44 protein-coding genes, 6 pseudogenes and 1 riboswitch are annotated in these 53,113 nt (G+C 33.6%); of the genes and pseudogenes, 37 read left to right on the top strand and 13 right to left on the bottom strand.

Features of this window, described 5'->3' with window-relative positions; genetic code table 11:
- Positions 1-43 precede the first annotated feature (43 nt).
- On the bottom strand, positions 44-388 hold the full coding sequence (locus BM319_RS23090; protein WP_091023754.1) for an SdpI family protein: 345 nt from the start codon (positions 386-388) through the stop codon (positions 44-46).
- A gap of 77 nt (positions 389-465) precedes the next feature.
- Positions 466-648 (bottom strand): hypothetical protein, encoded by a 183-nt coding sequence (locus tag BM319_RS23085; protein WP_069033017.1) that lies wholly within the window; start codon positions 646-648, stop codon positions 466-468.
- Between the two features lie 556 nt (positions 649-1,204).
- On the opposite strand from BM319_RS23085, the pseudogene BM319_RS23075 reads away from it, so the two are divergent.
- The 18 genes and pseudogenes from BM319_RS23075 to BM319_RS22990 all read left to right on the top strand — a co-directional run.
- Positions 1,205-1,837 (top strand): annotated as a pseudogene (locus tag BM319_RS23075) (SpoVR family protein); the annotation flags it as partial.
- A gap of 144 nt (positions 1,838-1,981) precedes the next feature.
- The gene (locus BM319_RS23070; RefSeq protein WP_091024871.1) at positions 1,982-3,067 is read left to right on the top strand and encodes a DUF4236 domain-containing protein; all 1,086 of its coding nucleotides are present in this window, start codon (positions 1,982-1,984) and stop codon (positions 3,065-3,067) included.
- Positions 3,068-3,651: 584 nt separating this feature from the next.
- Positions 3,652-4,590: a hypothetical protein gene (locus tag BM319_RS23065; RefSeq protein WP_139226564.1), complete on the top strand. Its 939-nt coding sequence runs from the start codon at positions 3,652-3,654 to the stop codon at positions 4,588-4,590.
- A 15-nt stretch (positions 4,591-4,605) separates the two neighbouring features.
- Positions 4,606-5,238 (top strand): annotated as a pseudogene (locus BM319_RS23060) (SpoVR family protein); the annotation flags it as partial.
- A gap of 257 nt (positions 5,239-5,495) precedes the next feature.
- On the top strand, positions 5,496-5,975 hold the full coding sequence (locus tag BM319_RS23055) for a hypothetical protein (protein WP_091024867.1): 480 nt from the start codon (positions 5,496-5,498) through the stop codon (positions 5,973-5,975).
- Positions 5,976-6,037: 62 nt separating this feature from the next.
- Positions 6,038-8,542 (top strand): Ig-like domain-containing protein, encoded by a 2,505-nt coding sequence (locus tag BM319_RS23050; RefSeq protein WP_091024865.1) that lies wholly within the window; start codon positions 6,038-6,040, stop codon positions 8,540-8,542.
- Between the two features lie 191 nt (positions 8,543-8,733).
- Positions 8,734-9,366 (top strand): annotated as a pseudogene (locus BM319_RS23045) (SpoVR family protein); the annotation flags it as partial.
- Positions 9,367-9,675: 309 nt separating this feature from the next.
- Positions 9,676-10,089 carry a hypothetical protein gene (locus tag BM319_RS23040; RefSeq protein WP_091024863.1) on the top strand — a complete coding sequence of 138 codons (414 nt, stop codon included), beginning with the start codon at positions 9,676-9,678 and terminating at the stop codon, positions 10,087-10,089.
- Positions 10,090-10,808: 719 nt separating this feature from the next.
- Positions 10,809-11,090, top strand: a complete 282-nt coding sequence (locus BM319_RS23035) for a reverse transcriptase family protein (RefSeq protein WP_175403457.1) — start codon at positions 10,809-10,811, stop codon at positions 11,088-11,090.
- Between the two features lie 433 nt (positions 11,091-11,523).
- Positions 11,524-12,516: a LacI family DNA-binding transcriptional regulator gene (locus tag BM319_RS23030; protein WP_286143888.1), complete on the top strand. Its 993-nt coding sequence runs from the start codon at positions 11,524-11,526 to the stop codon at positions 12,514-12,516.
- 129 nt (positions 12,517-12,645) lie between these two features.
- Positions 12,646-14,103 (top strand): sucrose-specific PTS transporter subunit IIBC, encoded by a 1,458-nt coding sequence (locus tag BM319_RS23025; RefSeq protein ID WP_091024859.1) that lies wholly within the window; start codon positions 12,646-12,648, stop codon positions 14,101-14,103.
- A 63-nt stretch (positions 14,104-14,166) separates the two neighbouring features.
- Positions 14,167-15,642 (top strand): glycoside hydrolase family 32 protein, encoded by a 1,476-nt coding sequence (locus BM319_RS23020; protein ID WP_091024857.1) that lies wholly within the window; start codon positions 14,167-14,169, stop codon positions 15,640-15,642.
- A gap of 71 nt (positions 15,643-15,713) precedes the next feature.
- Positions 15,714-16,682 (top strand): carbohydrate kinase family protein, encoded by a 969-nt coding sequence (locus BM319_RS23015; RefSeq protein WP_091024855.1) that lies wholly within the window; start codon positions 15,714-15,716, stop codon positions 16,680-16,682.
- Between the two features lie 182 nt (positions 16,683-16,864).
- Positions 16,865-17,140, top strand: a pseudogene (locus BM319_RS23010) (stage V sporulation protein R); the annotation flags it as partial.
- A 249-nt stretch (positions 17,141-17,389) separates the two neighbouring features.
- Positions 17,390-17,812, top strand: coding sequence for a universal stress protein (locus BM319_RS23005; RefSeq protein ID WP_069032882.1), 423 nt, complete (start codon positions 17,390-17,392; stop codon positions 17,810-17,812).
- A gap of 309 nt (positions 17,813-18,121) precedes the next feature.
- Complete coding sequence (locus BM319_RS23000; RefSeq protein ID WP_069032883.1) at positions 18,122-18,559, top strand: universal stress protein; 438 nt, start codon at positions 18,122-18,124, stop codon at positions 18,557-18,559.
- 88 nt (positions 18,560-18,647) lie between these two features.
- Positions 18,648-19,241 carry a DoxX family membrane protein gene (locus BM319_RS22995; protein WP_069032884.1) on the top strand — a complete coding sequence of 198 codons (594 nt, stop codon included), beginning with the start codon at positions 18,648-18,650 and terminating at the stop codon, positions 19,239-19,241.
- A 595-nt stretch (positions 19,242-19,836) separates the two neighbouring features.
- Positions 19,837-23,094 (top strand): S8 family serine peptidase, encoded by a 3,258-nt coding sequence (locus BM319_RS22990; protein WP_091024853.1) that lies wholly within the window; start codon positions 19,837-19,839, stop codon positions 23,092-23,094.
- Positions 23,095-23,150: 56 nt separating this feature from the next.
- Here the strand turns inward: BM319_RS22990 and BM319_RS22985 are convergent, their stop codons facing one another.
- Positions 23,151-23,333 carry a hypothetical protein gene (locus BM319_RS22985; RefSeq protein ID WP_091024851.1) on the bottom strand — a complete coding sequence of 61 codons (183 nt, stop codon included), beginning with the start codon at positions 23,331-23,333 and terminating at the stop codon, positions 23,151-23,153.
- 4 nt (positions 23,334-23,337) lie between these two features.
- On the opposite strand from BM319_RS22985, the gene BM319_RS22980 reads away from it, so the two are divergent.
- The 14 genes and pseudogenes from BM319_RS22980 to BM319_RS22915 all read left to right on the top strand — a co-directional run bounded on the left by BM319_RS22980 (position 23,338) and on the right by BM319_RS22915 (position 37,660).
- Positions 23,338-24,060: a dockerin type I repeat-containing protein gene (locus tag BM319_RS22980; RefSeq protein ID WP_091024849.1), complete on the top strand. Its 723-nt coding sequence runs from the start codon at positions 23,338-23,340 to the stop codon at positions 24,058-24,060.
- A gap of 300 nt (positions 24,061-24,360) precedes the next feature.
- The gene (locus tag BM319_RS22975) at positions 24,361-25,263 is read left to right on the top strand and encodes a LysR family transcriptional regulator (protein WP_091024848.1); all 903 of its coding nucleotides are present in this window, start codon (positions 24,361-24,363) and stop codon (positions 25,261-25,263) included.
- 82 nt (positions 25,264-25,345) lie between these two features.
- Positions 25,346-25,519, top strand: a pseudogene (locus BM319_RS22970) (stage V sporulation protein R); the annotation flags it as partial.
- Between the two features lie 21 nt (positions 25,520-25,540).
- The gene (locus tag BM319_RS22965) at positions 25,541-25,927 is read left to right on the top strand and encodes a hypothetical protein (protein WP_091024843.1); all 387 of its coding nucleotides are present in this window, start codon (positions 25,541-25,543) and stop codon (positions 25,925-25,927) included.
- 583 nt (positions 25,928-26,510) lie between these two features.
- A complete protein-coding gene (locus BM319_RS22960; RefSeq protein ID WP_091024840.1) occupies positions 26,511-27,743 on the top strand; it encodes an efflux RND transporter periplasmic adaptor subunit in 1,233 nt (410 codons plus the stop codon).
- Positions 27,743-28,462, top strand: a complete 720-nt coding sequence (locus BM319_RS22955) for an ABC transporter ATP-binding protein (RefSeq protein ID WP_069032889.1) — start codon at positions 27,743-27,745, stop codon at positions 28,460-28,462. The genes BM319_RS22960 and BM319_RS22955 overlap by 1 nt, the downstream gene beginning before the upstream one ends.
- Positions 28,437-29,591, top strand: coding sequence for an ABC transporter permease (locus BM319_RS22950; RefSeq protein WP_483295421.1), 1,155 nt, complete (start codon positions 28,437-28,439; stop codon positions 29,589-29,591). The genes BM319_RS22955 and BM319_RS22950 overlap by 26 nt, the downstream gene beginning before the upstream one ends.
- Before the next feature lie 247 nt (positions 29,592-29,838).
- Entirely contained in the window at positions 29,839-31,140 is a 1,302-nt protein-coding gene (locus BM319_RS22945) for an amidohydrolase (RefSeq protein WP_217648357.1), read from the top strand.
- Between the two features lie 25 nt (positions 31,141-31,165).
- On the top strand, positions 31,166-31,999 hold the full coding sequence (locus BM319_RS22940; protein ID WP_069032891.1) for a DMT family transporter: 834 nt from the start codon (positions 31,166-31,168) through the stop codon (positions 31,997-31,999).
- 11 nt (positions 32,000-32,010) lie between these two features.
- Positions 32,011-33,315 carry a helix-turn-helix domain-containing protein gene (locus BM319_RS22935; protein WP_069032892.1) on the top strand — a complete coding sequence of 435 codons (1,305 nt, stop codon included), beginning with the start codon at positions 32,011-32,013 and terminating at the stop codon, positions 33,313-33,315.
- A 143-nt stretch (positions 33,316-33,458) separates the two neighbouring features.
- Positions 33,459-34,688, top strand: coding sequence for a Zn-dependent hydrolase (locus tag BM319_RS22930; RefSeq protein WP_069032893.1), 1,230 nt, complete (start codon positions 33,459-33,461; stop codon positions 34,686-34,688).
- 14 nt (positions 34,689-34,702) lie between these two features.
- The gene (locus BM319_RS22925; protein WP_091024838.1) at positions 34,703-35,878 is read left to right on the top strand and encodes a M20 family metallopeptidase; all 1,176 of its coding nucleotides are present in this window, start codon (positions 34,703-34,705) and stop codon (positions 35,876-35,878) included.
- 113 nt (positions 35,879-35,991) lie between these two features.
- Positions 35,992-36,186, top strand: coding sequence for a DUF3311 domain-containing protein (locus tag BM319_RS22920; RefSeq protein WP_069032895.1), 195 nt, complete (start codon positions 35,992-35,994; stop codon positions 36,184-36,186).
- Position 36,187: 1 nt separating this feature from the next.
- Positions 36,188-37,660 carry a sodium:solute symporter family protein gene (locus tag BM319_RS22915; protein WP_069032896.1) on the top strand — a complete coding sequence of 491 codons (1,473 nt, stop codon included), beginning with the start codon at positions 36,188-36,190 and terminating at the stop codon, positions 37,658-37,660.
- A 92-nt stretch (positions 37,661-37,752) separates the two neighbouring features.
- Here the strand turns inward: BM319_RS22915 and BM319_RS22910 are convergent, their stop codons facing one another.
- Together BM319_RS22910 and BM319_RS22905 are read right to left on the bottom strand one after the other, a co-directional pair.
- Complete coding sequence (locus BM319_RS22910; RefSeq protein ID WP_286143889.1) at positions 37,753-38,220, bottom strand: VanZ family protein; 468 nt, start codon at positions 38,218-38,220, stop codon at positions 37,753-37,755.
- Between the two features lie 455 nt (positions 38,221-38,675).
- A complete protein-coding gene (locus BM319_RS22905; RefSeq protein ID WP_069032898.1) occupies positions 38,676-39,491 on the bottom strand; it encodes an SPFH domain-containing protein in 816 nt (271 codons plus the stop codon).
- Between the two features lie 741 nt (positions 39,492-40,232).
- Here BM319_RS22905 and BM319_RS22900 point away from each other — a divergent pair.
- The gene (locus BM319_RS22900) at positions 40,233-40,538 is read left to right on the top strand and encodes a LysR family transcriptional regulator (protein WP_069032899.1); all 306 of its coding nucleotides are present in this window, start codon (positions 40,233-40,235) and stop codon (positions 40,536-40,538) included.
- Positions 40,539-40,659: 121 nt separating this feature from the next.
- On the opposite strand, the gene BM319_RS22895 is transcribed toward BM319_RS22900, so the two are convergent.
- A complete protein-coding gene (locus tag BM319_RS22895) occupies positions 40,660-41,595 on the bottom strand; it encodes a helix-turn-helix transcriptional regulator (RefSeq protein ID WP_091024833.1) in 936 nt (311 codons plus the stop codon).
- Between the two features lie 157 nt (positions 41,596-41,752).
- Here BM319_RS22895 and modA point away from each other — a divergent pair, with 157 nt between their 5' ends.
- Complete coding sequence (gene modA / locus BM319_RS22890) at positions 41,753-42,562, top strand: molybdate ABC transporter substrate-binding protein (protein ID WP_091024832.1); 810 nt, start codon at positions 41,753-41,755, stop codon at positions 42,560-42,562.
- A 283-nt stretch (positions 42,563-42,845) separates the two neighbouring features.
- Here the strand turns inward: modA and BM319_RS22885 are convergent, their stop codons facing one another.
- From BM319_RS22885 to BM319_RS22860, 6 genes are all read right to left on the bottom strand, one after another.
- Positions 42,846-43,310 (bottom strand): hypothetical protein, encoded by a 465-nt coding sequence (locus BM319_RS22885; RefSeq protein WP_091024831.1) that lies wholly within the window; start codon positions 43,308-43,310, stop codon positions 42,846-42,848.
- Positions 43,311-43,613: 303 nt separating this feature from the next.
- Positions 43,614-44,045 (bottom strand): hypothetical protein, encoded by a 432-nt coding sequence (locus tag BM319_RS22880; RefSeq protein ID WP_139226563.1) that lies wholly within the window; start codon positions 44,043-44,045, stop codon positions 43,614-43,616.
- Positions 44,011-45,207: an MFS transporter gene (locus BM319_RS22875; RefSeq protein ID WP_091024827.1), complete on the bottom strand. Its 1,197-nt coding sequence runs from the start codon at positions 45,205-45,207 to the stop codon at positions 44,011-44,013. Before BM319_RS22875 ends, BM319_RS22880 begins: the two co-directional genes overlap by 35 nt.
- Positions 45,207-45,833: a dienelactone hydrolase family protein gene (locus BM319_RS22870; RefSeq protein ID WP_069032905.1), complete on the bottom strand. Its 627-nt coding sequence runs from the start codon at positions 45,831-45,833 to the stop codon at positions 45,207-45,209. The genes BM319_RS22875 and BM319_RS22870 overlap by 1 nt, the downstream gene beginning before the upstream one ends.
- A gap of 73 nt (positions 45,834-45,906) precedes the next feature.
- Positions 45,907-47,163 carry a cytochrome P450 gene (locus tag BM319_RS22865; protein WP_084006796.1) on the bottom strand — a complete coding sequence of 419 codons (1,257 nt, stop codon included), beginning with the start codon at positions 47,161-47,163 and terminating at the stop codon, positions 45,907-45,909.
- Positions 47,164-47,177: 14 nt separating this feature from the next.
- Positions 47,178-48,410, bottom strand: coding sequence for an HD domain-containing protein (locus BM319_RS22860; RefSeq protein ID WP_069032906.1), 1,233 nt, complete (start codon positions 48,408-48,410; stop codon positions 47,178-47,180).
- Positions 48,411-48,680: 270 nt separating this feature from the next.
- Positions 48,681-48,782, bottom strand: a riboswitch (purine riboswitch).
- A 371-nt stretch (positions 48,783-49,153) separates the two neighbouring features.
- Here BM319_RS22860 and BM319_RS22855 point away from each other — a divergent pair.
- From BM319_RS22855 to BM319_RS22845, 3 genes are all read left to right on the top strand, one after another.
- Positions 49,154-51,133, top strand: a complete 1,980-nt coding sequence (locus BM319_RS22855) for an acetoacetate--CoA ligase (protein ID WP_091024825.1) — start codon at positions 49,154-49,156, stop codon at positions 51,131-51,133.
- Between the two features lie 232 nt (positions 51,134-51,365).
- Positions 51,366-52,346 (top strand): LCP family protein, encoded by a 981-nt coding sequence (locus BM319_RS22850; protein WP_091024823.1) that lies wholly within the window; start codon positions 51,366-51,368, stop codon positions 52,344-52,346.
- Between the two features lie 186 nt (positions 52,347-52,532).
- The gene (locus BM319_RS22845) at positions 52,533-52,763 is read left to right on the top strand and encodes a hypothetical protein (protein WP_091024821.1); all 231 of its coding nucleotides are present in this window, start codon (positions 52,533-52,535) and stop codon (positions 52,761-52,763) included.
- Positions 52,764-52,897: 134 nt separating this feature from the next.
- Here BM319_RS22845 and BM319_RS22840 read toward each other — a convergent pair.
- A pseudogene (locus BM319_RS22840) lies at positions 52,898-53,113 on the bottom strand (IS110 family RNA-guided transposase); the annotation flags it as partial.

Raw genomic sequence — 53,113 nt, 5'->3', positions numbered from 1 at the left:
CGCATGCTTTAGTTGAATAAGAACTTTTAAAATCTAAGTTATGTTACTGAAAGTTTTTCTTTAAATTTTTTTCGATAAAGAAAATAGGAATAAATAAAAAAATTATACTTAACCCCATATTAATAAACGTAACTACATCCACTGAAAAAGGTAAAAGATACAAAAGTAATATCACAATCGCAATATTACAGATGCCAAATCTAACGGAATAATAACCTAACAATTTTTGAGCATGATCCCAAGCTTTTTGTGATGCCATAGAACGAAAAGTGCGATAACCATAAAAATGATTGATTTTTTTGGGAGCCCTTACTTTATTTACAACTCCAATAATAACCATAAGAAAAGGAATTAATAAACTGATAAAATATGAAGATATATTATCCACTTTCTCACCCCTATTTAGTAAAATTATGAACCCCTACCGATATACAACTAAGGCACTGCGTTAATTGCATAAACTATTTAGTTATTAAAGTTATTATCCCTATTCTTTTTTCCGAGAGAATAAACTGAAGCAAAAAGAAATATCATAGCTAATCCAACTCCTATAATCATTGAATAATCTAAATAATCTTTAAGTGCCATACCCCCAGCAATAGATGCAACAAACAATAACAAAAAGAAAACTGTATAATTCTTTTTCATAATTTCCCATCACCTCTTTGGTATATTTTACCATAATTATGTGATTTTTTATTGAACTAACCTGCCATTTTGTTGAATAACGAAAGCTGTATTTGGACTAATGATCTTATTCAACATAAGTATGAGTTAGTTCAATAAAAAAGTGTTAAGTAAGACAATAATGATAGCAATTGGAATAAATGTTATTTTTGTTTTTTAAAGAAATAAGATTTCATTTAAAATCGTGATTCGTTTTTCTACTTTTAAATTTCCATTCCACGATATTAACTACAATTAGAAAAATTAACCCCAAAAAAGATAGAGATTCAAGGGTCTTCCTTGATATATCAGAAAACATGTTTAGTCTACTCATAAAGACTGGGGTCAGGCAGAAAACTAAGCTTAAAATCTTTAAAATTATAAAAGTAATCTTGTTATTCAAAAAGCTCCCCCTAAAATTTGTGAATAACACTATTACTTCTATAAATACTATTCTAAATCCTTGTTTCACTAAACTGTCATTATGTTCAATAATTAATAGAAGATTCTTAGTCAAAAAGAAGATCTTTGAGAGAAACAAGGCTGGGCAAGTTATTGGCACATCCGCATCATGCGTGAACTAAACCTTGATTCAAACGAAGCAATCGAATACGCAAAACTAAATGCTGGAGTAGTTCAACCATCAAAAACAAGTATTAATCCATACTACTTAGGACTAAGAATGTTTGAAGATATTGAAGAGCGATATAATAATCCAAGCAAAGAAATGAGAGAGTTAGGTGTAAAACCTGGCAGCGGAAGAGAAAAAATGTTTGAAGTACGAGAATTAGAGTCCGATAGTTCATTTATACGAAACTATTTAACTAAAGATCTTGTCATGCGTGAAGATATGTATCTATTCCAAAGACAAGGTAAGGAGTATAAAGTTACTGATAAGGCATGGGAAAATGTACGAGATCAACTTGTAGTTAGTCGGGTAAATGGAGGATTCCCATATATCGTTGTTCAAGAGGGCGATTACTTAAAAAATGGGGAGCTTTATTTGAAGCATTCCTATGAACATATGGAACTTGATGTGAAGTATGTTGAGAAGGTAATGCCTTATATTCATCAGTTGTGGGGTAGAGGGGTTCATTTGGAGACGAATATTGAGAATAAGTCTGTGTTGTTTAGTTATGATGGGAAAAATATTCATCGGAAGTATATTTAAGACCACCTTTTATGGGTGGTTTTTCTTTTTAAGAGTTAAGGAAAATAATATATTAATTGATTGAGTATTTTTTTTATTCAGACTGAAATAAGTCTTCTTCCTTAAAGTATAATAAAATAAAATCTAAAAATAGGAGTGAAATGCATGGGTTTCGGATTTCGAAAGAGTATCAAAATCGCTCCAGGAGTTCGTTTAAATGTTGGAAGTAAAAGCATTGGGATGAGCGCTGGAGTAAAGGGATTTCGTTATAGTGTGAACAGTCGTACGGGAAGACGGGTTACTGCAAGCATTCCAGGAACAGGGTTATCCTATACTTCCTCATCAAAGGGAAGTAGCCGATCAAGTGCATATCAAAAGCGAAACGAGATTCTTAGAAGACAAAAGGAGCTTGAAAAAGTACAGGAAATTGAGCGAGCAAAGTGGGAAGTAGAAGCATATCAAAATACCATTGATCGTATCCACTCTATTCATATTGAAGCAGACGATGTGATAGATTGGCATGGTATTGCAGACCAAATGGTTCCAGTTGGAATCGGTCAAAATGAAAAAAAGGCAATGGAAAACCGACAAATGTTTAAAGCATCATTCTTTGAAAAACTGTTTAAAAAAGTTGAGAGGAAAGAAGCGGAACTTGATCGATTAATCGAGATTGCTAGACAAGAGGATGAAAAGAGCCGTCAACGAATAATATCCATGAAGCAAACCGCAAAATACATCCTAGCTGGTGATGAAGATGTGTACATACAAGTTTTTGAAGAAATGCAACCATTTGATGATTTGTTAGAATTCGGTAGTCAATTTGAAATAGTAATTGTAAGTCCAACAGTAATCGAAGTCGAATTTGAGGTAAATGGTAAAGAGGTTGTTCCAAAAGAAGAAAAAATGCTGACAAAAACTGGGAAACTAAGTATTAAACCATTAACAAAAACAAAGTACTATGATATTTTACAAGACTATGTATGTAGCACCGCCATACGTGTAGCAAGAGATAGTTTGGCACTGTTACCGATACAAGAAGTATATGTCCATGCTTATGATACGGTATCTAATTCAGTTACAGGGCATACTGAACGTATCTGTATTCTTTCGGTATGCTTTGATCAAGTAACTCTCGATTCATTAAATATGGATGCGATTGATTGTTCAGATAGCATGAACAATTTTGCTCACAAAATGGATTTTAAGAAAACAAAAGGATTTGTGGCAGTAGAACCTTTAATAATAAAGTAGTTCTTGTAATAGTGTTAGAAATGAAAATATGTTAATACATTATTCTTTGAATTGGAAGAAATAAACCCCCACCCGTTAAAGGTGGGATTTTATTTTGTTGTTATGAAAAAATTTAATATTTAAAATATTATGTAATTTGTTATAATTTATCTATTGTAGGAATAAATTCCAGATTTGTTAATTTAAACTAGTTAAATTTTGCTGAAGGCAATTTTAGCTAAGTGATAATTAAAATAAAAATTTTGTGTAAAGTAGGGAAAGTAATGTTAGGTCAGATGATTGAAAAATGTAGTAGAAATATACATAATACAGTACGCCAATTTGATTTCAAATTGATATCAGAAGTAATAAAAAACCTTTTATTCAAGATGTACATATATACAAGCATTTTAATATATTTGTTGTTTGTTAATTTATTAAACTTTAGAAAATGGAATTCGTTTGAATCTCTTGGAATAATAATAGGGTACGTGGTTGTTATACATTTATTTTTGAAATATTTATTTAAGAATGAGAATTTAAATTTCCATTTAAACAACATATTCTTTCACTTAAAATGGTTAATTAAATGGGCTACTTCCCATTTGATAATGGTTTCGGTATATATTTCTTTTACACTTTTTCATATTAGTTCTGCGTCCATCTTTATTATTGCAACTTTTCTAATTTTAATGATTGTACATTTTATAATAAAATATTTACAGGATATGAAGGTAGTAGATAATGATAATCCTTTTTTTGTATTATGGATTGGATTAATTAGTACATTTATAGGGTTTACGCTGTCAACATATACACAGGAGGCTTTTAATGAAAAAGATCAAAATAATAATTTAATAGGCGCATTAGATTTAGCAATAGTCCAAGCAGACAATATTAATGATACTTACAATGATCAAATTAGAAATATTCTACTAAAACTAAAAGAAAAAGATAAAATAACTTTAGAAGATATTACTATAGATTCACTTCCTTCAAATGACGCTTTAGAAGAAATAATTAAAAATGGAGAGCTATACAATAACTTATCTCCAATAGCAATTAATGATATGGGCTTTTTAGATATGGATTTACAAGTGAAGAAATTAAATAATGCATTTGGAGATTCAGATAGTGAGCAACAAAAAGGATTTACAGAGGCGTTCGAACAAGTTAAGAATAAACAAAGTGAAAAAGACTTCAAAGATTTCATAAAATTTTATATAGATATATTGTATTACGTTCAGATAAATCAAAAAGAATTAATTTACATAATGGAAAATGAGAAAGCATTTTTATCGAAAACTATAAATCAGCAAGAATATTTGGAGCGTGTAGACGAAGGGAGAGAAGAATTCCAACAATATTCAGAACGCTTAGAAAAAACTACTCTTACAAGTTATTTAGAAAGTATACAAAAGCATGAATATGGAGTTACATACTCGGATCCTGTTTTTGTACATTTCGGTGAAGGAAAAATGTCTACTAAGTTTGATCAACTAATGTTTAAAGTACAATTCTTTTTTAGAAAGTGGGGAAATTAAAATCTTTAGAAGACGGAAGGCTGGGCAAGTTATTGGCATATCCGCATCATGCGTGAACTAAACCTTGATTCAAACGAAGCAATCGAATACGCAAAACTAAATGCTGGAGTAGTTCAACCATCAAAAACAAGTATTAATCCATACTACTTAGGACTAAGAATGTTTGAAGATATTGAAGAGCGATATAATAATCCAAGCAAAGAAATGAGAGAGTTAGGCGTTAAACCTGGCAGCGGAAGAGAAAAAATGTTTGAAGTAAGAGAATTAGAGTCTGATAGTTCATTTATACGAAACTACTTAACGAAAGATCTTGTCATGCGTGAAGATATGTACCTATTCCAACGACAAGGCAAGGAGTATAAAGTTACTGATAAGGCATGGGAAAATGTACGAGATCAACTTGTAGTTAGTCGAGTAAATGGAGGATTCCCTTATATTGTTGTTCAAGAGGGCGATTATTTAAAAAATGGGGAGCTTTATCTGAAGCATTCCTATGAACATATGGAACTTGACGTGAAGTATGTGGAGAAGGTAATGCCTTATATTCATCAATTGTGGGGTAGAGGGGTTCATTTGGAGACAAATATTGAGAATAAGTCTGTTTTGTTTAGTTATGATGGGAAGAATATTCATCGGAAGTATATTTGAGCCACCTTTTATAGGTGGTTTTTTTTATGTTTAGAAGTATAGAATTCTTTTTCGGTAAGATGCCAGCTTGAATACTGATTATATTTTTTTGTTAGGTATTTAAAATTTTAAACTCTCGGTATTTGAGCTACGGCAGTGAAATAGTCGACCAACGCTAGTTTTTGTATATATTCTGGAATTTTAAGTGAATTTATCTTGCAAAAGAACAGGATAGCAATAAAAATTAAGATATAATTAAAAAATTAAGGAGCGAATCAATGAAAAAATACTTCCAACTTTTGATAGTTTTACTTTTGCTTTTTTCTCTTTTTCCAGCCAAAAAATTCGCTGAAACGACAACCGGAACCGAAATTTATGGTGTCATTAGCGAGAACAGAACATTAACAAAAGAGGGATCCCCTTATATTCAAACAGGTATAATTGATATCTATCCGGGAGTCACGCTTACCATAGAACCTGGTGTACAGTTGATTGGAAAAAATGGGTTATGGATCTCTGTTAAAGGTAAATTACAGGCTGTTGGTACGGAACAAGACCGCATTTTATTACAAGATGTTTATGTAAAGGGTACTGATTTTAATAACAGCACGATTCAAATTGAGTATGCCGACCATTTTCATCAAACTACATACAATGGTGGTTTCCTCGTAACCACAATGAAAAAAATGTTACGCTACGACATAACCAATATCGAAACGGTTCCATTTTTCTTTCGTCCTCTAATTTGGACTCTGTGATCGAGCATAATTTTTTTAGTCAAAAAGCAACGCTAGATGTTAATAATGGAAGTGGTAAAGTGATGATAAAAAATAACACCTTTATCAATCCAATTGATCATTATGCTCCAGATATTAACTTGAATAGTAGAGAACCTGACGGTGGAAATCCAAATATTTTTATTAACGAAAACAATTTCTTCGGTTACCCTCGAATAAAGGTGAAAATCTCTGGATATAATGGGATAATCTTTGATGGGAAAAATAATTATTGGGGTGTGACAGATTCCAGTCAGATTAACCAAGGAATTGTCGATTATCGAGATAAGTTAGACATCTCTTCGAATACATATAAACCATTTGAAAATAGCTACCCAAAAGGAGAATTGGGCGTATTCGTCACAAGCGTGAGCGATCATGACCAATCTATTAATGGCATGACTGATGCGGACAGCCTTGTGGAAATTTACCATAATGATGTGAAGATCGGTGAGGGAAATTCACTGCCGGATGGAAGTTTTCAGGTTCCAATCGAACTCCAACGAGGCGGAACCGTCTTATCGATAATAGTAAGAGATAGTTTCAACAGAACAGGTCCAATGACGAAAGTGACAGTGATGGATAATACGCCACCAGAAGTCCCTAGCGTAAATGAAGTGACTGATACTGAACTAGCAATCACAGGTACAGCCGAGCCATTATCCACCGTAGTGGCGATGGTTGGTAGCGAATTAGTCGGTAAGGATGTAACAGATGAAAATGGTTATTTTTCGATTGCAATTAAAACATTAATGGCTGATTCACAGGTACGTGTAATTGCTATAGACGAGTCCGGAAATAGGAGTGAAGCTAAGACTGTTACGGTGATCCACCGAGCACTCCCAGTCGCACCACAGCTTATAACTACTGAAATGACTGATCAATCGACTAGTATTAGTGGATATGCAGACAAAAACTTGATAATTAAAGTGTTTGCTGGTGAAACACTCATTGGTTCGTCCTATGCTTTAGATGGTATGTTTTCAATACATTTCCAACCACAAGTAGCCGGCACGATAATGAAAGTTTTTGCAGAAGATCAAGATCAAAATAGGAGTGACATCATTCAATTAACAGTGAAGGATGTGACAGCACCTTCGTTAAAACTTTCCTTTGATTTTCCACTAACTGACGCATCAAAGGAAGTCATCGGCAACTCGGAAGCAGGGGCAAAGATCACGATCAGAAATGGGGAAGAAATTGTCTCTGATGGCTATGCAAAGAATGATGGTAGTTTTGCAATAGCAATGCAAAAAGCAGGTACAGTTCTATACGTGACTGCAAGTGACGCTGCAAATAATGTAAGTCCAAGTGTAACTACCACGGTGATTGATAAAACTTCACCGCCAGAACCAATCGTTAATCCTGTTACCAATAAAGATGGAAAAATCTCAGGAAAAACGGAAGTAGGAGCAACTGTTAAAGCTGTTATAGGTAATAAAACTTACAACGCCATTGCTGATGTAAATGGTATTTTTAACATTATGATCCCGATTCAAAATAGTGGAACAGCGATTTCTGTTACTTCAACCGATCTTGCACAGAACCAAAGTCAGTCCAAAAATGTGGTGGTTACAAGAATTTCTCCAAATATTCCAGTGGTTAATACGATAACAAATAAATCTACCACAGTAACAGGGGTAAGCGAAAAAGGAGCCACGGTTACCGTGAAAGTGGGGACATTATCCTATAGCGGCATTGCTGATTCTTATGGGAAGTTCACAGTCAAGATATCTACTCAAAACAGTGGTGTAAAATTGAGCATTACTGCAAAAGATGCAGCAGGTAATATAAGCTTACCAAAGGAAATGCAGATTACTAGAGTTGCTCCAAATATTCCAGTGGTTAGTACGGTAACAAACAAATCTACTACAGTAACAGGGGTAAGTGAAAAAGGAGCCACGGTTACCGTGAAAGTGGGGACATTATCATATAGTAGCATTTCTGACTCTTACGGGAAGTTCACAGTCCAGATATCTACTCAAAACAGTGGTGTAAAATTGAGCATTACTGCAAAAGATGCAGCAGGTAATATAAGCTTACCAAAAGAAATGCAGGTTACTAGAGTTGCTCCGAATGTCCCGGTGGTTAACACACTCAACAATAAAGCGGCAACTGTTACTGGAAAAACCGAAAAATATGCGGTAGTAACAGTTAAGATTGGTACAAATTCATACACTTCTAAGGCTGATAGTGTAGGGAATTTCAAAGTGTCGATACCGATTCAAAACAGTGGGGTATCATTTAATGTAACTGCAACTGTAGCTGGAAAAGTTAGTAATGCTAACATCTTAAAAGTTACTCGTGTCGCACCGAATATACCGGTGGTGAGTTCAGTTAGGTATTATTCAACAACAGTTACTGGGAAGACGGAAAAGTATGCAATTGCTTCAGTAAAAATCAGTACAAAAGTTTATACTTCGAAAGCAAATAGCTATGGGGAATTTAAGGTGAATATACCAAAGCAAAAGGCCGGTACATATTTATATGTAACCGTAAAGGATGCAAAAGGATTAATTAGTGCAACAAGAACTGTAAAGGTCTATTAAAATCTGCATGAAATATGAAAAGCAGTGGAAACTCAATTCCACTGCTTTTTTGTTCAACCCTAAATATAAAACATCTACTGACAAATTAAGGAAAATCATTTTTTCTGGATTTCAGATTGGTTAAAATCTTTGTTTGCTGGACTAATACTAATAAATTTTTTTGTTGGAAAAAAGAAGATCTTTGAGAGAAACAAGGCTGGGCGAGTTATTGGCACATCCGTATTATGCGCGAACTGAACCTCGACTCAAACGAAGCAATCGAATACGCAAAACTAAACGCAGGTGTTGTACAGCCATCGAAAACAAGCATTAATCCATATTACTTAGGATTACGTATGTTTGAAGACATTGAAGAACGATACAATCATCCAACAAAAGAAATGCGTGAGTTAGGTGTTAAACCTGGCAGCGGAAGAGAAAAAATGTTTGAAGTGCGAGAGTTAGAGTCTGATAGCTCATTCATACGAAACTACTTAACTAAAGAACTAGTAATGCGAGAAGATATGTATTTATTCCAGCGCCAAGGTAAGGAGTATAAGGTTACCGATAAAGCTTGGGAGAATGTAAGAGATCAACTTGTTGTTAGTAGGGTAAATGGCGGATTTCCTTATATTGTTGTTCAAGAGGGCGATTATTTAAAAAATGGTGAGCTTTATTTGAAGCATTCCTATGAAAATATGGAACTTGATGTGAAGTATGTTGAGAAGGTTATGCCGTATATTCATCAGTTGTGGGGTAGAGGGGTTCATTTGGAGACGAATATTGAGAATAAGTCTGTGTTGTTTAGTTATGATGGAAAGAATATTCATCGGAAGTATATTTAGAGCCACCTTTTTTAGGTGGTTTTCTTAATGGATTAGAAAGTATAAAATTCTTTTTTGGTAAGTTAACCTTATTCAACTAAATGGCAGTTTAGTTGCATAAGGATTCGTATATTTTTGTGTTAATTTATACTAATTTAAGATGCTTTTTACTTAAATGAACTTATTAATACTATTAAATTAAGGCTAAAATAACCCAACTTTAAAATTGAAGGAATGATAGACCTAATTGTAGAAATTAATCCTAATAAAGATGGTAACTAATCGTAACTACTCTGTATAAGTAAATAAACAAACATTAGGAGATAGAAGATGAAGAAATTAGGGTTAGCATTAATTTTTGTTGTAATTATTTTAAGTAGTTGTTCCAATCAAGATAAAACGGAAAAAGTTATTCTTACAGGAGAAAATGATAACTGGAATATCAAATATACTGCACTATACATTCACGGTGAAAAAACTCTCACAGGTAAAGATATTCTTCAAATTCAGTATAAAAAATCGGGAATGGATTTATTTAACGCTCATACATATCAGTTAACTCTCAACATTGCAGGTAACACAACTCAATTAAAAGAAACAATGAGTCAACCGATATTTGATACTAAAAAAATAGAAATCAGGACCAATAGCATAAGAGATGCTCGGTCAAATGAAACAGCAAAGATAAGCTTAGTACTTGGTGATAATAAAGAAGAAACGATAATATTAAAATCGAAAAAGTAAAATGTATTAGCTATTCTTATTCAACTAACGCATGCAATAGTTGAAGATCACAAGCTGCTAATATGCGGCTTTTTGTGCGACGGGCAGTCGCATAGGGTGCTGACTTAGTCAGCGCCCTTCATTTGCTTATCTAGACAGAGACGACACCTCGGTGTGACGACTGAATGAAGGATAAATTAATGACTTCCAGATGGTGAAAATCCATCCTCGAGGAGACTGACCTAGCTCGAGAAGTCTAATCTAGGGCATTATCGTGAGGTATTGTCTGAAGGAGATGCGGTAAATCGAGAGACCCGTAGACGAAAAGATAGACCCTAATGCAAGAAGTGTGAAGCACGGGGGCGGAGTAAGTTAGCGACTTTTCGAAGAGTGAGGAAGCCCACTAAAATGGCATTTTCTTTAGAAGTCAGAACGAGGAAAGGTGGCTTATAACTTGATGGTGCAGGGTATGTCTTGAAGGAAAATGCGATGACCCCGTGAGGTCTCTACCTTACCGAACAGGCAGGGTTCTAATCTATAAGGGAAATCCGAAGTGATGATGAACTGGTAGAGAAGTCAGACATTCTCATAGTACAGAAGTAGTTTGATGACCATAACATCGAATGAACGGAAGGGGAACGACCTATGACTCCAAGTCATGGACAAGATGGAATGTTAACAATCAAGTTACCGAGGTAAAACCGTTTGGATGAACATCAAGGAAAGGCATGGAATACGTAATGAATCAAGAGTGGAAATTTAAATTACACAGTGTTTATGGTCAATTATTATTCGACCGCAAATTAACTCAAAGCTTTGAACAAGTTAAGGCGAATAAAGGAACAGGTGGTATTGATGGTGAATCAATAGAAAGCTATGAATCAAACCTGCATGAAAATATCATGTCTTTACTTGAAAAGTTGAAAGCAAAGACTTACCAAGCACAACCAGTTAAAAGAGTATACATACCAAAGAAGAATGGAAAGAAACGTCCTTTGGGAATCCCGACAATATTACTGTAGAATCTATGAAAATACAAAATACAAATCTAAAAAAATATATAAACAGCCATCCAAGATTTGTTTTAATCTAATTAATTGGGCAAAATAACGTTGGTAAGTAAGCTTATTGGTAAAGAATAATGGGGAAGTATGTGTTTTTGGGAATAGCAATAATTAATATTTAACAAGTTAAAACAATTGTAGCACGACAGATTTTTCAATTTTTGCTACTGCTGTATAAATTGTGATAATAGACAAGTTTGTCATATCTCCTAAATTTTCACTTATAATTGGATTGGCTAACGATACTTGATTTTAATTTGTGAGTATTAATTAAGCTTTAAAAAAAGTAGATTATATAATACAATTTTTTTAGCACATACGTTTGTTCTGTATTTACTAATGGTAGGTTAAATGCTTGTGAGAAAAAATTCAACTAATGGGAGTGAAGGAAATGACAATTTCTGATATTGCCAAACTAGCTGGGGTTGCTAAGAGCACTGTATCACGTTATCTTAACGGAGGATCAGTTAGTGAAGAAACAAAAAGAAAGATTGAAAATGTTATTATAAACACTGGGTATATTCCAAATACTTTCGCACAAAGTCTCAAAGCAAAGAGAACAAATATTATAGGCACAGTTATTCCTCGTCTAGATTCATATGCGGCTGCTAAAACATTAATTGGAATTGATGAGGAATTAAGGGCTTTAAATTGTCAAATGCTTATATCAAATACTAGTCAGGATTTAGACCGAGAGCTTGAAAGCATTTATGGCTTTGCAAGACAAAAAGTAGCTGGAATAATCTTGATGGCTACACAGATAACAGATGCGCATTTAGAGGCGTTTAAAAAAATACAAATACCTGTCATCTTAGTTGGTCAACTCCATCACGAAATATATAGTTTAATTCATCAAGATTACGAATCTGGTTACGAGATGGGTAAATATGTTTTGTCAAAGGGACATCGTAACATTGCATTCCTAGGTGTTACAGAAAAAGATATTGCTGTAGGTGTTAGACGTAAAGAAGGATTTAAAAAAGCTTTAGAGGAAGTAGTAGATTGCAATGTAAGATTCCATGAAACAAGTTTTAGCATGATGGAAGCTTTAAAACAGGCCACATTGATAATTGAAAAATATAAACCTTCAATTATAGTGTGCGCAACAGATAATATAGCACTTGGAGTTTTAAAAGCTGCATCTTTAAAAGGGTTAAGGATTCCCGAAGACTTATCAATTACAGGATTTGGTGGATACGATGTTACAGAGGTGATTCATCCAGGATTAACCACTATTAAGTATTTTTATAAAGATGCAGGTCAAGTGGCCGCTAGGAATATAGTTAAATTAGTTAATGGGGAAGATGTCAATAAAGTTACACATTCGAAATTTAAATTAATCGAAAGAGAAAGCGTTGACAATCGAATTGTTAATATTTTATAATCAAGTTGAAACCGGTTCCAAAAAATATGATTTATTTTGAAACCGGTTCCTTTTGAGTATCAAACCAGGTGTTTTGTTTTTTTAATGTATTTCGGAACCGGTTCCAATGAAAAAAAGGAGGTATTTATTATGGATTTTAAAAAGATTGCAGAAGAGACATTCGAAGCAATAGGTGGAAAAGAGAACATAACTGCCGCGGCTCATTGTTCAACACGTCTAAGACTAGTATTAAAAGATGAAGAAATTATTGATCAAAAAAAATTAGATGAACTAGAAGAAGTGAAAGGGACGTTTTCTACGGGTGGACAGTATCAAATAATATTTGGTGCGGGTATAGTAAATGAAGTATATAAAGAGCTTGCAAAGTTAGCTGGCATTTCAGAAATGTCAACTAAAGATGTAAAAGATGCTGGTACAAAGAAAATGAATATACTTCAACGTTTTGTGAAAATGCTTTCAGATATTTTTGTTCCAATTATCCCAGCCATTGTCGCTGGAGGCTTACTAATGGGGATTAACAATGTGTTGACGGCACAGAATTTAATTATTGAGGGTAAGTCATTGGTGGAAGCTAATCCTGCACTTGCAGATTTAGCTTCACTTATTAATACGTTCGCTAATGCAGCATTCGTATTCCTTCCAATATTAATTGGTTTTTCAGCAACGCAACGTTTTGGAGGAAATCCCTATCTAGGTGCGGTACTTGGGATGTTAATGGTTCATCCGGACTTACTAAATGGATACGGTTATGGTGCGGCATTAATAAAAAATGATATTCCGGTATGGAAGATTTTTGGTTTCGAGATTGAAAAGGTAGGGTATCAAGGTAGTATATTACCAGTTCTCGTTTCATCTTTTATTCTTGCTAAAATAGAAATAAACTTGCGAAGAGTAATTCCTTCAGCAATAGACAATCTATTAACTCCATTACTTACTATTTTTATTACAGGTATTATAACTTTCACGGTAGTTGGACCATTTACACGCACAGCAGGTAACTTATTAACGGATGGTTTAATATGGTTATACGATACAACTGGATTTATTGGTGGAGCCATAGTTGGCCTTATCTATGCACCAATAGTTATAACTGGAATGCATCACAGTTTTATTGCAGTAGAAACACAATTATTAGCTGATATTGGTAAAACAGGAGGATCATTCATATTTCCAATTGCAGCAATGTCTAATGTAGCACAGGGTGCAGCAACAATTGCCATTTTTCTTACCACAAGAGATAAAAAAGTTAAAAGTACTGCCTCGGCTAGTGGTATCTCAGCACTTTTAGGAATTACTGAGCCTGCAATGTTTGGAATTAATTTAAAATTAAGGTATCCATTTATAGGTGCAATAATTGGATCGTCTGCTGGTTCTTCATTTGTAACGTTATATAAAGTAAAAGCAGTTGCGCTCGGAGCAGCTGGTATCCCTGGTATTATTTCGATAAAACCTACAAGCATTATTCCGTATATTGTTGGAATGGTGATATCTTTTTCGATAGCATTTATTGTAACACTGGTACTAGCAAAAAGAGATGAAAGAATAACTGCTACTAAAATGTCATCCGAAAAAGCAATTTATTCGTAAGTGCTTCGAAAGAAGAGGGGGAATTTAAATTTTCCCCTCTATTAATTTAAAGGAGTGAAAAAAATGGAGTGGACAAAAGAACTACTTTACCGCCAGTTAGAAGAAGTTAGTAATGAAGAATTGGCTGTACTAAAATCTAAAGTAGATAATTGTCCATGGAGGCAATCTTTTCATATTCAACCAAACACAGGGCTTTTAAATGATCCGAATGGATTCTCGTATTTTAATGAGGAATACCATTTGTTTTATCAGTGGTTTCCACTTGGTGCTGTGCATGGATTAAAATATTGGTATCATGTTAAATCAAAGGACCTTGTACATTGGGAAAACGTTGGAATTGGAGTAAAGCCGAATAACTACTACGATAGTCATGGAGCATACTCAGGGTCTGCAATAGAACATAAGAATAATTTGTATTTATTATATACAGGAAATACACGTGATGAACATTGGGTAAGACATCCTTATCAATGCATTGCTATAATGGGTAAAAAGGGGGGGATTACAAAACTAGATACCCCTGTAATCTCTGACGTACCACATGGATACACAGATCATTTTCGTGATCCAAAAGTATGGAAGGTAGGAGAATTGTTTTATGCAATTATTGGAGCACAAAGAAGTAATAAAACTGGCTGTGTAGTTTTATATAGTTCACCAGATTTGTTTAAATGGACATTTGAAGGGGAAATTAGGACAAAAATGGATTCATTTGGATACATGTGGGAGTGCCCTGATTACTTCGAATTACAAAATCAAGGAGTACTCATTTTTTCACCTCAAGGTATAGAACCAGAAGGAGACAAGTATCAGAATATTTATCAGTCTGGATATGTGCTAGGTAAAAAATTAGATCTACTGCAAAAAGTTATGGAACATGGAGAATTTATAGAGCTTGATCGTGGCTTTGATTTTTATGCACCTCAAACTACAATTGATTCATCTGGACGTCGTATTTTAGTAGGTTGGATGGGTTTACCTGAAATTGTGTATCCTACAGATCAAAATGGATGGGCGCATTGTTTAACAATTCCACGAGAATTGTCAATTCAAAACGGGAAGTTAATTCAACGGCCAGTGAGAGAGCTTGAATCACTTCGTAAACAGGAAGCTAAAACAGTAAACATTATTAATAGCGAATCAAAGACGTTTAACAGCTTCGATGGAACATCATATGAGATGATTTGTGAATTTAAAAATATAGATGCATCTGAATTTGGGATTGAATTTAGGACAAGTAAAAAAGAAAAAACAATTTTGACCTATGATGTTATAGAGAAAAAGGTTATACTCGATCGTACTTTTTCTGGACAAACAATTGATTCTCCTTTTGGAACGATTAGGAAATGTAGTCAGGAATTAAAACAAGATAAAATTAAGATTCATATGTTTGTCGATGTTTCTTCAGTTGAGATTTTCATAAATGATGGTGAAGAAGTAATCACGAGCAGGATTTTCCCTAAAGAAGAAAGCACTGGAATTCGTTTCTTTGCATCACGTGGAAGTGTTAAACTTCAAGCAGTGAAATGGGATTATTAACTTTTTAAAATTTTAACATGTTAAATTTGATGCTGATAAAGTAGAGACTTTAAAAATGATGAGGTGGAAAAGTGGGACAATTATATTCAATCGGTGAAGTATTAATTGATTTTATTCCTTTACAGAAAGGTAGACCTTTAAAGGATGTTACTTCTTTTGAGCGTGCACCTGGTGGCGCACCTGCAAATGTCGCTGCAGCAGTAGCTAAGTACGGTGGCAGCGCGTCCATGATTACAAAAATAGGAGAAGATGCTTTTGGTGACTTTATATGTGATCAATTATCGGCCGTTGGCGTCAAGACAGATAAAGTTTTAAGAACAACTGATGCTAATACTGGCTTAGCTTTTGTTTCCCTTCAGGAAAACGGTGATCGTGACTTTTCATTTTACAGAAATCCTTCTGCCGATCTATTACTAACTGAGGAAGAAGTTAAAGATGAATGGTTTACAAAAAACGATATTCTTCATTTCTGTTCCGTTGATTTAGTTGAAAGTCCGATGAAGCAAGCTCATATAAAAGCAATAAAATCAATTATTTCAAAAGGTGGAATTGTTAGCTTCGATCCAAATGTACGTCTTCCTCTTTGGAAAAACCCCGAGGCATGTAAAAATACTATTTTAGATTTTATTCCTCTGAGTCATATTGTAAAGATTTCTGATGAAGAACTCGAATTCATAACTGATATTACAGATGTAGAAGAAGCAATTTCTACTTTATTTAGGGGTGAGGTAAAGGCTATTATTTATACAAAAGGTTCAAAGGGTGCGGAGCTTTACTTAAATGATAAAAACTTTGAATCAAAAGGATTCAAAGTTGAAGTACAAGATACAACTGGTGCAGGTGATGCTTTTATTGGGGGGATTTTATTCAAATTGCTTGAGAAGAAAGCAACTCAGGTTAATTTAGTGGAATTATTTGAGAAAAACTATCAAGAATTCCTTACATTTGCAAATGCCAGTGGAGCTCTTACAACAACAAGTAAAGGTGCAATTTCTTCCCTTCCAGATCGTGAAACAATTATTCAGTTAATAAATGGATAAAAAATTGTTTAATTAATGCAATTGCTGGTCTATTATTATGCTTATTAACTTTAATATTCACGGAATAATTTAGTTGTATATATGAAATTATTTCTTTTAATATTATAATTGTAATGTTTCAAATCAAATAAATTAAAAAGTCGATTTTCAAATTTATGAAAATCGACTTTTATTTTCCTATAGTTACGGATAAGGCATGGGAAAATGTAAGAAATCAACTTGTTGTTAGTAGGGTTAATAGCGGATTCCCATACATCGTTGTTCAAGAAGGTGATTATTTAAAAAATGGGGAGCTTTATTTGAAGCATTCCTATGAAAATATGGAATTAGATGTTGAGAAGGTAATGCCGTATATTCATCAGTTGTGGGGTAGAGGGGTACATTTGGAGAAGAACATTGAGAATAAGTCTGTGTTGTTTAGTTATGATGGGAAGAATATTCATCGGAAGTATATTTGATTCTTTAATACAAAAAAGGATATATAAGTGCGCTAAATGAATAAAAATCTTTAAGTCTCACTAATAAGATTAATCAAAAGACATCATTCGATTAGAATGGTGTTTTTTATTTTTTTGCTATATTAAAATCTTCAAACAATCTAATGAAATTTTCACTTAATAAAATTATGAAATTCATTCAAATTTATAATTACAAAGTGATATTAAATTCAAAGCAAGAATAAGATTTATTGGAAAGAGGTGAACTATATGTTATCTGTATGCTCGAAAATGATAGTTGCATATGATCATTCTGAATTAGGTAAAAAGGCACTAGAAACGGCAATGAGTATAGCAAAACAGGATAAAAGGATCGAATTGGTTGTTATTATGGTTATTGATATACCATATACCGTTTCTTACTATCGTGTGATGCGTAAGGCAGAACTCTTAGCAGCCAATGAAATACTTATTGAAATTGAGAAAAAGTTAAATTCACTGCCAAACAAGTCAAAAACATATGTATTGGAAGGAAACCCTGCTGAAACGATTGTGGATTTTGTTAAGCAAGAAGGCGGTGATCTTGTTGTGATGGGAAGTCGTGGCTTAAATACATTAAAGGAAATTTTTCTAGGCAGTGTCAGTCATTATGTATTGCAAAAAGCTACTTGCCCAGTATTAATTGTTAGATAATAGAGTGCTATTTTATTTATGTATGTATTTACAAAGATTTTGAAATTACTAGAAAGATCATTCTAATTGAAGCTGATAATTTTTACATATTAGGATTTTTAAACATTTTTGTACTAACTTTTCCCTCAAAAATTATTTCTATATAGGTCAATTTAATACCTATTAAAACTGTTCTTTAGAATTTAAGTATATTAAGAATCGAACTACTTTTACAAATCTAATGTAGTTTTAGTGAATACATCTAAATTATATGATCCTATTGGGACTATATCGAAGTGTTTAGATAATATATTTAGGAGGAAGAAAAGGATGTTAAATGTATGTTCAAGAATAGTAGTTCCATATGATAATTCTGAATTAAGCAAAAAAGCATTGGACAGGGCTATCACATTAGCAAAACAAAATAAAAGTATCGAATTGAATGTCATCACAGTATTTCATGTACCTGTTGATGTTACTAATTACGGTACGTTGAATATAGACGAGATACGCCAAACAGAATATGAGATAGCGAAAATAGCACTTAATGAAGTAAATAAAAAGCTGGAAGAACTTCCTAATCGTACAGAAACATTCGTTTTGGAAGGTATTCCTTCTTGTACGATTGTGGATTTTATTAATAGTAATAATGCTGACCTTGTTGTGATGGGTAGTCGTGGTCTAAGTAATTTAAAAGAGTTGTTTTTAGGCAGTGTCAGTCATTATGTAGTACAAAAGGTGAATTGCCCAGTATTTATCATTAAATAATAATCTTTTTAAATTTGATTAAACTTGATGTGCTTTTTTTCTATGTCTAAATTATAAAATAAGAAAACGCTCAGGAGGGCGAGAAGCAATGAAAAATAAAAATGTTGGAAGCTATGAAGTTGTTGTTTCTGATAATCCTGTTTCTAATTTTTTATTTAACAGTAGTAAATCTGCTTGGATTTGGTTAGTTATACGTATTTACTTAGGGTACGAATGGTTTTCAGCTGGATGGGATAAAATAAATTCAGATGTTTGGACTGGAGCAAAAGCTGGAGCTGTAGTAAAAGGCTTTACTCAAGGTGCTTTAGCTAAAGCTAATTCTAATGTTCCTCATCCAGATGTAACGGGTTGGTATGCAAGTTTTTTAAAGCACACAGTATTACCAAATGCAAAATTCTTTTCATATTTAATAGCTTATGGTGAGGTTCTTGTAGGTTTAGGACTAATTTTAGGTTTACTAACTGGAATTGCTGCTTTTTTTGGTAGTTTAATGAGTGTAAGCTATTTATTTGCTGGAACGCTTAGTACTAACCCCCTTTTGTTTATTCTAGCTACTTGGTTAGTATTAGGATGGAAAGTTGCGGGATGGTATGGATTAGATAGATGGACACTACCGTTTTTAGGAACACCATGGGAAAAAATGGATATAAAAGAAACAAAACAAGTTATTAATAAAGTGTAATTAATGAGATAACAGAAAAGGACTAAAACCACCTGTAATGAACTGCACCCTGATTGTTAGCTGTGTCTAACAATCGGGGTGCAGTTCATTTTTAGGTGGTTTTTATTTTTCCAATTTTAGGAATTTAAAGTGAAACAACGCCTATGTATTCACCAATCGGCGAGTTTTCTGTATAAATAAATAAGTTTTTCATCTGAAATATAAGAAAATCTTATAATTCACCGTTATTATCAAAATTTCTAATTATATTCGAAAATTCTGATAATGTATACTGATAATAGTAAATGGGGAAGGAGCTCGAATGAGGTCGAAATTTGATAGATTATCAGTTCAGTAAATTTCAGCTAGAACACATCGGAACCTGATTAAATTCTATCAAAATATTAAATTTTGTTTTCTGGAGGACTGGATAAATGGGAATCGAAAAAGCAATTTTTAATATGGAGCAGATGTCATTAACCTATCCAGGTATTTATGAAGGATATATCGTTTATACGAACCAAGATAATCCATGGGAAAGTGTTGGTTCGTAACGAAAGAGTTATAGCAATTAGTCATCTTACAAAAAAATTAAATAAATGGGGAGAACTGGGGAATGAAGAAAAAGCAAACTAAATTACTAGTTGGCGCGCTAACTACTAGTATCGTATTTTCACAATCACAAATGGTTAACGTATTTGCACAAAGCCCAACAAAATTAGATGAAGCTGTAGCAAAACTTAACACAACCACTAATAGTGACGCTAACACTAACGAAGAAAGCAAATTGAATCTAACTGCAGAACAACGTCAAGCTCTTGAGAATATTGATAAGTTCAATGCACAAGGACTTCAGTTATCTGACGACGTGAATTTAGATAGTTCAAAACCTGTGTCAGTTATCGTAGAGTTCAAAAGCAAACCGAAGAAAGTTGCTTTACTTGAAGCAGCAGCAAACGGACAATCTCTATCTTCTACAACAGCACAAAGTGATGTAGATTCAGATCATGCAACATTTGAAACTGATTTAGACAATGCATTCCAAACAAAGTCAGATGGAACGTACAGAGTCAATCGTACATTCAAAACTGGATTCAATGGTGTATCACTACAAGTTCCTGCAAACAAACTAAAAGAGTTAGTAAAATCAGGAGCAGTTAAAGCAATCTATAGTAACCAAACTATTCAATTAAATGATCCTAAAGTGCCTGATTCACAAATCGCTTCTGGAGCAGATACACAAACCGCTTCTACTGGAGTAGATACACATGGAATGGCAGCAGAACGTTCTTATCTTAAAATTGACCAATTACACAAAGAAGGTTTCACTGGTGCAGGAATTAAAGTAGGTATTCTTGATACAGGGATTGACTATAACCACCCAGACTTAAAAGACGCTTACAAAGGCGGTTATGATTTCGTTAACAATGATAATGACCCAATGGAAACAACTTATGCTGATTGGGTAAAAGCTGGCAAACCAAGTATCAATGGTGGTGGTGCTGAATCTTACTACACTGAACATGGTACCCACGTAGCTGGTACAATCGGAGGTCGTGGAAAAGCTGACAGTAACTATTCAACGACAGGTGTTGCTCCCGACGCGAGTATTTATTCATATCGTGTACTTGGTCCAGGTGGTTCAGGAACAACGGATGATATCATTGCTGGTATCGATAGAGCTATTACAGATGGAATGGATGTTATCAATCTATCATTAGGTGCACCTTACAATGATCCATTAAGCCCTGAAAGTATCGCACTTAACTATGCAGTACTAAGCGGTGTAACATCTATTGTTGCTGCAGGTAACTCTGGAGATGCAATGTACACTGTAGGAAATCCTGGGAATGCTGCTTTAGCATTATCAGTTGGTGCAAGTGATGTGCCAACAACGATCCCAACAATGAAAGGTAACGACGATACTGCGAGCTATGGAATGCAGTTATTAGCAAAAGGATTTGACGATGATTTAAATAGCTTAAAATCTAAATCATTCCCAATAGTAAACGTGAATTTAGGCCAATCTTGGGATTACTGGGGTGCAAATACTCGAGTAGATGGAAAAGTGGTATTAGTTCAACGTGGTTCAAATACAATTAATGATAAAATTTTACAAGCAAAACTACGTGGCGCTGCTGCAATACTTGTGTACAACAACGTTGATGGTGTAATGCCTTTCTATTTAGCAGAAGGTCAAGACTTCATCCCTTCATTTAACTTAACAATGGCAGATGGCACTGCATTAAAACAACAAATCGCAAGTGGTAAAACAACATTCACTTTTAGCGATTTAAGTTCAATTACAACAAAAGGTGATGAGTTAGCATCATTCAGTTCACGTGGACCATCTCGAGTAACTTATGATATTAAACCAGAAGTCACTGCACCAGGTGTAAGTGTGTTATCAACTGTTCCTGGATATGTTCATAGTCCAACTAATCCGACTGATTATACCCATGCATATGATCATATGTCAGGAACATCAATGGCAACTCCGTTTGTAGCAGGTGTTGCAGCATTATTAAAACAAGAGAACCACAATCTACAACCAGAAGATATCAAAGCTTTACTAATGAATACAGCTGATCCATTAAGTAACACTTACTCTGTTTACGAAGTTGGTGCAGGACGAGTTGACCCGTACCGAGCTTTACATTCTTCTGTAGAAATCAAAGTAAAAGATAAAACGCCAATCGTGATTAACGGAGAAACACAAGATATCAAAGAAACAACAAGTGCATTAAGTTTCGGTAATGTAGCATACACTGGCAAAGATTTAGTGAACACTCGTGCAATGACAATCGAGAACAATAGCCTTACACCAAAAACGTTTGATGTGAAAGTTACGTATCAAACAGATGTAAGAGGTTCAAAAGACGCAGTGAAAAACGGTGTATCAGTTTCCTTAGATCCTTCATTCAAAGTACCTGCATATGGCAAAGTGACTAAGAATGCAATTTTAACAATTCCGAAAGCTGCTGAAAAGGGTATCTATGAAGGTTATGTAACTTACACAAACCATAACGACTCAACTGAAACATATCGTGTTCCATTCGGAGTTCATTTCGTTGAAGAAGGAATTAAAGACTTTACTCTTTCTCGTAACTCACTCACGAATGACCGAAATCAATTAACGAGTCCGATTATGAGTCCATCTTTATCTGCAACAATGACACTGAATTCTCACATGAGATATGTAAAAGTAGTTCTTTCTGATGCAAAAACAGGTGAAGATTTAGGTATTGCAAATACGTTTGATGGAATGGGTTACCAAGAAGGTAAAACATATTTCTTCGTTCCGTTCTCAGGGTTTATCTATCCGTTTGCTGATAAAGAACACAAAACGATCAACAAAGTTGCAACATTACCAAGAGAAGGTCATTACAAACTAAAACTTGTTGGTGTAAATGATGATGGTCAAGAATTTGTGAATGCCCAAGATCTGTTCATTGATAATACTGCTCCTGATAAGTTTGAAATGAAAGTACAAGGGGAAAAAGAAGGAAGTCCTTTCGTTGAATACAAGAAAGGTACAACATCAATTCCTGTTACAGCTTCTATCCATGATCAAATGGTTGATCAAATGAGAGCAGCTGGTATCAACATTAATCAAGGTACAGTAGGTATCCCTTATGCTTGGAACAGTAATTCAATCAATGGAAAACTAACATTAGATGAAAACGGAAATGGGTCAGACAGCGTTGCGGTTCAGACAAACTCACCAGTTACACAAGTGCTATTTGTTGGTGGTGACCAAGGAACGAATGCAAATGCTCAAGAAATGTACTACCTTGTTGAAGATACTTATTCATATGTATATGGTATGCCACAAGGTCCGACTAGACATAAACAAATGATTACACATGTTTGAGATACAAGATCAACTACACTAACTGCTTATAATGTAACAAAAGTAAAATCAGCTGTTTATACTTTTTCTGCTAATTCGGTTGATACAAGCATTGAAAGCGTTAAATTAAATCCTGCAGCTGAGGCTTTAGGTGGAGTTTTAACAACAACAAATACTACTGCTAATACTGTTAATGGTCCAGTAGTTACAGTAAAAGCAACAGTTACGTTTGATGGTTCTAAAGAAGTAACAGGTGACATCCCAATGGTTGATGTAGCAGTTAAAATTCAAGATATTCAAAAACCTACTCTAGGTTCAAGTTTACTTCTTAATTCTACAAAAATCACAGACGTTAATGGTGGTGTAACTCAACCTTGGGGAACATTCCCTAGAATCGTGATTTTACCGAAGTTCGCTGCTTTAGGTGGTTATGTATATGCTCAAGGATTATTTAAGAATGGTCAGTTCGATAGTACTACAACTAAAGATTATACAACAGCAGGAATAAAAGCGTACGTTCAAGATAAAGATGGAAAAACGTATAATGGCACAATCGCTAAGAATGGTCAGTTCTATGTAAATGGTTTACCAATTACTCATGATGATATGTCAATTGTGTTTGATGTCCCTGGACACTTTACAACATACACTGATTTCCATGGAATGTACGGAAATTTAGATGGTGAAGAGTATGGTGTATCTGGTTACATTGGTTCAGATGTTTATACAGCTACAGCAGGAGACGTTAATAAAGATAATGTAATCGACATAATGGACGCACTGGCGATCCAAACGTATTGGGGAACAAATAAACGTAGTGCAGATATTAACGGCGACGGAACAGTTGACGTTAATGACTTTGCTTATGTGTACTACAACTACGGACTTGGTAACCCAACAAATCCAAATCCAAATCCAAAAGCTAAGAAAACGTACAAAGGTCAAACGTTAGAAAGCATTATTAAACAATTAGGTCTAGATAATTAATTTAATTGGTAACCTGGATAGCTTCTGCTGTTCAGGTTACTCCATTTTTTAATATTCAGGTTGTAGCACTATCTATAGCAGTTAAAAAGTATAAAGGTGTTAATTTAGAATCAGTTAAAAGTCAATTGAGATTACAAATTAGAAAGCTCTGGAAAAAAATTCAGAATTTGTCTTCACACTGTAAGTCTGTTCTCAATACTTGAGAACAGGCTTTTCATTATATTTAAAATAATTGTAAAAAAAATAATAAAGAAAATATAGTTTGTAGTATACTAATAACGTTGTTAGAAGGAGAAGATTATGAACATCGAAAAATTGGAATATCTAGTCGAAGTCGCCAAAACGGGATCCTTCTCGATTGCTTCACAAAATCTCTTTGTGAGTCAATCCGCTATTAGTCAATCGATTGATAGTATCGAAAAGAAATTAAATGTCAAATTGTTCGAGCGTTCCAGAGGTAGAGGCCATAGTGCCATACTTACGCATGATGGAGAAGAGCTTGTTTCGATTGCGATAGAGGTATTTAGTAAATATCAAGAACTAATTGAAAAAGCACAATTAATTAATAATAAAGTAAACGATAAATTGAAAATATCTACGACTCCAGGATTTTTTGCCGTACTTTTAAACCCAATATCAACTATTAGAAATGTTTATCCTAAAATTACTATCGAGATTTTTCAAAAGCCTGGTCAAGATATTATTGAAGATATTTTAGAAGATCGAAGTGATATCGGTGTTTTGCCATTTATTAAGCATTTACTAGAAGATGATGATCGCCTAGTTTACCATAATTTATTTGAAGCAAAAATGAAATTAATGGTAAATAAAAACTCTCCATTAGCGAAAAAATCATTTGTTACACCACAACAAATTATAAACGAAACACTAATTACTTATGATGGAGAATTCATTCATTGGTTTAAAAAACTTTTCTATAGGGAGTTTGGCAAAATGAATGAGTTATTTACCACTACGAATACTGATACATTAAAAAAAGCGATTGAAGAAAACTTAGGCGTATCATTTGTTCCAGCCTTCAACGGGGTAAATTACAATTTGAATGATGACATTATAATGTTGGATATTGTAGATTATGATGCTGTAAATCTTCAATATGTATGGATTATGTCTAGTAATAGGGATTGTTCAAGAATGATAAAAGACTATATATCGAGATTGAAGGAAGAACTAAATTCATAATGTAAAGTGGGTGATATGATTCATCCGCTTTTTTTGCATGAGACAAGGACGCCTGTGTTGGTAAGGGATAATGTATTTATTATTTATACGAAACTACTTTACTAAAGAACTCGTAATGCATGAAGAAATGTATCTATTCCAGCGACAAAGTAAGGAATTTAAAGTGACTGATAGGGTATGGAAAAATGTACGAGATCAACTTGTGGTTTCTTATACTTTAGTTCAAGAAGGAGATTATTTAGAGATTAACAGTTTAGAAGGAGAAAAATAAGAATGAATGAATGAATTAATCGTTTTTAGTGAACTTCATAAATATTTAAACGGTTTAGGTCCAATGAAATGTACAATGGCGGCAAAGAGTCTGTCGTTAGGGTATAAACCTATTACCTTTAGTGGCGCGTCTACTAAATTTGCGACTCTAAATGGAGAAAAAAAATACCATTGCTTAATTCTGCATGTAGATCCAGGAAATCCAGAATCTAGTAGAGGGAAGTCTATTCAAAAAGAAGTACAACAAATTTTAAATTTTGAAATTAAAGAAATGAGAAATTTCCTCCTTAAAAAGCATGAAATATATGTTCCATTTGAAGTCATAGATTCAAAAGAAAAGATGGAGCTATTAAAAGCTATTATAAAGAATGTATTTAAAATTTTTTTTAGATAGAAATTAAAATAACATGCTAATTGTTAAAAGATGATAGTATGTGAAAAAGGCGTTGCTCAAGAGCAATGCCTTTTTGTATATTCTCTTTTTTAAAATTAATCTTTTAAATAAGTAATTAAATTAAAATTATTTTTATTATATTAATATACTTTCTAACCCTCGGTCTAAATCATAAAATAGAGAACTAAAGACAGAATGTGTTCTCTTTCAAAAACATAGAAGGTGGTTATTTATTTATGCGTAAATTAAGAGTTTTCATTGCTTTCAATACGACTTATATCCTCTCCCCATTAAAAAGCATTGATTTTTGTTAAGGGAAATTTAAGGTACACAATCCAAAATGAGCTTATCAAAAGAAATTAGGAGGAGTAAAAAAATAGATAAAACAAGCTCTAATGCAAACGACTAATAGTAGAGTAAGTTTGGTGTATAAACGAAAGAAAAGTCCTGATTTTCTTAAAATGGTTACAAGATAGTAGAGGTTCTTAAGGATATGTGAAATTCCGAAAACGTATGTACCTCAATGAAGAATAATCGGGTATCTATTCAGATCAATCTCAATGTTGGAGAGGAGAAAAGAAAATTGAAAAAGTGGGTTATTATTTCAGTTATTGTTGTTGCTGTTGGAGGAGGAAGTGGTTGGTTCATATATAGTAAGAGTCAAGCAAATCAAGCCCAAAACGTGATGGCTACAGCACAAACAATTACGGCACAAAAAGGAAAGTTAGAAGTAGCTGTTACTGGATCGGGTTCGGTAACTGCAAATACTGACGAAGATGTTACTGCGGCAAATACAATTCTTGTTGTGGATAGTGTTAGTGCTTCATCTGGAGAATCAGTGGGTAAAGGTGATACACTTGTGACTTTTAAAAATGGTGATGTTGTTACGGCTCCAAAAGATGGAGAAATTACAAAGGTTTATGTAAGTAGCGGTAGCGGAGCATCGCAAGGAAAAGTACTAATTCGTATGGAAGATGAAGATGGAGTTACATTACCAATTACAAGAGAAGATAGTGGCAGTTCCTCAAATAATTCTAGTACGGGAAATACTGGAGGTAGTAGTTTAATAGCGGATACTGTAAATGTGAAGGAAGGTTCAGTTGTAAAAGCAGGTGCAACACTTGTGAAATTTACAGATGGTAGTATTTTACAAGCACCAGTTGCTGGTACGATTACTAGTCTTGCTGTTAATAGTGGAGATTCTGTACAAAGTTCTACGACAGTGGCGCATATAACAAATTACAGTTCTTTGGAAACAACAATCAGTGTTGATGAATTAGATATCACTAAGGTAAAAGTTGGACAATCAGTAAAAATAACAGCAAGTGCTTTTGAAGGTGAAACATTCGATGGGATTGTAACGAAAGTAGCAAATGAAGGTACATCGACAAATGGTGTTTCGACATTTGATGTAACTGTAAAAATTAAAAATCCAAAAGGTTTGAAAATTGGTATGTCAACGGAAGCAAGTATTTTAATACAAAGTAAAGCAGACGCGCTATTTGTTCCAGTAGAAGCAGTGTATAAAAATGGAAATGAAAAATATGTACTAGTTCCTTCATCTACGGATGATTCTGGACAATCTACAAAGAAAGTTACAGTAAAAACTGGTATTTCAAATGATACGAATGTAGAAATTACAAGTGGATTAAGTGAAGGAGAGTCTATTGAAATTCCGAGCGTTCAATCTAGAAGTAATTCTGGTGGATTTATGATGCAAGGTGGAGGATTCCAAGGTGGTGGCTTCTCTGGCGGTGGTTTCGGAGGAAGAAATTTTGAAAGAAATCAAAATGGTGGCGGACAAGGAGGTAAATGATGACTAACTTTGAGCCGATTATTCAAATTAAAAACATGACGAAAATGTATGAACTTGGCGGAGAAACGGTAATGGCTCTTCAGAGTGTATCTCTTGATATCCAAAAGGGTGATTTTATTTCAGTGATCGGTCCATCAGGTTCGGGGAAGTCAACATTTATGAACATGATCGGATGCTTAGACCGTCCAGATTCTGGGAGATATTTGATTGATAATGAAGATGTAGGGCAAATGAAGAGCTCACAACTAGCGACTATACGGAATGAAAAAATTGGATTTATTTTTCAAAATTTTAATCTTATACCAAAGTTAACTGCAGTAGAAAATGTAGAACTTCCTCTTATTTATAGAGGGATGAAGACGGCTGAAAGAAGAGAAATTGCTCTTTCGGCGTTAAAAAAAGTAGGATTAGTCGATCGAGCGAATCATTTACCTACACAATTATCAGGGGGGCAGCAGCAGCGTGTCGCAATCGCGCGTGCCCTTGCTGGAAGCCCTCCTATTTTACTAGCAGATGAACCGACTGGTGCTCTTGATAGTAAAACAAGTAAGGAAATTTTGGAGATTATGAATTTGTTAAATGAGCAAGGACATACGATTATTCTAATTACACATGATTTAGATGTTGCAAAACAGGCAAATCGTGTTGTACGAATACATGATGGCCAGCTATACGAGAATGGTGGTGAATGGTTTGCAGACACTGAGAATGGCGCTTAAGAGCATTAAAGGAAATAAAGTAAGAGCGTTCCTAACGATGCTAGGTATTATTATCGGTGTATCCTCCGTTATTGTGATGGTTGCGATTGGACAGGGATCAACGAAAGAAGTGCAAGATCAAATAGGAAGCTTAGGTACAAATGTATTAACAGTAAGTGTGACAGGCTCAGATGTAACATTTAAAGAAGATGATGCTAATCAACTTAAGGACGTTAGTGGTGTAGAAGCAATAGCTCCAACTGTTTCTGGAAGAGTAACTGTAAAAAACGGACAAACGAACGCACAAGTGTCAGTGACAGGAACAACTTCACCTTATTTAAAAGTTCGTGATTTGGAGCTGCAATCAGGGCGATTTATTGCAGATTTGGATAATGATAATCACTCAAAAATAGCAGTACTAGGTTCAAGCACAGCACGAACATTATTCGGTTTTGGAAATCCAGTTGGTCAATACGTTAAAGTAAATGGAACATCATTTAGAGTTGTTGGGGTACTTCAATCAGTTGGTAGTTCATTAGGTTCAAGTGGGGACAGTACGATTTTTGTTCCGCTTAGTACAGCTCAGCGCTTGGCATCTACTACTTCAATTGGATCTGTCTATGTAAAAGTAGAAAATGAAAATATGATTAATTTTACATTACGTAGAATTGAACAAAAGATGTTTACGATTATTGGAGATGAAGATAGCTATAGCGTTTCGAGTCCAGAGGATTTAATGGAAACTGCTTCATCCGTTAATAAAACGATGACATTAATGCTAGGCGGAAGTGCTGCAATCTCACTTATTGTTGGTGGTATTGGTATAATGAATATTATGCTTGTATCGGTTTCTGAACGTACAAAAGAAATCGGTATAAGAAAAGCAATTGGCGCAAAGCGCGGAAGTATTCTACTTCAATTTCTCATTGAATCAATGGTATTAAGTTCACTTGGTGGAATTATAGGCGTTGTAATAGGTGTAATAAGTGCCAAAATATTTACTATAATGACAGGAACAGCAATTGCATATTCTGTTCCGGTTATGTTGTTATCGTTTGTATTTTCTTTATTAGTTGGAATTGTATTTGGTGTTTTTCCAGCAAATAAGGCATCAAAGCTTGATCCTATTCAAGCGCTTAGATATGAATAAAAAGAATAAAGTGGTTGTCCCAAAAGTAAATCTTTTAAGGGGCACCTCTTTTTTGTTTAAAAAAGAAAATCCTTCTTTATGATTATATAAAAAAGATTTTATTAAGTTGATTATCTAATAAAATAGTATTTTAGGTTTCTATTCAAAAATATCAGAATAGTCTATAATTATGGTCGTAACCAAAATTCAACCGTAAATAATGAGAAGCTTGTTGTTTAATTAATAATTCAATGAGGAGGTAAACGACGTGGAAGAATTAATATCAGAATTAGTTGATAATATGAAAGGAAGTTTAATCAATATTAGGCGTGATCTCCACTGTTTTCCTGAGATAGGATGGACAGAATTCCGAACCTCATCTCTCATAGCAGATTTCTTATCTGAATTGGGATTTGAAGTGAAAGTAGGAAGGGAAATAATTGTACCTGAATCGAGAATGGGTGTCCCAGATGGAAAAACGATTCAAGAAGCAAAAGAGCGGGCATTGTCGTTTGGGGCAAATTCATATTGGATTGAGAAAATGGAAGACGGGTTAACTGGTGTAGTTGGCATTTTGGATACAGGGCGTATTGGTCCAATACTTGCCTTCCGATTTGATATCGATGCATTGGAAATATCTGAGGATAAAGGATCAGATCATGTTCCAACGAATCAAAATTTTCGTTCGAAAGTAGAAGGCTATATGCATGCCTGTGGACACGATGGTCATATTGCAATTGGGTTAGGAATGGCACAATTGATTTCAAAAATGAAAGAGAAGCTATCAGGAAAAATCAAACTTATATTTCAACCGGCTGAAGAAGGTGCACGTGGTGCGAGAGCGATGGTTGACGCGGGAGTCTTTGAAGATGTTGATTATTTCTTTAGTGGCCATATTGGAGTTACGGCAACTAAACAGAATCAACTTGTCTGTAGCGTAACAGATTTTTTCGCGTCAACCAAGTTTGATTTAGAACTGGAAGGTGTGCAGGCCCATGCTGCATTAGCACCACATGAAGGTAGAAATGCATTACTTGCGGCATCTACTATTACATTGCAATTGTATGCAATCTCACGGCATGGATTAGGGGATTCAAGAATAAATGTTGGAGTGATTCAAGGTGGAGAAGGTCGAAACATTATTCCAGCACATGCTAAGCTAAAATTTGAAACTAGAGGAACGACCAATGAGGTTGATCAATATATGCAGAATGAATCATTGCGGATCATCCAATCAGTTGCTCAGTTATATGGGATTAAGGAACATACCGAAGTAGTAGGACGTTCGATTATCGCAGACTGTGACGCTGACCTTGCAAATCTTGTATACGATATAGGTTCAAATGTTAAACAAACTAGTGAGATTGTTCTTTCTCAGCCTTTTCTTGCTTCTGAAGATGTAACTTATATGATGAAAGAGGTTCAAAAGAATGGTGGAATGGCTACTTACCTATTATTTGGAACTGAATTGGCAGCGGGTCATCATAATTGTGCATTCGACTTTAATGAAAAAACAATTGCGTATGCAGTTGAAGTTTATGGAAACTTACTTGTACATTTAGCCAGATAATCAACTAGAGAGAGGAGAAAGGAATATGTTTTTTCTTGCATTAATCAGTTCTTTTTTGAATGCAGTAAATGCGTTGTATGCAAAAAAAATTACCATGCAAATGAAGGATAATAATAGCTTTATAGTAACATCATTTCTAGTGGTCACCATTATATTAGGCTGCGTAATGCCTTGGTATTATTCCTTTACTGTTACTCCAGCTACAATCGGTTTATTAATCATTGTGATTATTTTAGATGCATTGTCTAATGTATCATTTTTCTTAGCACTTGGACGAATAGAAGTATCTCAACTAGCAGTGTATACTGCGTTAACTCCATTATTCACGTTTATTCCAAATAGCATTTTGCACGGATTCGATATACATATTTTAATTCCGGTCTTGCTCATTGTCCTTGGTGTATATTTTCTGAACGTACGAGGTAAAAACTTGTTATCTCCATTAGTAGAAATAAAAAAACCTGGGAATTTATTAGGGGTTGCAGCTGCAGTTTCTGCTGGACTCAGCATGGTTCCTACACAACAATTGCTCGTTCATCAATGGATAAATGCCCCTACACTTTATTTTTTCAGAGCGAGTGGGATTGCCCTAATAATCTATTTAATCCATCGTCCGAAAATTTGGTATCCTAAACTGAATATGCACCTTTCGATTCGTGGGGTGCTTGCGATTACCCAATGGATTGCATTGTTTGCAGCCTTAAAGATTGCCAATGGAACGCTAGTTGTAGCTTTAGCCTATACTTCACCAATATTTGCATTGTTTTTAGCAAGAATTTATTATAAAGAAAAAATTACAGCAGCTAAGTTGATTGCCTGTTGCATTACCATTTTAGGAATTTTATTTATTTTAGAGTAGTGGAGGAAACGATGAAAAAAATCCGTTTAGGTTTACTAGGATCTGATGATTCGATTGACGTTATTCAATCTGTAATAAAGGAATACCCTGAATTTGAATGTACCCCTATTATCTATTGGCGAGAAGAGGAAATACCTGATCTTTTAAGTCCTATTGCCAATGATTTTGATATTTGGCTCTTTTCAGGCAAGGTCCCTTATGCCATAGCAAAAAGTTGGGGTGGAATTACCAAACCAATGTTTTTTACGCCACACACTGGACCGAGTCTCTACAAAACGTTGTTACAAATATTCTATCATAACCAGATTGCAATGGAACAAATTAGCTTTGATAACTTCCATTATGATGAACTCAACAGTATTTTAGATGAAGCAGAGATTAAAGCCAATCATTTATATTTGAAATATTATGAAGGAGAAGAAGTTGATGCAAAGGTACTTGCAGGATACCACTATGAGTTATGGAAAAGTGGGAAAACGAAAGCAGCGGTTACATGTCTTCGATCGGCACATATCGAACTTGAGAAAATGGGTGTCCCTGTTTATCGTGTACTTCCTGCTAAGTCGGCTATTGAGTCAGTACTAAATTTAGCACTTCGAACTTATGAGATGTTACATTTTAAAGAAAGCCAAATTGCAGTTCAAATGATTGAGATTGACTCTTATTTTGGTTTGGCGAAGGATACTTTTTCAACTGATGAAATTTACAAAATAGAAATTAAGATGGCAGAGAAACTACTTGTTTACGCTAATAAAGTTCAAGGATCACTTAAATCTGCTGGTCCAGGTAGATATGTCATTTTTACAACCCGAGGGCTTTTACAGGATATAACGAATGAATTTTCTATTATACCGAATTTGGAAGATCTCGAAGAACTAAAGAAAGAAGTCATTACTTGTGGAATTGGAATCGGTAAAACGGCTTATGAAGCAGAAATTCATGCCGGAAGAGCTTTATTTCATGCTAGAGAGTATGGAAAAGGAAGTTGGATGGTTGCTCTTGATAATCAAACGATCGCGGGTCCATTGGGAAGAGAGGAACAAATTACCTATTCTTATGTTTCAAAAGAACTGCAGAAAATAAGTGAACAAACATCTCTAAGTATTTCGACACTTAGTAAGCTAGAATCAATTCTTAAAAAGATTGGAAAGAGTGAAATTGGAGCTCACGAGCTAGCACAGTATATGCAAATCATGCCGAGAAGCGCGCGAAGAATTTTAAAAGAATTAGAGGAACAAGGAATTGCTCAGGTAATAGGAGAGGAAACACCTTATTCACGTGGAAGGCCTAGAAACATTTATAAAATAACCTTGTGACGATAAGTAGATAAACTTATCGTTTTATTATTTTAAATATAATATTCTGAATATTTTCGCTTAACAAAATAAATATTTAGTGATATAGTTATGGTCATAGCCATAAATAGACCTAAAATATTAATTTTATAATAGGAGGACAAATGATTAATCAGGATCGATTGTGGAATCGCCTTATGGAATTAGGGTCCATTGGAAAGCAAGAGTCTGGGGGAATTACTCGTTTATCTTTTACTGAAAATGAGAGAAAAGCTAAAAAACTGCTTTCTTCCTATATGAATGAAGCAGGATTAAAAGTTTACGAAGATACCGTTGGAAATCTTATTGGACGTAAAGAGGGAATTAATCAGGATGCACCGGTTGTACTGGTAGGCTCACATATAGATTCTGTATATAACGGGGGGAATTTTGACGGACCACTCGGCGTTCTCTCAGGGATTGAAATCCTACAGACGATGAATGAGCAGGGAATCACAACAGTGCATCCAATTGAAGTTATTGTCTTTACAGATGAGGAAGGTGCAAGATTTAGCTTTGGAATGATTGGCAGCCGAGGAATTGCTGGAACTCTCACCTTGGAAGAACTACAAAATAAGGATCAACAAGGGATTACTGTAGCGGAGGCAATGAGCGAAGCAGGTTATGATCCATTATTAATTGAACAGTCAGTCAGAAGTATTGGATCAGTAAAAGCATATGTCGAATTACATATTGAACAAGGTAAGGTACTTGAGAACGATAATTTATCAGTCGGTATCGTTACAGGAATCTCTGGCCCGTTATGGCTTAAATTCATAATTGAAGGTAAAGCAGGGCATGCGGGGGCAACTCCAATGAACGATCGTAACGATGCCTTAGTTGCTGCCTCCCAGATTATACAGCTAATTGAAACTGAATCAGCTAAGACTGGTACAACAGTGGGAACAGTTGGTCAATTGCAGCTGTTTCCTGGAGGAATCAATATAATACCTGGGAAGGTTGAATTTACTTTGGATCTTCGCGATGTAAATGAATCAATTCGTGATGAGGTTGAAAACCGAATAGTAGCAGGGGCAAAAATTTTATGTGAACAGCGTGGTGTAGGATTACAAATTGAAGATTTGCAACGTATTGCACCTACATTATGCTCTAATGAGATTCAAGATTTGGCAAAACTAGCTTGTGAAACGATTGGTGTGGAACCATTTTTTCTCCCAAGTGGAGCTGGGCACGATTGCATGCAGCTTACAAATCTCTGTCCAATAGGGATGCTTTTTATCCGTTCAAAGGATGGAATAAGCCATAATCCAGCAGAATGGAGTTCTAAGGAAGATTGTGCAGATGGTGCAAATGTACTTTATCATACTGTACTTCAGTTATCTAATAATGAATAAAGGGGGATGCAATAATGCAAACAATATCATTAAATAGTTTAGTAGCACAAACAAAAGAAGAAGTAATAAAGTGGAGAAGGCATTTCCATCAGTATCCGGAGTTATCTTTTCATGAAGAAAAAACAGCTCAATATGTGTATGATACACTTCAAACTTTCGGGAATTTAGAGATATCTCGTCCAACAAAGACGAGTGTTATGGCTCGTCTGATTGGTTCTCAGCCTGGCAAAGTGCTAGCAATTCGAGCAGATATGGATGCTTTACCGATCGAAGAAGAAAACACTTTTGAATTTGTCTCTACAAATCCAGGTGTGATGCATGCTTGTGGACACGATGGTCATACTGCAATGCTTTTAGGCACAGCAAAAATACTTACTAGTTTAAAAGACAAAATCAAAGGTGAAGTTCGCTTTTTATTTCAACATGCTGAAGAGTTATATCCTGGTGGTGCCGAGGAAATGGTACAAGCAGGAGTAATGGATGGAGTTGATATGGTAATTGGTGCTCATCTTTGGGCTCCTATGAAACTAGGTACTATAGGTGTAGCTTATGGACCGATGATGGCTGCTCCAGATACTTTCTATCTTGCTGTTAAAGGTAAGGGTGGACATGCAGCACTTCCTCATGACACGATTGATTCGATTGCTATAGCTTCCCAAGTTGTAACAAATCTTCAACATATCGTTTCTAGAAATACTGATCCGCTTGATAATCTAGTAGTTTCTGTTACAAAGTTTATTGGAGGTACAACTCATAACGTAATCCCAGGTTCAGTTGAAATCTGTGGAACCGTTCGTAGTTTCAACGCCGACCTTAGGAAATCGGTTCCTGACCTTATGGAACGTATTATAAAAGGAATAACTGAGGCTCATGGGGCACAATACAAATTTGATTATGAGTTCGGATATCGCCCGGTTATCAACGATGAGCAGATTACGAAGGCTATTGAGGAAACTATTCTTGAAGTGTTTGATGAAAAGACTCTCGACCTTATGAAGCCAAACATGGGTGGTGAAGATTTCTCTGCTTTCCAACAAAAGGCACCAGGTACTTTCTTCTATGTGGGAGCAGGAAACGAAGAAAAAGATATTACTTATCCGCATCATCATGCACGTTTTACAATAGACGAGGACGCTTTGGAAATTGGTGTAAACTTATTTGTTCATGCCACATTTAAACTTTTAGATTAATAGAATTATGGTTAAGTAGACCCTTAATTTACAAGGATCTACTTAATCTAAACTTTTATTTTTCTGAATATTAAAACTAATATAAATTTTAAATTGAAAGTGGGGAACAATTTTTGAAAATCTATCATTTATTAGCACTTATTCCATTTATTGCTATTCTGGGCTTTTCATCTTGGGCAAACCACGTTGAGCCATTTGTATTAGGAATGCCTTTTCTCCTTTTTTGGGTTGTACTATGGACAGTTTTTTCAACACCAGTTATGTGGATAATCTTTAAATTAGATTCGGCGAAAAAGGGGGACAGATAAGATGAATAGTGCATTAATTATAATTTTTCTATTTCTTGCAGTATCGATTTTTCTAGGGGTACAAGCTAGGAAAGGAAAAGACATGAATCTTGAGCAATGGAGTGTTGGTGGAAGAGGATTTGGTACTATTTTCGTCTTTCTCTTAATGGCTGGTGAAATCTATACAACATTTACTTTCCTAGGTGGAAGTGGTTGGGCATATGGAAAAGGAGGACCAACCTACTATATCACTGCTTATGGTGCACTTGCTTATATTATGTCTTATTGGTTGCTTCCAAAAATATGGAAATATGCTAAAGAAAATAATTTAATGTCTCAACCGGACTTTTTCGCAAGTAAATACAAAAGTAAAGCCCTTGGCGTTTTAGTTTCACTAGTTGGTGTATCTGCTGTAATTCCCTACTTAGTTCTACAATTAAAAGGATTGGGAAGCATCGTTTCGGAGGCTTCTTATGGATTGATTTCACCAACTTTTGCGATTTGGATTGGTGCAATTTCAGTGACGATTTATGTAATGATCTCTGGTATCCATGGATCTGCATGGACTGCAGCGTTAAAGGATATTATGATTCTTGGTGTTGTTCTTTTTCTAGGAATCTATCTACCTATTCATTATTATGGTGGATTCCAAGCGATGTTTGAAGCAGTTGATAAAGCTAAACCAGGTTTTTTAAATCTCCCAAAAGAGGGATTAAGTGTATCTTGGTTTAATTCTACGGTTCTTCTAACAGCCCTAGGATTTTATATGTGGCCGCATACTTTTGGCTCTGTTTATTCAGCTAAAAGTGAAAACGTATTTCGTAAAAATGCGATTATCATGCCTTTATACCAACTTGTATTGCTTTTTGTGTTTTTCGTTGGATTTGCAGCAATTCTTCAAGTTCCTGGACTACAAGGTCCGGATGCCGATCTGTCCTTATTAAAATTAAGTAAACAATCTTTTAACCCGTGGTTTGTTGGAATCATTGGTGGAGCAGGTGTATTGACTGCAATCGTGCCAGGTTCGATGATTCTAATGGCATCTGCTACTTTAATATCAAAAAATATTTATAAAGTATTTGTACCATCTGCTACAGAAAAGCAGGTTGCAGTTTTAGCTAAATACCTTGTTCCTGTGGTTGCTTTATTCGCAGTATTTTTCACATTTAATGGTGGATCTACATTAGTAACTCTACTTTTAATGGGATACAGTTTAGTTACTCAATTGTTCCCGACACTTGTCTTTAGTTTAATGAAAAAGAACTTTGTAACGAAGCAAGGTGCATTCGCTGGTATTCTTACTGGGGTTGCAACAGTTACTTATGTCACTATAAGTAATACAACAATCGGATCATTATTCCCAGCACTACCTCAATATATTAAAGATTTGAATATCGGTGTTATTGGCTTAGTTGTAAATCTAGTATTTTTAGTTGTTGTTAGCTTACTTACTAAAAATATAGCGGTTCAAAGCAAAAAAGAGATTGTAGCTTAAATATGAATAATTACTCTATAAGGGGTGAAAGGGGGTGATTGCTCTAATCAACCCCTATTTTTTTGTGTAGATATTCTAAAAATTTAGGAGGTTTACGAAGTTAGGTTTTTATCTATGATTTCTTCAAAGTTTTTAAAGTACGTGGAACTTGTTTTATAAATAGCTAGTCCTATAATTGTTCCAATTGTATTTAGTAAAATGTCATCAATATCACATGATCTGTAGTTATAGCCAAGGAACATTCCAATACTAGCTTGAATTAATTCAATTGCAAGACTTAGTGTAAAACCTATTACTATCGTATTTCTGTTTGATATATTAAAAAATAGAATAGGTAATGCAAATCCTAGTGGTATGAATAATAAAACATTACCAGCTACTTGTTTTAGAATAAGTAGAATTGAGCCAGAACTGAAGGTATCTATGATCGATTTAAAGGGAATAAAATTATGAGTATGTCCCAACCGATCTTCTATCATTATTTGAATTAAAAGTTTTTGATAGGGAAAAGGAAAAAAGGTGAAATTAATAAGAGATGTAAAGTAAATGCCAAAGATCATCCAATAAAGAAGTTTTAGGAGAGTTATTGAACCTTTTAGAAATTGATAGCCAAAATATAGGATAAAAAAAGTAGAAATAATTATGCTAGGATATAAGAAATTTAGCAATTAATTGTACCAGCCTTTCATAGTACCAGACTTAATAGATCAGGGATTCTGAACCTTGAATATTACAACTTACAATATTTAGCTCCGTATCCAATTGTTTTTATAACACCTAGAGAATAACATATTTGTATACTTTTCCTTCATCATTTTTATGTCAAATTTTAGAAACTTATAAATTAGTTCTTATTGAATCTTAAAATAAATAAAAACTCTTCCTATAAATATAGAAAGAGTTTAAATGCGGAGAGGATAGTTTCTTTATTATTCTATTTTTAAAAAGTTTTGGGAGAAATAAAATTATAAATTAATGTGACCACTTTGAAGTAAGCTTCTAGATTGTTCTTTGTTTATTTTGCTTGAACTAGAGGTGTCCCACCTTGAACAGTAACCCAACCCCATTTTTGGCGTGCATCCATTTCCATTTTCTTTAATAATTCTGGAGTCAGTGAGTCTGATAAAATTTTATTTGATTTAGCATCTGCTTCTGCATTTAGGATTTTTGTTTGATTTTCAATCTTAGCTTTTTCTTGGTCAGCTAATGCCTTTTTTACGTTCAATTCAGAAGTTGCTAATTGTGCCTGTGACTGTGCCATACCTGCGGGAGAACCTACGTGTGTAAATCCAAAAGTTCCGACTTCGATACCTTGTTTTGCAAGTTCCTTATCAAGTGCAGTATTGATTTCTTCAGTAATATCAGCTTGTTTTGAACCTTTAATGTCGTTCCAGCTATATTTGTGCGTAATTTTGTTAACAACATTTTTCATTGTAGGTTTGACGATGTTATTTTTAATGTAACTAATATCTTTTCCACCTACTGATTGATAAAGATTAGCTACGTTTTTAGTTGAAATTTTCCATGTTAAGTTTGTATTAACAGGTAGTTCTTGCTGATCTCCAGTACCTACTGACCATTCTTGATCAGAATTACCACCTTCGTGCTTGTCACTTGATAAAACTAATGATTGTGTATATGTAGGGTATTCTTGTACTGAAACTCCCCAACCAGTCCAATGAAAGCCTTGGGGGACTTCAGTAATTTCACCACTCATATGTTTTTCAATACCAATGCTACCAACACTAATATGGGACATACCGCCTATCGCGTAAATAATACCTCCAACTATAATAACTCCGCCTGCAATCAGACTTCTTAAACCGTTCACTCTTCATCTCTCCCGATTTCTTTTTTTATGTTTTTAATATGATTATTAAATGATCTACCTATTTTGATAAAAACCTTATAAAACAGTAAGAAGAGAACGATTCCAATAATAATAACTAAAATTCCGAATTGATAAAAGAAAACCATTATCATTCCCCCGAATGTGCAAATTAGATTAACTATCTTTCTATCATTTCTTATATGCAATTATAGTTTGATTTAAGCTATATTAATAATTAAATTTTGCTTAGAAATATAGTGGCCTATCAGGCTTCATTGGTAAAATTATTAGCTTTTAACTAAATTACCCCAAATGCTTTTTGATAATTAAAAATATTTCGAGGATAGAGAATTCCTTAGAAAACCACCAGTTAAAGGTGGTTTATCTATTTGAGTAATAATATATTGGCCTATTTAACATACATATCTTCTGAAATTAGCAGGATCAAGCTAGAAAATTCAATAAAATCAAGGCGAAAATAACCCAAGTTTAAATCAAAGGAAAATCAATTTTTATTGTAGAATGTTTCTTTTTATTGGAGTTATAAAATTTGAATTTGGTCTGTTGGTATATAGGAAGGAGATAACATACGCAGCTATAAACGATTTATTCAGTGAAAAATCATCATTTAATCAGAAAAACCAATATTGATACTTTTTTTCAAAATTAAAATCACATCAACACTTAATATAATTAAACTAGATCAGGATAAAGAACATCGTAGAGTATGGAGGAAGCTAAATGAAAATTGAACAATTAAGTCATCTTTGTGAAGTGATAGAAAGTGGTTCCTTTACGATTGCAGCAGAGAAATTTTTTATTAATGAAGCTGATATGAAAGAATCAATCATTAGTTTAGAAGTTGAATTTGGCATAAAGCTAATTGAGTGTGACGACGAATCTAAAGTGGTGCCTTCATTTGAATGTTTACAAATTATTTCACATATAAAGGAAATCGTAAGGAATTGTCGAGAAATTGAAGAAGAAATTAAATCCTTACATAAAAAATCTTCTGTTAATACAATGTATGATGTAAGTATGTTTTAACTCTTTCTAATAAAGCATTTTCAATATATAACCAGATTATAATTTATTTGGTCTTTTTAGAATAATTATTACTTTTCATATAAACGTCAAAAAAGAAGGCTACAAATTCAGTAGGCTTCTTTTAATTTGTCTCATATATAATTTTCCCTGTTCTAGAAGTATCATAATCTCCTAAGGAATCAACCTCTGATTGAAACTGATTTGAAGATAAAATTTCTGTGACAATTCTGATCAGGCGTTCATTTGCAAGGGTTTTTAAAATAACGAGATCATATTGTTCTGTTATGAGTGGTATAAAATCAATTCCTACAATTTTAGCAGCTTTTTCAATTCCGACTCCAACATCTGCTACCCCAGTGGAGACAGCGGAGGCCACACTTAGATGATTGCTCTCTTCATGCTCATATCCGTTAATCTTTTTTGAAGAAATCTGGTTAATACGCAGTTGTTCATCGAGAAGAATTCGAGCACCTGACCCTTTCTCTCTATTGACAATTTTTAGATCTCCACGTTCTAAATCTTTCCAAGAGGTTATCTTTAAAGGGTTACCTTTTTTAACGTATAAACCTGCTTTCCTAGATAGTAAATTGAATAAAATAAATGAATGTCCCACTAAAATTTTCTTAAGATATGGTAGATTATACTCTCCTGTATCTCCGTCAAAAAGGTGAAGGCTAACGATGTCACATTCTCCATTATACATAGAAATAAGACTGTTTAAGCTTCCAGTAAAAGATCTTAAAGATTTATAGGTTGAGTTTTTCTCGATCTGTTTACCGAGCATATCTAAAACTAAATCTTGGCCACTAATAACAACATGGTTTGTTTCTTTTGGATCGCTTCTGCGAGGTTCAAAAACAGAGGCAGGTAATGTGGTTTTTTGATTTGTTTTATTGTTTTTTATGTAATTGTCCAAGTCATTTGCTGCTATTCTCATCTGTCTTCCTACACGGAATACAGGTAATTCACCTTTTTTGACAAGGTCATAAATGGTTAATTTCGATACTTTTAAAAACTGTGATACTTCTTCAATTGTATAGGAAAGTTCCGTCGTCATTTACATCCCTCCATTTTCTATTTTAACCCAATGCCTTTTAAAAAGCATATTCCTAGTAAATTTAATGTAAATATTAAAATTCTATTTCTTATTTAGTTATAACTAAATATAATTAGATATAACTAGATATATTTTATAAATGAAAGGTAGATGAAGGATGAAAAAGATTTATTCTTTAATAGTGTCGATGATGTTATTAGGACTAATTCTATCTGGGTGTTCATCAAATGAACAAGCTAAAAAGTCAACAGCTCAGAAACAAGAAGTTTCTCAAAAAAATGTAGAATTAACTATTTCAGCAGCTGCTAGTTTACAGGATGCACTAAATGATATTAAAGCAAACTTTGAAAAGGCAAATCCTAATGTGAAAATAAACTTTAACTTTGGAGCATCCGGAGCATTACAACAACAAATTTCTCAAGGAGCACCAGTGGATCTTTTCTTCTCGGCTGCAGAGGACAAATTTAATAATTTAGTAAAAGATGGTCTAATTGAAGAGAACCAGGGAAAAGATGTAGTTGGAAATGAACTGGTTTTAGTTGTACCAAAGGATACAAAAAAAGAAATTAACTCCTTTGAAGATCTTACAAAAGCAGATAAAATTTCGATCGGTACGCCAGACGCGGTACCAGCAGGACAATATGGAAAAGAAACTTTGGAAAATTTAAATGTATGGAAAGCTATTGAAGGAAAAGTAGTATATGGTAAGGATGTTAGACAAGTACTTTCTTATGTAGAAACAAATAATGTGGACGCAGGGATTGTATATAAAACAGATGCGTTGACATCGACAAAAGTTAAGATTGTAGCAACAGCAGCTGAAAATACACATGATCCAATTATTTATCCGTTAGGCGTAATAAAGGATAGCAAGCAACCTAAAGAAGCTAAAAAATTCTTTGAATATCTTCAAAATGATGAGTCTATGAAGATATTAGAGAAGTATGGGTTTAAGGGACTAAATTAACTTATATTAACTGACATTAGTTTTAGAAATGAGCCGATTAGTTGATTGGTTCATTTTTCTTTTAGTAGGAATGTTAGATTATGAAGTATTAGTTAAAAAATACAAAGATTCAACTGTTCTATATAAAGAACGTTTAAGTAGATTTGTTAAACTTATTTAGAAGGGGAATTTTAGGGGGGAGGGCATTACTTAAAATAGAAAAAGGAATTAGCTAGAAAAATTATATCAAATAAAATCCTTTTATAAGATAAACGAGAAAATATAAAGCCGTATAATTAAAAGGCTAGTGCATGTATTCCTTTATTGTTATATTGAAGAGTTTTCGGTCTCTTTTCCCTTTTTGACCAATTAGCCAGTACCAGCTCTGTCCAATATAAAAAGAGTTTGATACAAGCTGTTCAATATACTTTGATATAATTCCATTGATTTTTTCTTTTTCAATTTTATTTTTTATAGACAAGGCGATGACAAAATAGGATTTATCACTTTCAAATTCAAGTAATTGAAGATGATATTTACCACCTTTTTTTTCATTAAAATCATTTAATACGTGATCTATACAGTTTCGGACGTCTATATTATATTTAGCCGCATCGTTCCAATTTGATATAAGAGAGTCATATAATGAGACTGTTAAGATGTAATATGATGCATAATCTTTAGGATTAAATTTTTGTTTCTCTCCTGTAAATGGATATAAAGGTGGAACAACAAATTTTTCATAATCAGCAAAAAAATCTTCAGTCATGTTTAATACCTACTTTCTAGTTTGAACAAAAGTTTACTATATCGAATCTTAATTTAGTTTTTCCTATTCTTTCCAAAAATAGACACAAGTGAAAGATGATTTGGATTATGGAAAAGGAAGTATAAGATTTTTAGTAAAAAGCAGAGTTGAGAAATTCAACTCTACTTTCACGTTGATGAAAAACAACCTAGTCAATTAAATTAGCAAATTTTCGTAAGAGGAGTAGAGTGATGTTGATTTGGATCCTCTGCTTTTTTGTTTGTTTAATCCGATAGCCAATGGGATTTTTCAATCTATTTAGCTTTATAATATTTGAAGCGAGAATACTAGTGAGGTAAAATCACCGTTCGCAAAAGCATCATTACAACTGTAGAACATGACATCATTTTCCTTTTTGATTCTCATACCAGACTGAAAATCATGGAATCCCACCATTCGTTCTTCTTCCCATACATTAAAGACATTTAAAAAGCCACTAGAGCATTTTAAGGTCAATTCTGATTGAGTTTCACTTCTCCATATAATGACTGTTTTTTGTTTTTGAGCATCGTTGATTGATATTCCATTTTCTGATATGAATCCGATACCTTGATTTCTAGGAGAATTTGAACTTAAAAATTTCAACTTAATCACTTTTTCTTCATTCATTTGAAATACTTCGGTATGAATTGTTTCATCAGATTTTACAGACTTGTTAGTACTATACACTTTTTCTTTTACTAGTAACATTTTCACTTATCTCTCCTGTTAAGTTATTTTGATCCCCTAATGTTAATTTTAAAAAGTAACATAATCCTAAACAGGGGATACAGACCAATGCCATACCTAAAAAAGCAAAAGATGGAGATATAGAGTAGAGGTAACCACTTACTAATGTTAAAATACCGCTACCTAAACTTAAACCTAGAGCTGCATAAATTCCATGAGCAAAGGGGAAGTACTTATTTTCAATGTTTTCATCTAAGTATTTCACAAAGGCATATTGAGTAAGCCCAAAAGTAATAGAATGTAAAAGTTGAGACAATACAAAAACTGAAATACTGTTAAAAGAAAAGATCAATACCCATCTTAATATGGAAGCACTTATACTAAACAGTAATAAAACTTGTACAGATCGTCTTTTAAATAGAGAGTCTGATATATAGAAGAAAGCAATTTCGGAAATTACCGCAATGATTAAGATGAATCCTGTAAAACTTGTTTTTACCCCAATATTTTTCAAAAAAAGGACAGCATAACTATAATATGCTGCATGTGCAGCTTGAAGGGTGACACAGATCGTTAATACGATTAAAAATGTTTTTGATTTAAATAACTTAAAAAATGGCACTTTATTTGAAGCTATTTTTGTTTTTAAAGGTATTGGAGCTTTAATGGATGTAAGGAAAGAAAGTAGAATACATCCAAAAATCAAAAGGTAAATAACTACATTTTCACTTTTTAAAGATATTAGTATTCCAGTTAATGATAGAGAAATAATATAGCCAATCGAACCATATGATCTACTCTTTCCATACTCTATTTTACTTTCCCGAATAAGGATAGATGCCATAGACTCATACATAGCTAAAGGCATTGGATAAACAAGGCTTAGTAAAACTGTAATAAAAGCTACAGCAATTAAACTATTAAACGGTATTAATATGATTAATAACGTAACAGAAATTAAGGAAACTACTTGATTTAATCTTGCTAAATTTAAGTATCTACTTATAAAGGGAAATATAAAAAAGGTTGTAATCGACCTTGTTATTAATCCTAAAGCAATGATAAGTCCAGCTTCATCAGCTGTAAAACCTTTACTTGTTGTTAGCCAAGCAGACCAATAAGGCACGAAGATTCCGAAAGTGAAGAAAAACCCAAAAAACTGTAAAGACATCCATCTTTGATCGGTCATTAGATTCCTCCTGTTTCGGAAAAGCTATTATTTTGTTTCATAATAAAATCACGCATTTTTTGAAAACAATATTCAGTAGCATACTGATCATAATTAGAAGTTGATTGATCGGTAAAACCATGACTTCCTTCTATTTTAATGACTTGGATCCTATCTTTTGTTTTCAATTCACTTATGACAATTTCGGGGTCAAATGATTTTTCTTTCGTTGGGAATATTAGTAAGGTCTCACATTTTGGACGAACCTCTAAGTAGTCCCTAATCCTCGAACCATAAAATCCAATTACTCCATCAAATAACCCGTCATACTTACTGCATAACCATGCAATCGTTGCACCTATACTAAAACCCAAAATATACAAATTAGCACATTTAGTTCGAAGTTCTTTTGCAAGAGTGATAATTTTATTAGTAGCTAACTCAAACCCAATCTCATGAATAAAATGCTTATAAGCTTTGTTTTCATCCCTATAGCAATAGTTCTCTATATTACCTAATAAATTTGGACAGACAACTGTAAATCCCAACTTATTTAAACTGTCGCAAATATCTTTTATATGTTTGTTAATTCCATAAATTTCGTGAACAACTAAAATGGTGGTATTATGAAACTCACAATTATTCAATTTTTAATCACCTCTAACTTAGAAAAAATAGGAATAGAATTTTGTTCTATTCCTATCAAATAACCTAGTAATACTAGATTTTTACTTGCATCTGAATCATTCCAGTGAAAGTAGGGTTTGCAGTCCATTCTGGATTTTCTAAATCATATAATGAATCGATTGTAGGAAAACGTGTTATTACTTCCTTAAGAATCTCCATAATCTCTACACGAGCAAAAGCAGCAGCTATACAAGTATGATAACCTCCACCGAAAGCTACATGACGGAAACCTGTTCTACTTATATCCATTTTGTCAGGATTTGCAAATACTCGCTCATCTCGACCAGCAGAAGCTAAGAAGAAATAAACAGAATCATTTTTCTTGATTTGCTGTCCATGTAACTCAATATCATTTGAAGCATGTCTAACAATATATTGGATTGGCCCTTCTAGTCTCATTGTTTCATCTAATACTTTTGGAAGAAGAGACATATCTTTTTTAAGCATTTCTAGAACATCTTGATTCTTAAATAGAAGATGTAATGTATTACTTAACACAAATTGAGGAATTTTATGTCCACCGAAAATTAAGTGCATTGTTTGAGCAATTAATTGATCATCAGTAAGTTCACCATCTGCACCAGGAGTCTCAGAGATTAATCTACTTAATAAATCATTTTTCTTTTCTTTTCGTCTTTCCGCAATTGCATCTGAAAGGTATGCCCAAATTTCTCTTACACTTCCTCTAACTTGTTCACTAATTTCTTTACTAGGAACATGAGACACAACGAAATCTTGCATAAATAATGCGATATCATCAGACCACTTAATGAATCTGTCAACTTCTTCACCAGGAATTCCTAACATTTTACAAAGTACCATCGCAGGAATAGGGTGTGCGATCTCTTTTACAAAGTCAAATGAACTTATGTTTTTTTCAAGTACTTTATCAACGATTGTAGAAACAATTTTCTGAATTTCAGGAGCAATAAGTTCGATTTCATTAACTAAAAAGGCTCTGTTCATATAACCTTTTAATTGTGAATGAACTGGGCGATCATTATAAACCATCCAAGTCTTAATGATATCGATTATATCTTTAAAATGTTGATCTTCTCCTTCAGCGAGATTACTCATTTTATTCGGAATTACATTACTTGAAATAAATTTATCTCCTAGTAAATTCTTGGACACATCCTCGTACCTAGTTATAAACCAAGATTGCATTTCTTCATGCCAAAAAACAGGTGCATCATTTCGTAATCGTTCATATAATTCGTATCTGTTTTCATAATACTCTTTACTATTTAAACTGAACTGCTCGACAGATTGTTTTACATTTATACTCATGTTATTTCCTCCTGTTATACTACAATTATTTTTTTACTAGATTTACTTACAAAATCTACAATCTCCATATCACTTAAATGACATATTACGTCACAAACAAAACGTGCTCGCTCAGTATGGCTAGACATATTGATTAATTTTTGTAAGATTTCCTTATCTAATTTCAACAAAGAATCCTCACTAATTAAGTTAAAAAGATAATCGTAGGTGAGCTGTATATTATGAGTAATCTTTTTATCTATTTCTCTATTAACACTTCTTTCTAAGAAACATTTCTTTGTAATTTGATTTAATAGAAAAAGTTTTAATTCATTTTCTATTGGAAGATTCAATTTACTATACATTGGTTGTGCATAGTTTATCTTGATCACTAATGAATCTATAAAATCATGAATAATAGATTGTAGTGGATCCGATGTGAACTTACAGTAATTTTGTAAAATTTCCCCAAGTATATTATTTTTAATGTCTTCCATAATCTTTGGAATGAAATAAAGTAATTCAGATCTACTAACTTCAGGGAAAAAAAGGATTGTCTCCTCTAACATCGCGCCTTCAGTAATATATTTGTTAAGTAATTGAGCAAATCTATTTTCTCCATAAAATAGAATTAAATCTTTTAGATCTGAAAGGGAATAAGATAACGTATCTGCTATGTCTACAATCGATTGCTCAATGACATTTTCTTGATATGTCAAAAATAAAGGTTCTAAATAGTCTGTCATATACCCGTAATAGCCTTTGATTAAACCGTTATATTCTTCTCTAATTAAAGGAATATTGGTTTTATATTTCATTAAGGCTGTAATGGTTCTGAATTTAAAATTATCGGAACTAGTTACTAAAATTTTAATGCTCTGTGCATTTGATTCAAATCCACCCATTTTTTTCATCATTTCATCTAGCGCTCGTTCACCGGTATGTCCAAATGGTGGATGACCAATATCATGAGCTAGACTAATAGCCTTTACTAAATCTTTATTTATGGGTGTAATGTTATTCTCTTGAAAATAGTTATTAAGATGTTCCACGATTAAGCCTGAAACATGGCATACGTCAATAGTATGAAACAAACGATTATGGCAATGCTCTGAGTTGGGAATTAACTGTGTTTTTTTTGCTAGTTTTTTTAAATGGGGGGATTCTAAAACTGCATTAAAGTCATGTAAGAACGCAATATTAGCTTCTTGCGTTTGCTTGTCAGATAATCTTAGGTGGTCAAAAGTATGATACATGGCCTTATACATATCAATAAACCCCTTCTATAAACAATAATTTAAGAAAACATTTAAATGACGTAAAAAAACCAAGATAAAGTAGGACGTATTCTCCACTAAAGAGATAAGTCCTACTTTATCTTGGTTCGCAAAAAAGTTGAAATTTTTAAAGGTATATAATGTCCTTCAAATAGGTGAAGAAGAGCGCACTTTTAAATAGTCTAAGGTTATTAGAGTATTTAAAAGGATCTATTCAAAGTGACATAGTTATCCCTTATTAAATTCAGCTTTTTTTACTAAATAAAGTAAAAATTACCTCGTAGTCTAATTCTTAACGGGAATTAGGTAGAGACTCCCAGACCATATCTCTGGGTATATACGAGCTAAAATACATTTATGGTAAATAGTGGTAAAAATGGAAATAATAACCTGCAGGATTATCATTTAATATATTACATTCAATCAAATTAAATATCAACACTATCCCTATGAGGATATAGTATGAAGTTTTTTTGGTTAATTACAGATATTAATAGTTAAATATACCGAATTAAACTGGGCTTTTAGTGAACGATGATTCATTTTCGATATTGACAGTAAATTTAGTGTGTAATAGTATAATAATTAATTTTTAAATATTAAGTATTTTTAGAAAAATAGATTTAGTTAATACATAATGGAAAGATGATAGTAAGATTTCATCCAAAGGTTTGAGTTATGTGTAGTTACTGTGTCCTTAAAATGAATAGATTGCTAATTTAGGAGGAGTAATAATGAAAGCGATTACTGAAGGTGCTTTATTATGGGAGCCAACTAGGCAGCAAATTGAAAATGCTGGAGTTAGCCATTTTATGAACTGGCTCGAAAATGAAAAAAATCTATTTTTCAATACACAAAGTGAGTTATGGAAATGGTCTGTCGATGAATTAGAGTCCTTTTGGGAAAGCGTTTGGAAATATTGTAATGTAATTTCCCATGCACCATACGATCAAGTTCTTGAAGAGCGAAAAATGCCAGGCGCAAAATGGTTTACCGGCTCTAAAATTAATTATGCAGAACATGTATTTCGAAATGATAAGGGAGACCAACCTGCATTAATTTTTCAATCAGAAATTACTCCAAAAACAGAAATAAGTTGGAAAGAGCTTAAGGAAAAAACAGGTTTGGTCGCAAATTCTTTAAGAAAATTAGGTGTTAAATCTGGGGATAGGGTTGTAGCATATATGCCTAATGTCCCTGAAACGATCATTGCCTTTTTAGCTTGTGCAAGCATTGGAGCGATTTGGTCTAGCTGTTCACCAGATTTTGGAACGAGTAGTGTAATTGACCGATTTAAACAAATCGAACCAACTATTTTATTTGCGGTGGATGGTTATTCTTATAATGGAAAAGTTCAAAATAGGTTATCAAGTGTTGAAGAACTACAGTCTGAATTACCTACATTAAAGAAGACAATTTTAGTAACATATGCGAATTTTGATGAATATAAAATAGAAAACGAAATAGTTTTTTGGAATGAATTATTAGTGGGAAGTAGTGAACTTACTTTTGAAAGTGTTCCTTTTGATCATCCATTATGGATACTATTTTCATCGGGAACAACAGGATTGCCTAAACCAATTGTACAAAGTCAAGGTGGAATATTAGTTGAGCAACTTAAGACCTTAGTAGTCGAACAAGGAATAAATCAAGATGATGTGATTTTTTGGTTTACTACTACTGGTTGGATGATGTGGAATCAATTAGTTGGAGGATTGTTATCTGGCAGTAGGATATTATTGTTTGATGGAAGCCCTTCTTATCCTAGTCTACATGTTTTGTGGGACCTTGCAGAAGAAGTAGGTGTAACATTCTTTGGGACAAGTGCAGGATTCTTAAGTGTGTGTGAGAAGCACGCAATCAAGCTAAAAGATAGACATAGTTTTTCTAAATTAAAGTCTATTTGTTCAACAGGATCCCCACTATCAGTCGAAGGATTTTCTTGGGTATATGAAAATATAAAAGATGACATCTGGCTTGTTTCAACTAGTGGAGGTACTGATGTTTGCACAGCGTTTGTTGGAGGTTCACCGATTCTTCCTGTTTATGCTGGAGAGATTCAAGCTCGTTCATTAGGGGCTCATGTACAATCTTTTGATGATGAGGGAAAATCAGTAATTAATGAAGTGGGGGAATTAGTGATTACATCTCCTATGCCGTCCATGCCGCTTTATTTCTGGGGTGATTCGAATAATGAACGTTATCTAGAAAGTTATTTTGAAGTTTATCCAGGTATTTGGAGGCATGGAGATTGGATTAAAATTGATGAAAAAGGTAGTTGTGTCATTTATGGGAGATCAGATTCAACCATAAATAGACATGGAGTGCGTCTAGGTACAAGCGAAATCTATCGAGTTGTTGAGTCAATTGATGAGATAATGGAAGGTTTAGTGATCGATCTAGAACTACTTGGCCGTCAGTCATTTATGCCATTATTTGTTGTACTTAAACATGGTGTTGTTTTGACAAATGAATTAAAGAGAAAAATAAAAGAAGAAATTAAATATAAAGTTTCACCACGATTTGTCCCTAATGAAATTTATGAAGTTGATCAAATTCCAAAAACATTGAGTGGAAAGAAATTAGAAGTTCCAATTCGTAAAATATTATTAGGTTTTTCTCCTGAAAAAGTAGTCAACCAAGGTTCGATGGCTAATCCTGAGTCATTAAAGTTTTTTATCGGGTTGGCACAGGTTTTAAATGGACAAATTTGAAATTAATCTAGAACGTTATCTTGATTATGAGATAGCGTTTTTTTATGCTCTGTTAAGGTAGATTGTGATTTTCTTATTCAACTAACTGGCAGGTTAGTTGAATAAGAATTGTATTTTGATATTTCAAAAAAAAAAGAAATTTCCTTAAAAATATTGTATAATTTTGGAAGATATTATTTTGTTTAAGTAACGCGATGTATTTTCATATGTAGAACATAAGGGGAAAGATAAAATGGAAATTTCAAGAAAGTATAAACGAACTAAAAAGAAAAAAATATTGAAGCGTGTTTTGATAATATGTATTCTGTTTCTTTGTGTGTTTATTGGTTATAAAGGATTTGTTACTTACTCTGAATTAAATAAAATGACTAATGGTGAAGAGATTGATTCAAAACTTAGGACTGGTAAAGTTGATATCCAAAAAGATCCTGTATCCATTCTTTTTTTAGGACTTGAAGATTACGCTACAAAAGGAGTTAATGGGCGAACTGATGCGATTATCCTTGTAACTTATAATCCGAAGGATAAATCGTTTAAAACTTTGAGTATTCCAAGAGATACTTATGTAGATATTTCTAATTATAATGTTACTTCTAAAATTAACGGTGCCTATTCTCGAGGTGGAATTCAAACTACTATACAAACTGTCGAAAATTTCTTGAATGTTCCAATTGATTATTATGTCACTGTAAATTTTGATGGATTTAAAAATATAGTAGATGAAGTTGGTGGTGTTACTGTAAATGTCCCTTTTGATTTTTGGGAAAATACGGATACTACACCAAGGAAAAAAATCTATTTCACTAAAGGGGAGCAACATCTGGATGGACTAGAGGCACTTGCATATTCTCGTATGAGAAAACGAGATAAAAATAATGATTTTGGACGTCAGGAGCGACAAAGACAGGTTCTTACAGCTATTTTAAAAGAAATAAAGTCTCCGAAATCAATTTTAAAAACTGATACATATGCAAAAGAATTCAGTAAAAATATTCGTACAAACATAGGTATGCGAGATGCTCTTTCTTTATATAGTAGTTTACCAAAAGAGATTAATTCTCATATTGAGCCTTTAAAGTATGATGGCGAAAATAAAAAAATAAATGGAGTCTATTACTATGTGGCGGATCAAAAAAGCGTAGATGATATTTCATCTGAAATGAGAAATCATCTTGGCTTGAAAGTAGATCAAGTAGGAAAAGCAACTCAATAAGTTTATAAATTTCTCAACTTTTATGCAACTAACACAGTGTTTTAGTTGAAGATTACGAGCTGCTAGCAGCTCGTTTTTTATTCAACAAAATGGCAGTTTAGTTGGATAAGATTTCTCTTATTTAAGGTAAGAAAATATTATAAAATTGAATAAGAGAAGCAGCGTATTTTAGGGGGATTTAAATAAGTGGGGATAATGATTTTAAAATCTGTTTGTTTAATAATATTAATTATTTTTGGTGCTTTGTCTATTTATGAAGGCATAAAAACTTATAAACACTTCAATCAAGTTTTTAAAGAGTCAAGGGTTAATAAAGTACTAAAGGTGGATTATTATTTGAAAGCTAAAAAAATGTATTTGTATTATGCCATTACTATTTTAATTGGATTTATATATGGAATCTTAAAAAAATATTAGAACACTATTCAACTACTATGAAAATAAACTTCTGTAAATTCGATAAAAAGGCAATACTAAATAGAAGCAGCTCATTCGTTTTTTAAAAAAAGAGGAGCGACTTATTGTTGGTGTTTATGGACTGATCAAATAGATTAAGAGGCTTCAGTTATTGATACGGAATAGCCTAAGTTTTCTAATCTTCGTACCGAATGGCGGACAATTGATTCCTGTCTTTGTTTATCAAAATAATCTTCGCCTAGGTCGACATACATTTCTTTTCGGGTTAAAAGGTAATATGCAATTCTTAACATCGCATGGGCGACAACGATTGCAGCTTTACTTTTTCCTTTTCGTCCAGCTGTACGTCT

Origin of the sequence: Bacillus sp. UNCCL81 (assembly GCF_900112535.1) — a bacterium.
In the GTDB taxonomy this organism is placed as follows: domain Bacteria; phylum Bacillota; class Bacilli; order Bacillales; family Bacillaceae_G; genus Gottfriedia; species Gottfriedia luciferensis_B.
The sequence above is the reverse complement of the archived record's forward strand: the minus strand, read 5'-3'. Positions and strand labels throughout refer to the sequence as shown.

Bases quoted from the DNA above. Each gene is read 5' to 3' on its own strand.
- BM319_RS23085 (WP_069033017.1), bottom strand. From the start codon at position 648: ATGAAAAAGAATTATACAGTTTTCTTTTTGTTATTGTTTGTTGCATCT.
- BM319_RS23070 (WP_091024871.1), top strand. From the start codon at position 1,982: ATGGGTTTCGGATTTCGAAAGAGTATCAAAATCGCTCCAGGAGTTCGT.
- BM319_RS23055 (WP_091024867.1), top strand. From the start codon at position 5,496: ATGAAAAAATACTTCCAACTTTTGATAGTTTTACTTTTGCTTTTTTCT.
- BM319_RS23050 (WP_091024865.1), top strand. From the start codon at position 6,038: ATGATAAAAAATAACACCTTTATCAATCCAATTGATCATTATGCTCCA.
- BM319_RS23040 (WP_091024863.1), top strand. From the start codon at position 9,676: ATGAAGAAATTAGGGTTAGCATTAATTTTTGTTGTAATTATTTTAAGT.
- BM319_RS23035 (WP_175403457.1), top strand. From the start codon at position 10,809: ATGAATCAAGAGTGGAAATTTAAATTACACAGTGTTTATGGTCAATTA.
- BM319_RS23030 (WP_286143888.1), top strand. From the start codon at position 11,524: ATGACAATTTCTGATATTGCCAAACTAGCTGGGGTTGCTAAGAGCACT.
- BM319_RS23025 (WP_091024859.1), top strand. From the start codon at position 12,646: ATGGATTTTAAAAAGATTGCAGAAGAGACATTCGAAGCAATAGGTGGA.
- BM319_RS23020 (WP_091024857.1), top strand. From the start codon at position 14,167: ATGGAGTGGACAAAAGAACTACTTTACCGCCAGTTAGAAGAAGTTAGT.
- BM319_RS23005 (WP_069032882.1), top strand. From the start codon at position 17,390: ATGTTATCTGTATGCTCGAAAATGATAGTTGCATATGATCATTCTGAA.
- BM319_RS23000 (WP_069032883.1), top strand. From the start codon at position 18,122: ATGTTAAATGTATGTTCAAGAATAGTAGTTCCATATGATAATTCTGAA.
- BM319_RS22995 (WP_069032884.1), top strand. From the start codon at position 18,648: ATGAAAAATAAAAATGTTGGAAGCTATGAAGTTGTTGTTTCTGATAAT.
- BM319_RS22990 (WP_091024853.1), top strand. From the start codon at position 19,837: ATGAAGAAAAAGCAAACTAAATTACTAGTTGGCGCGCTAACTACTAGT.
- BM319_RS22985 (WP_091024851.1), bottom strand. From the start codon at position 23,333: ATGTCACCTGTTACTTCTTTAGAACCATCAAACGTAACTGTTGCTTTT.
- BM319_RS22980 (WP_091024849.1), top strand. From the start codon at position 23,338: ATGGTTGATGTAGCAGTTAAAATTCAAGATATTCAAAAACCTACTCTA.
- BM319_RS22975 (WP_091024848.1), top strand. From the start codon at position 24,361: ATGAACATCGAAAAATTGGAATATCTAGTCGAAGTCGCCAAAACGGGA.
- BM319_RS22965 (WP_091024843.1), top strand. From the start codon at position 25,541: ATGAATGAATTAATCGTTTTTAGTGAACTTCATAAATATTTAAACGGT.
- BM319_RS22955 (WP_069032889.1), top strand. From the start codon at position 27,743: ATGACTAACTTTGAGCCGATTATTCAAATTAAAAACATGACGAAAATG.
- BM319_RS22940 (WP_069032891.1), top strand. From the start codon at position 31,166: ATGTTTTTTCTTGCATTAATCAGTTCTTTTTTGAATGCAGTAAATGCG.
- BM319_RS22935 (WP_069032892.1), top strand. From the start codon at position 32,011: ATGAAAAAAATCCGTTTAGGTTTACTAGGATCTGATGATTCGATTGAC.
- BM319_RS22930 (WP_069032893.1), top strand. From the start codon at position 33,459: ATGATTAATCAGGATCGATTGTGGAATCGCCTTATGGAATTAGGGTCC.
- BM319_RS22925 (WP_091024838.1), top strand. From the start codon at position 34,703: ATGCAAACAATATCATTAAATAGTTTAGTAGCACAAACAAAAGAAGAA.
- BM319_RS22915 (WP_069032896.1), top strand. From the start codon at position 36,188: ATGAATAGTGCATTAATTATAATTTTTCTATTTCTTGCAGTATCGATT.
- BM319_RS22910 (WP_286143889.1), bottom strand. From the start codon at position 38,220: ATGATCTTTGGCATTTACTTTACATCTCTTATTAATTTCACCTTTTTT.
- BM319_RS22900 (WP_069032899.1), top strand. From the start codon at position 40,233: ATGAAAATTGAACAATTAAGTCATCTTTGTGAAGTGATAGAAAGTGGT.
- BM319_RS22895 (WP_091024833.1), bottom strand. From the start codon at position 41,595: ATGACGACGGAACTTTCCTATACAATTGAAGAAGTATCACAGTTTTTA.
- modA (WP_091024832.1), top strand. From the start codon at position 41,753: ATGAAAAAGATTTATTCTTTAATAGTGTCGATGATGTTATTAGGACTA.
- BM319_RS22885 (WP_091024831.1), bottom strand. From the start codon at position 43,310: ATGACTGAAGATTTTTTTGCTGATTATGAAAAATTTGTTGTTCCACCT.
- BM319_RS22875 (WP_091024827.1), bottom strand. From the start codon at position 45,207: ATGACCGATCAAAGATGGATGTCTTTACAGTTTTTTGGGTTTTTCTTC.
- BM319_RS22865 (WP_084006796.1), bottom strand. From the start codon at position 47,163: ATGAGTATAAATGTAAAACAATCTGTCGAGCAGTTCAGTTTAAATAGT.
- BM319_RS22860 (WP_069032906.1), bottom strand. From the start codon at position 48,410: ATGTATAAGGCCATGTATCATACTTTTGACCACCTAAGATTATCTGAC.
- BM319_RS22855 (WP_091024825.1), top strand. From the start codon at position 49,154: ATGAAAGCGATTACTGAAGGTGCTTTATTATGGGAGCCAACTAGGCAG.
- BM319_RS22850 (WP_091024823.1), top strand. From the start codon at position 51,366: ATGGAAATTTCAAGAAAGTATAAACGAACTAAAAAGAAAAAAATATTG.